The 52257-nt window shown below is 41.0% G+C and carries 64 protein-coding genes and 6 tRNA genes (1 of these 70 only partly in view); 28 read left to right on the top strand and 42 right to left on the bottom strand.

Translation table 11 applies throughout. The annotated features are described in order from the left end of the window. Positions 1–187 (bottom strand): hypothetical protein (locus tag FJ354_04770; GenBank protein ID MBM3905976.1); only part of this gene is annotated, 187 nt, incomplete at its 3' end. Between the two features lie 703 nt (positions 188–890). Here FJ354_04770 and FJ354_04765 point away from each other — a divergent pair. Beyond that, the gene (locus tag FJ354_04765; GenBank protein ID MBM3905975.1) at positions 891–1361 is read left to right on the top strand and encodes an Hsp20/alpha crystallin family protein; all 471 of its coding nucleotides are present in this window, start codon (positions 891–893) and stop codon (positions 1359–1361) included. Here FJ354_04765 and FJ354_04760 read toward each other — a convergent pair. The 7 genes from FJ354_04760 to FJ354_04730 form a co-directional block, all read right to left on the bottom strand. Beyond that, the gene (locus tag FJ354_04760; GenBank protein MBM3905974.1) at positions 1348–2451 is read right to left on the bottom strand and encodes a DNA topoisomerase IV subunit A; all 1104 of its coding nucleotides are present in this window, start codon (positions 2449–2451) and stop codon (positions 1348–1350) included. The genes FJ354_04765 and FJ354_04760 overlap by 14 nt on opposite strands. Then, positions 2432–4270, bottom strand: coding sequence for a DNA topoisomerase VI subunit B (locus tag FJ354_04755; GenBank protein MBM3905973.1), 1839 nt, complete (start codon positions 4268–4270; stop codon positions 2432–2434). The genes FJ354_04760 and FJ354_04755 overlap by 20 nt, the downstream gene beginning before the upstream one ends. Continuing rightward, on the bottom strand, positions 4263–4829 hold the full coding sequence (locus FJ354_04750) for an RNA-binding protein (GenBank protein ID MBM3905972.1): 567 nt from the start codon (positions 4827–4829) through the stop codon (positions 4263–4265). The genes FJ354_04755 and FJ354_04750 overlap by 8 nt, the downstream gene beginning before the upstream one ends. Further along, positions 4826–5473: a serine protein kinase RIO gene (locus tag FJ354_04745; GenBank protein MBM3905971.1), complete on the bottom strand. Its 648-nt coding sequence runs from the start codon at positions 5471–5473 to the stop codon at positions 4826–4828. Before FJ354_04745 ends, FJ354_04750 begins: the two co-directional genes overlap by 4 nt. A gap of 159 nt (positions 5474–5632) precedes the next feature. Then, positions 5633–5944, bottom strand: coding sequence for a translation initiation factor 1A (locus FJ354_04740; GenBank protein ID MBM3905970.1), 312 nt, complete (start codon positions 5942–5944; stop codon positions 5633–5635). Positions 5945–5982: 38 nt separating this feature from the next. Beyond that, positions 5983–6279: a DUF424 domain-containing protein gene (locus tag FJ354_04735; GenBank protein ID MBM3905969.1), complete on the bottom strand. Its 297-nt coding sequence runs from the start codon at positions 6277–6279 to the stop codon at positions 5983–5985. Then, positions 6279–6701, bottom strand: coding sequence for a translation initiation factor IF-2 subunit beta (locus FJ354_04730; protein ID MBM3905968.1), 423 nt, complete (start codon positions 6699–6701; stop codon positions 6279–6281). Before FJ354_04730 ends, FJ354_04735 begins: the two co-directional genes overlap by 1 nt. Positions 6702–7142: 441 nt before the next feature. On the opposite strand from FJ354_04730, the gene FJ354_04725 reads away from it, so the two are divergent. The 4 genes from FJ354_04725 to FJ354_04710 all read left to right on the top strand — a co-directional run bounded on the left by FJ354_04725 (position 7143) and on the right by FJ354_04710 (position 10070). Continuing rightward, positions 7143–7640 carry a hypothetical protein gene (locus tag FJ354_04725; GenBank protein MBM3905967.1) on the top strand — a complete coding sequence of 166 codons (498 nt, stop codon included), beginning with the start codon at positions 7143–7145 and terminating at the stop codon, positions 7638–7640. Between the two features lie 77 nt (positions 7641–7717). Next, on the top strand, positions 7718–8869 hold the full coding sequence (locus FJ354_04720) for a DUF373 family protein (protein MBM3905966.1): 1152 nt from the start codon (positions 7718–7720) through the stop codon (positions 8867–8869). Then, entirely contained in the window at positions 8866–9648 is a 783-nt protein-coding gene (gene uppS / locus FJ354_04715) for a di-trans,poly-cis-decaprenylcistransferase (GenBank protein ID MBM3905965.1), read from the top strand. The genes FJ354_04720 and uppS overlap by 4 nt, the downstream gene beginning before the upstream one ends. Continuing rightward, positions 9648–10070, top strand: a complete 423-nt coding sequence (locus tag FJ354_04710; protein ID MBM3905964.1) for an NUDIX domain-containing protein — start codon at positions 9648–9650, stop codon at positions 10068–10070. The genes uppS and FJ354_04710 overlap by 1 nt, the downstream gene beginning before the upstream one ends. On the opposite strand, the gene FJ354_04705 is transcribed toward FJ354_04710, so the two are convergent. From FJ354_04705 to FJ354_04695, 3 genes are read right to left on the bottom strand one after another with little or no spacing between them, the layout of a single operon-like run. Next, positions 10053–10793 (bottom strand): orotidine 5'-phosphate decarboxylase, encoded by a 741-nt coding sequence (locus tag FJ354_04705; GenBank protein MBM3905963.1) that lies wholly within the window; start codon positions 10791–10793, stop codon positions 10053–10055. The genes FJ354_04710 and FJ354_04705 overlap by 18 nt on opposite strands. Further along, the gene (locus FJ354_04700) at positions 10786–11445 is read right to left on the bottom strand and encodes a hypothetical protein (GenBank protein ID MBM3905962.1); all 660 of its coding nucleotides are present in this window, start codon (positions 11443–11445) and stop codon (positions 10786–10788) included. The genes FJ354_04705 and FJ354_04700 overlap by 8 nt, the downstream gene beginning before the upstream one ends. Positions 11446–11498: 53 nt before the next feature. Next, positions 11499–12500, bottom strand: coding sequence for an adenylosuccinate synthetase (locus tag FJ354_04695; GenBank protein MBM3905961.1), 1002 nt, complete (start codon positions 12498–12500; stop codon positions 11499–11501). A gap of 88 nt (positions 12501–12588) precedes the next feature. Here FJ354_04695 and FJ354_04690 point away from each other — a divergent pair, with 88 nt between their 5' ends. After that, positions 12589–13050 (top strand): hypothetical protein, encoded by a 462-nt coding sequence (locus tag FJ354_04690; protein MBM3905960.1) that lies wholly within the window; start codon positions 12589–12591, stop codon positions 13048–13050. On the opposite strand, the gene FJ354_04685 is transcribed toward FJ354_04690, so the two are convergent. Then, on the bottom strand, positions 13047–13325 hold the full coding sequence (locus FJ354_04685) for an iron transporter (protein ID MBM3905959.1): 279 nt from the start codon (positions 13323–13325) through the stop codon (positions 13047–13049). The genes FJ354_04690 and FJ354_04685 overlap by 4 nt on opposite strands. Before the next feature lie 74 nt (positions 13326–13399). On the opposite strand from FJ354_04685, the gene FJ354_04680 reads away from it, so the two are divergent. The 4 genes from FJ354_04680 (at position 13400) to FJ354_04665 (ending at position 15343) form a co-directional block, all read left to right on the top strand. Further along, positions 13400–13609 (top strand): hypothetical protein, encoded by a 210-nt coding sequence (locus tag FJ354_04680; protein ID MBM3905958.1) that lies wholly within the window; start codon positions 13400–13402, stop codon positions 13607–13609. Positions 13610–13640: 31 nt separating this feature from the next. Beyond that, positions 13641–14282 (top strand): hypothetical protein, encoded by a 642-nt coding sequence (locus FJ354_04675; protein ID MBM3905957.1) that lies wholly within the window; start codon positions 13641–13643, stop codon positions 14280–14282. Positions 14283–14375: 93 nt separating this feature from the next. Then, positions 14376–14663: a transcriptional regulator gene (locus tag FJ354_04670; protein ID MBM3905956.1), complete on the top strand. Its 288-nt coding sequence runs from the start codon at positions 14376–14378 to the stop codon at positions 14661–14663. A 158-nt stretch (positions 14664–14821) separates the two neighbouring features. After that, the gene (locus tag FJ354_04665; protein MBM3905955.1) at positions 14822–15343 is read left to right on the top strand and encodes an RNA methyltransferase; all 522 of its coding nucleotides are present in this window, start codon (positions 14822–14824) and stop codon (positions 15341–15343) included. Here FJ354_04665 and FJ354_04660 read toward each other — a convergent pair. From FJ354_04660 to FJ354_04650, 3 genes are read right to left on the bottom strand one after another with little or no spacing between them, the layout of a single operon-like run. Beyond that, positions 15332–16102, bottom strand: a complete 771-nt coding sequence (locus tag FJ354_04660; GenBank protein ID MBM3905954.1) for a thiamine biosynthesis protein ThiS — start codon at positions 16100–16102, stop codon at positions 15332–15334. The genes FJ354_04665 and FJ354_04660 overlap by 12 nt on opposite strands. A gap of 24 nt (positions 16103–16126) precedes the next feature. Then, positions 16127–16453, bottom strand: a complete 327-nt coding sequence (locus FJ354_04655; protein ID MBM3905953.1) for a hypothetical protein — start codon at positions 16451–16453, stop codon at positions 16127–16129. Positions 16454–16483: 30 nt separating this feature from the next. Beyond that, complete coding sequence (locus FJ354_04650; GenBank protein MBM3905952.1) at positions 16484–17233, bottom strand: TatD family deoxyribonuclease; 750 nt, start codon at positions 17231–17233, stop codon at positions 16484–16486. Positions 17234–17337: 104 nt separating this feature from the next. Here FJ354_04650 and FJ354_04645 point away from each other — a divergent pair, with 104 nt between their 5' ends. Continuing rightward, a complete protein-coding gene (locus FJ354_04645) occupies positions 17338–17556 on the top strand; it encodes a histone (GenBank protein MBM3905951.1) in 219 nt (72 codons plus the stop codon). A gap of 36 nt (positions 17557–17592) precedes the next feature. After that, positions 17593–17664: transfer RNA gene (locus FJ354_04640), tRNA-Cys, on the top strand. Between the two features lies 1 nt (position 17665). On the opposite strand, the gene FJ354_04635 is transcribed toward FJ354_04640, so the two are convergent. Then, entirely contained in the window at positions 17666–18082 is a 417-nt protein-coding gene (locus FJ354_04635; GenBank protein MBM3905950.1) for a hypothetical protein, read from the bottom strand. A gap of 132 nt (positions 18083–18214) precedes the next feature. Here FJ354_04635 and FJ354_04630 point away from each other — a divergent pair, with 132 nt between their 5' ends. Continuing rightward, on the top strand, positions 18215–19969 hold the full coding sequence (locus FJ354_04630) for an AIPR family protein (protein ID MBM3905949.1): 1755 nt from the start codon (positions 18215–18217) through the stop codon (positions 19967–19969). A gap of 325 nt (positions 19970–20294) precedes the next feature. Here FJ354_04630 and FJ354_04625 read toward each other — a convergent pair whose 3' ends face one another. After that, a complete protein-coding gene (locus FJ354_04625; protein ID MBM3905948.1) occupies positions 20295–20861 on the bottom strand; it encodes a hypothetical protein in 567 nt (188 codons plus the stop codon). Positions 20862–20966: 105 nt separating this feature from the next. On the opposite strand from FJ354_04625, the gene FJ354_04620 reads away from it, so the two are divergent. Further along, positions 20967–21227 (top strand): transcriptional regulator, encoded by a 261-nt coding sequence (locus tag FJ354_04620; protein MBM3905947.1) that lies wholly within the window; start codon positions 20967–20969, stop codon positions 21225–21227. A 569-nt stretch (positions 21228–21796) separates the two neighbouring features. On the opposite strand, the gene FJ354_04615 is transcribed toward FJ354_04620, so the two are convergent. Further along, positions 21797–21870, bottom strand: a tRNA-Thr gene (locus tag FJ354_04615). 52 nt (positions 21871–21922) lie between these two features. On the opposite strand from FJ354_04615, the gene FJ354_04610 reads away from it, so the two are divergent. Genes FJ354_04610 through FJ354_04600 form a run of 3 tightly spaced genes read left to right on the top strand, consistent with a single transcriptional unit; the run spans position 21923 to position 24598 of the window. After that, a complete protein-coding gene (locus FJ354_04610) occupies positions 21923–23215 on the top strand; it encodes a phosphomannomutase (protein MBM3905946.1) in 1293 nt (430 codons plus the stop codon). After that, a complete protein-coding gene (gene thiL / locus FJ354_04605; GenBank protein ID MBM3905945.1) occupies positions 23199–24143 on the top strand; it encodes a thiamine-phosphate kinase in 945 nt (314 codons plus the stop codon). Before FJ354_04610 ends, thiL begins: the two co-directional genes overlap by 17 nt. A gap of 56 nt (positions 24144–24199) precedes the next feature. Continuing rightward, the gene (locus FJ354_04600) at positions 24200–24598 is read left to right on the top strand and encodes a 30S ribosomal protein S11 (GenBank protein ID MBM3905944.1); all 399 of its coding nucleotides are present in this window, start codon (positions 24200–24202) and stop codon (positions 24596–24598) included. Here the strand turns inward: FJ354_04600 and FJ354_04595 are convergent. From FJ354_04595 to FJ354_04585, 3 genes are read right to left on the bottom strand one after another with little or no spacing between them, the layout of a single operon-like run. Then, positions 24595–24903: a hypothetical protein gene (locus FJ354_04595; protein MBM3905943.1), complete on the bottom strand. Its 309-nt coding sequence runs from the start codon at positions 24901–24903 to the stop codon at positions 24595–24597. The two genes, FJ354_04600 and FJ354_04595, sit on opposite strands and share 4 nt — an antisense overlap. Then, complete coding sequence (locus FJ354_04590; protein MBM3905942.1) at positions 24890–25291, bottom strand: double-stranded DNA-binding protein; 402 nt, start codon at positions 25289–25291, stop codon at positions 24890–24892. The genes FJ354_04595 and FJ354_04590 overlap by 14 nt, the downstream gene beginning before the upstream one ends. Beyond that, the gene (locus FJ354_04585; protein MBM3905941.1) at positions 25288–26736 is read right to left on the bottom strand and encodes an RtcB family protein; all 1449 of its coding nucleotides are present in this window, start codon (positions 26734–26736) and stop codon (positions 25288–25290) included. Before FJ354_04585 ends, FJ354_04590 begins: the two co-directional genes overlap by 4 nt. Before the next feature lie 71 nt (positions 26737–26807). On the opposite strand from FJ354_04585, the gene purB reads away from it, so the two are divergent. Then, positions 26808–28169, top strand: coding sequence for an adenylosuccinate lyase (gene purB, locus FJ354_04580; protein ID MBM3905940.1), 1362 nt, complete (start codon positions 26808–26810; stop codon positions 28167–28169). On the opposite strand, the gene FJ354_04575 is transcribed toward purB, so the two are convergent. Next, positions 28162–28911, bottom strand: coding sequence for an asparagine synthase (locus FJ354_04575; GenBank protein MBM3905939.1), 750 nt, complete (start codon positions 28909–28911; stop codon positions 28162–28164). The genes purB and FJ354_04575 overlap by 8 nt on opposite strands. Positions 28912–28997: 86 nt before the next feature. On the opposite strand from FJ354_04575, the gene FJ354_04570 reads away from it, so the two are divergent. From FJ354_04570 to FJ354_04560, 3 genes are read left to right on the top strand one after another with little or no spacing between them, the layout of a single operon-like run. Beyond that, positions 28998–29273, top strand: a complete 276-nt coding sequence (locus FJ354_04570) for a 4a-hydroxytetrahydrobiopterin dehydratase (GenBank protein MBM3905938.1) — start codon at positions 28998–29000, stop codon at positions 29271–29273. Between the two features lie 51 nt (positions 29274–29324). Then, positions 29325–30146 carry a 6-pyruvoyl tetrahydropterin synthase gene (locus FJ354_04565; protein MBM3905937.1) on the top strand — a complete coding sequence of 274 codons (822 nt, stop codon included), beginning with the start codon at positions 29325–29327 and terminating at the stop codon, positions 30144–30146. Positions 30147–30148: 2 nt separating this feature from the next. Then, entirely contained in the window at positions 30149–32464 is a 2316-nt protein-coding gene (locus FJ354_04560) for a valine--tRNA ligase (GenBank protein MBM3905936.1), read from the top strand. A 27-nt stretch (positions 32465–32491) separates the two neighbouring features. Here FJ354_04560 and FJ354_04555 read toward each other — a convergent pair whose 3' ends face one another. From FJ354_04555 to FJ354_04535, 5 genes are all read right to left on the bottom strand, one after another. After that, positions 32492–33058, bottom strand: coding sequence for a hypothetical protein (locus tag FJ354_04555; protein MBM3905935.1), 567 nt, complete (start codon positions 33056–33058; stop codon positions 32492–32494). Between the two features lie 39 nt (positions 33059–33097). Continuing rightward, complete coding sequence (gene pdxT / locus FJ354_04550; protein ID MBM3905934.1) at positions 33098–33808, bottom strand: pyridoxal 5'-phosphate synthase glutaminase subunit PdxT; 711 nt, start codon at positions 33806–33808, stop codon at positions 33098–33100. After that, a complete protein-coding gene (gene pdxS / locus FJ354_04545) occupies positions 33805–34773 on the bottom strand; it encodes a pyridoxal 5'-phosphate synthase lyase subunit PdxS (GenBank protein MBM3905933.1) in 969 nt (322 codons plus the stop codon). The genes pdxT and pdxS overlap by 4 nt, the downstream gene beginning before the upstream one ends. A gap of 309 nt (positions 34774–35082) precedes the next feature. After that, positions 35083–35619 (bottom strand): hypothetical protein, encoded by a 537-nt coding sequence (locus FJ354_04540; GenBank protein MBM3905932.1) that lies wholly within the window; start codon positions 35617–35619, stop codon positions 35083–35085. 243 nt (positions 35620–35862) lie between these two features. Further along, positions 35863–38133: an aconitate hydratase gene (locus FJ354_04535; GenBank protein MBM3905931.1), complete on the bottom strand. Its 2271-nt coding sequence runs from the start codon at positions 38131–38133 to the stop codon at positions 35863–35865. 151 nt (positions 38134–38284) lie between these two features. On the opposite strand from FJ354_04535, the gene FJ354_04530 reads away from it, so the two are divergent. Beyond that, positions 38285–38920 carry a hypothetical protein gene (locus FJ354_04530; protein ID MBM3905930.1) on the top strand — a complete coding sequence of 212 codons (636 nt, stop codon included), beginning with the start codon at positions 38285–38287 and terminating at the stop codon, positions 38918–38920. Here FJ354_04530 and FJ354_04525 read toward each other — a convergent pair. The 6 genes from FJ354_04525 to FJ354_04500 form a co-directional block, all read right to left on the bottom strand. Beyond that, the gene (locus FJ354_04525; GenBank protein ID MBM3905929.1) at positions 38917–39135 is read right to left on the bottom strand and encodes a hypothetical protein; all 219 of its coding nucleotides are present in this window, start codon (positions 39133–39135) and stop codon (positions 38917–38919) included. The two genes, FJ354_04530 and FJ354_04525, sit on opposite strands and share 4 nt — an antisense overlap. A 45-nt stretch (positions 39136–39180) precedes the next feature. Next, complete coding sequence (locus FJ354_04520; protein ID MBM3905928.1) at positions 39181–39744, bottom strand: hypothetical protein; 564 nt, start codon at positions 39742–39744, stop codon at positions 39181–39183. 24 nt (positions 39745–39768) lie between these two features. Then, positions 39769–40008, bottom strand: coding sequence for an Lrp/AsnC family transcriptional regulator (locus FJ354_04515; GenBank protein MBM3905927.1), 240 nt, complete (start codon positions 40006–40008; stop codon positions 39769–39771). Positions 40009–40056: 48 nt separating this feature from the next. Continuing rightward, positions 40057–40467 (bottom strand): EVE domain-containing protein, encoded by a 411-nt coding sequence (locus FJ354_04510; GenBank protein MBM3905926.1) that lies wholly within the window; start codon positions 40465–40467, stop codon positions 40057–40059. A gap of 601 nt (positions 40468–41068) precedes the next feature. Beyond that, positions 41069–42703: a phenylalanine--tRNA ligase subunit beta gene (locus tag FJ354_04505; protein ID MBM3905925.1), complete on the bottom strand. Its 1635-nt coding sequence runs from the start codon at positions 42701–42703 to the stop codon at positions 41069–41071. After that, positions 42694–44100: a phenylalanine--tRNA ligase subunit alpha gene (locus FJ354_04500; GenBank protein ID MBM3905924.1), complete on the bottom strand. Its 1407-nt coding sequence runs from the start codon at positions 44098–44100 to the stop codon at positions 42694–42696. The genes FJ354_04505 and FJ354_04500 overlap by 10 nt, the downstream gene beginning before the upstream one ends. A 52-nt stretch (positions 44101–44152) precedes the next feature. Between FJ354_04500 and FJ354_04495 the strand changes: the two genes are divergently transcribed. Then, positions 44153–45265, top strand: coding sequence for a tryptophan--tRNA ligase (locus FJ354_04495; protein MBM3905923.1), 1113 nt, complete (start codon positions 44153–44155; stop codon positions 45263–45265). After that, positions 45262–45543, top strand: a complete 282-nt coding sequence (locus FJ354_04490; protein MBM3905922.1) for a hypothetical protein — start codon at positions 45262–45264, stop codon at positions 45541–45543. The genes FJ354_04495 and FJ354_04490 overlap by 4 nt, the downstream gene beginning before the upstream one ends. Here FJ354_04490 and FJ354_04485 read toward each other — a convergent pair. The 4 genes from FJ354_04485 to FJ354_04470 form a co-directional block, all read right to left on the bottom strand. Further along, a complete protein-coding gene (locus FJ354_04485) occupies positions 45540–45869 on the bottom strand; it encodes a hypothetical protein (protein ID MBM3905921.1) in 330 nt (109 codons plus the stop codon). The two genes, FJ354_04490 and FJ354_04485, sit on opposite strands and share 4 nt — an antisense overlap. Positions 45870–45930: 61 nt before the next feature. Beyond that, positions 45931–46401, bottom strand: a complete 471-nt coding sequence (locus tag FJ354_04480; protein MBM3905920.1) for a pantetheine-phosphate adenylyltransferase — start codon at positions 46399–46401, stop codon at positions 45931–45933. 24 nt (positions 46402–46425) lie between these two features. Continuing rightward, entirely contained in the window at positions 46426–47499 is a 1074-nt protein-coding gene (locus FJ354_04475; protein MBM3905919.1) for a hypothetical protein, read from the bottom strand. 294 nt (positions 47500–47793) lie between these two features. After that, a tRNA-Ala gene (locus FJ354_04470) sits at positions 47794–47865 on the bottom strand. 86 nt (positions 47866–47951) lie between these two features. Here FJ354_04470 and FJ354_04465 point away from each other — a divergent pair. Beyond that, entirely contained in the window at positions 47952–48503 is a 552-nt protein-coding gene (locus FJ354_04465; GenBank protein MBM3905918.1) for a thioredoxin family protein, read from the top strand. 37 nt (positions 48504–48540) lie between these two features. Continuing rightward, a tRNA-Ile gene (locus FJ354_04460) sits at positions 48541–48634 on the top strand. Positions 48635–48636: 2 nt separating this feature from the next. Here the strand turns inward: FJ354_04460 and FJ354_04455 are convergent. Beyond that, the gene (locus FJ354_04455; GenBank protein ID MBM3905917.1) at positions 48637–49518 is read right to left on the bottom strand and encodes an ArsR family transcriptional regulator; all 882 of its coding nucleotides are present in this window, start codon (positions 49516–49518) and stop codon (positions 48637–48639) included. Between the two features lie 109 nt (positions 49519–49627). Between FJ354_04455 and FJ354_04450 the strand changes: the two genes are divergently transcribed. Then, entirely contained in the window at positions 49628–50014 is a 387-nt protein-coding gene (locus FJ354_04450; protein MBM3905916.1) for a hypothetical protein, read from the top strand. A 7-nt stretch (positions 50015–50021) separates the two neighbouring features. On the opposite strand, the gene FJ354_04445 is transcribed toward FJ354_04450, so the two are convergent. Further along, a tRNA-Leu gene (locus tag FJ354_04445) sits at positions 50022–50146 on the bottom strand. A gap of 94 nt (positions 50147–50240) precedes the next feature. Here FJ354_04445 and FJ354_04440 point away from each other — a divergent pair. Beyond that, positions 50241–50314 (top strand) — tRNA-Thr (locus FJ354_04440). 4 nt (positions 50315–50318) lie between these two features. On the opposite strand, the gene FJ354_04435 is transcribed toward FJ354_04440, so the two are convergent. The 3 genes from FJ354_04435 to FJ354_04425 form a co-directional block, all read right to left on the bottom strand. Then, the gene (locus tag FJ354_04435; GenBank protein ID MBM3905915.1) at positions 50319–51158 is read right to left on the bottom strand and encodes a DNA adenine methylase; all 840 of its coding nucleotides are present in this window, start codon (positions 51156–51158) and stop codon (positions 50319–50321) included. A 143-nt stretch (positions 51159–51301) separates the two neighbouring features. Next, positions 51302–51952 (bottom strand): ammonia monooxygenase, encoded by a 651-nt coding sequence (locus FJ354_04430; protein MBM3905914.1) that lies wholly within the window; start codon positions 51950–51952, stop codon positions 51302–51304. A gap of 123 nt (positions 51953–52075) precedes the next feature. Beyond that, positions 52076–52257 carry the 3' portion of a hypothetical protein gene (locus FJ354_04425; protein MBM3905913.1) on the bottom strand. 184 nt of this gene lie beyond the right edge of the window, so the window shows 182 of its 366 coding nt (coding positions 185–366); its start codon lies off the right edge, out of view — the gene reads right to left on this strand; the stop codon is at positions 52076–52078.

Raw genomic sequence — 52257 nt, 5'->3', positions numbered from 1 at the left:
GCTTTACTTTGAATAATTTTTTTGATAGTTTTAGAGTAAAGCCCATCCCAATAAAGTGGACGACTACGCCCACTATGAGCGAGACATATTTGTCTCCAGTGACAAACCAAGCAATAAAAAATGCAACGAGAGACGGAACCGTGATTATTGCACCAATAAAAGAGCCTTTAAGAAATATTCCCTTCATTGGACTTTTAGCCTTGTCCACAGTGATAGTCTTTTGAGCGATAATAAAAATCAAGATTCGCACGAGCGTGCAAAGATAATTCGTTGAGAACCTACAAAACCCAACTTGATTTCATTCCAGAGAAATTTCATCATTGAATCATAAATGCATCAACCGAGATGGAGATGACAAAAAACAGATATCCTTGACAGTATCACAATACAGATTGATGGAGTCCTAGACTATATCAAGGGAACACCAATTCTAAAAAGACAGCTAACCTCACCACATGAGACAATCATCTCTGCACCCAACATTGATGATTCTAACAAATGTTAGCAGTAATTTCCCAAAAGGTGACATTGTATTGTTGTGGGATTTGCATAAAATGCAAATTTCTTTTCCAAAATAATACTAGATGGATTCAAACAATAGATGAAAACAGTGGAACCATAAACATTCGCGCCAAGAAAAAGCAGACATTACAGAGATCAAAGTTGAAGATTTTAGCCCCAGAATACCGCCAATCTTCTGACTGAGATTTTTGATCCGCTATTCACAACAAAACAGGAAGCAATTGGTGGTGGTCTAGCTAGCTGCAAGAATATAATGTAGCAATGCAGGAGCACGATTTTGTGCTACGAACAACCCCACTACATTTACTATAAGTTTGAGCATATAGAACATAATTACTTTATATTTACCAAAACGCAATTCAATCAAGTTGTCAAGCTACAAAAAGACGTACTCTAATGAGCAATCAATTAATTTTATCATCCCGATCATGCTTATCCTATTTCTGGGCATAGTGTACATCATGTCACTTCGGAATGGTCATGGCGGGGTAAGTTTCATCCTAATCGGAATAGCAGCTGCCACCATGATTTATTGGGGATTTGTCATCAAAAAGATGACTAGAACTGAGAAGCCCAAGTATGCTGCACGTGAGACAGAAAGCAAGAACTGGGTTTATGATGTCATAAAGGGCGAAAATGAGATTGTCTTTGTAGCCGAGGTGCCAGGACCTGATGATAAAATCATGGTAAGACTAGTAGAAGGCATATTGTATATTCGCGCAACGGGTGGATTTTCAAAAGAGGTTCCTGTAGAAGGGGCTTCTGGAATGCAAATTTCTGATTTCAAATACAGAAACGGAGTTCTGACTTTGCGAATCGGAAAGACTACAGAGACTTAGCCAGTTCCAGTTTTTCTGGCAAGTACTTGTCCGTAATGTTTGTCAGACCATATTTTGAGAAGGCTTCTAGTTCAGCCTTTCTTTTTATTTTTAGGAATATTTCCAATTCCTTTTTCCAGACTCCTTCTTGATATCTTGGGTCTTTTTGTAAATCATAGATTCTCTTAATGTCTGATTCTGTCATAGGGATGGTTGGAAGTTTGTACTTTTCAATGTCGGATGCCCACACGCCAACCCACTTTGCGTCAGGAACAGTTAATTCTCTAAGGTGTGCGGCGTTTGCAGAGCCAGACTTGATTACCATTGCAATGTGCTCTCCATAGACATCCCCGTCTGTTAGAATTACGACTGGAAGTTTCATTTGCTCGTGTAATCTTTTTAGCAGGTATCTGGTGGAACGCGGAGCCTGTCCTGCAGTGTCTATAATGATTGCCTTGAATTTTTTGTCGACCTTTTCTTCCACAAATCTAGTAAACAGACCACCTTTTTCAATAGCAATGACTAGCTCTGCGCTGGTATCCACTAGTTCTGCGCTGGACAAGCTTGGGCCAATCAGATAGCCATCGGGATGGTCCGATAGATTTGTCCTTCTTCCCTCGTATCCAGGAACGGTATATTCAATTGTCAAATCACCAAAGACGCTGCTTCGCTCCTCTGGGAATATGTGTAGGTCCTCTCGTGGTCTTGCCAAGACTGCCTCCAAGTCCACAATAATGTTGTCAGATTCCGGCTGATCCTCAAAATCAATTTCAAATGCCTGCGATGAATAGTAAATGTCTCTCAAGGTTGAGGATTTTTTTTCTTGGACTAACCTGTTTGCAAAGAATGCAAGCCAGATTAGTTGCGTAAATGATCTTAGTTGTGACATGTTGCGTGAGCTACGAAGTCCCGCAGCCTTGCCAAGAACATATTGGCGCAGTTTTTTGTCATATACTATATTGCTAACGGATCTGCTTGGTACGTAGAATTGCGGGAATTGTCCCTTTTCCAAGTCATTGTAGATCTTTGTACCCTCTGACTTTAGTAACTCCCGTAGTGCCTCGTACTTTGCCGCTGCAATTTTTTCTGCTTTATTCTTCGGTTTTGACATTTGTATTCAGATCCTTGATTAGTTTTTTGTAGTCAGGCTCTTTATTTTTTCCTGCTAGCTCAGCTGCAAATTGCGCAATTAGTGGAAGATATTTTTGGTAAAGGTTGCTTCTCTTCTTTTCTGCCTCGGCTAAGCCTTTCTTTGACATGTATGCAGAGAGTTTTCTTAGCAAAAACTGTAAGGCAAGTCGCAGTTCTTTTTCAATTTCCGGCCTATCTGCTACGTTTTCCTTTCCTACTGTCTTGTATGGAATTCTAGTAGAGCAAATATGGCTTACTATGACTACTGAAGAGTCGTTTTTGAGTTTGTATCTACCCCAGTCTGTCTCGTTTACCACCTGTAGTACGACATCACTGCCTTCATCATATAATAACGGGATTCTGTTGGCAAATCGATATACACTGATTTTGCCTGATGGAATTTCACCCCCATAAGCAATTCCCATCTCTACCACAAATGGAAAACCGGAATATGCAGAGGCGCTTCTTTGGATTACATCAAAGAAATCAGGCTTGAAAAACTGGGCAATTCCCTTGCGCAGTGGTTCTTCTCCCAGAGGTGCAAGGCAACTAGGGTCTGGTGCCAGAAAGTCCTCGTATCTCTGCAGTGAATCGCTTAGCTGTACTAGTTCCTCATTGGTAAAAGAGCCAATTCTTTTCTCAGGCTTTAGGCTTGCAAATTCCGCAAACTTGTCTGCAGTGGACGGTCCGACTCTTTGGAATCTTTTTGTGAGAAACGTTCCAAGTGTTTCTCCGGCCACGGTGTTTGCAAGTTGTTTATAGTACTGACTGGATTTTGGCATGTCTATCATTACAGATTTTGATTCACCAAAGTCCCAATAAGTGAGGTGTTTGTTTGCCAAGTCCACATCATCAATTCTTATTTTCATTACTTTCTCAAAGTCCATCTGCAAAAACGACATTAGAGCAACTATTACTCGGACAGGTCTTGATAGCGATGCCCATTTTTTTTCTGCTCTCTGCATTATCCCTTCAAAGTTTAGATTCTTTTTTGCAAGCCCTAGTTCTTTGCGTACCTTTTCTATCATTGAATTATCTAGTGTCGGGATTTCATAATGAGTATCAACGATCATTCGGCGAATGGTTTCAACGTCGACTCCGTGCGGGTGCGGTTTGATTATTGTCGGAGGTGCTGGCATTGTATCCACAATTCTTTTGTATTGGAATTTCTCGCCCTTTGGATCATCAAACGATATTGACGCATATGGCGTAATCAGCGATGTCTGATACACATAGTCCCTGATTTTAGAGCCTGCCTTGGAATAGTCACCCTCTAGTGTTATTGAGACGTTTAGTCCTTTTTTGCCAGACTCTTTTGTTGTGTGTTTTAGAATGACTGGCTTGTTTTTCTGAATGTCAAGCATCATAGAATATTCATGAGAGGTCTGGCCATCAACCGAGCTTGACACCACAACTGGCTTGTTTGTAGTGATTTGCCCGTACAAAATTGCCATTGTAGCACCTAGGCCGAACATGCCTCGTGCCTGCTTAAGTCCGAATTTAGAGCCATACAGTACAGTTCCAAATGCAAGCGGGATTTGCTTTGAATCCATTCCTGGACCATTGTCCTTAACAGTTAGGATGTATGGTTTTGGATCTGGCTTTTCTGGGTCTACTGCTTGAATTATCAGTTTTACATCTGGTAGTATGCCCCTTTGGTCACATGCATCCAGTGCGTTTTCTACAAATTCCCTAACAGCAGTGTATAGCGAACGTGTGGGATTAGAAAATCCTGCAAGGTCCCTGTTTCTGTAAAAGAACTCGCTTGGCGAGATCTGGCTAAAGGTTTCCTTAGACATCTTTGTTTTCCCACAATTGCATTCGCTCTATTTTTTGCCTTCTCTTATTTGCTTCCAGCCTTCCATAGACAGAGCCGTGCTTGCTTCCAGAAGAAATCGATGATATTGCAGAAACTGCCAGCTTGATCTGAATTGGCTCTCCAATTATTGAAACTGTTTTTCCGTAAACGCAGATACTAGTATTAGTTAGATTTTCCATGTTTGCTCTTGCTCTACCTCCCTCTCCGATTATTCTTCCTTTTATCCTTTCAATTTGCTGTTGGGATTTGCCGGCAAAGTCTCTCAGATCCATCACATGTAAAACATAATCTTCCCTCATTAGCTTCATTGCATTTTCCGGCGAGAATCCGCGGCCTATCGCAGTGACTAGTTCTACCGCCTTGAACGGCTGAATTTGATCTATTTGGCCGTCAGTTGCTATTTCCACTTCGCCTGTCTCGCTGTCTATTTCCAGTTTGACAAAACACGTCTTTTCTATCTGTGCTTTGACCTTGCCAGATTTTCCAATTAGTGCTCCTACTCGGTCCACTGGAATTCTTACTAGTTTATCAAAGCTCATGATGTTATTGTGTGAAGGACATCAGCAGGATTTGTGACTGTTAGTCCTCTTTTTGCAAAAAAGTATGACATGTTTTTAACGTCTCTTTCAAGAAAATTTTGAGCATTTGGGTGTATTGTATCAACTGCTGATCCAAAGTCAAAAACAACTAGGCCACCTTCTGTCTTGAACACATTATATTCAGAGAGATCGCCATGGACTAGTTTTGCCTTTTTGTAGAGTTTTGTGATAAACTCAATGATTTGGGAGTAGTCGTTTTCATCAACCTCTGTTTCGTGGAGTGTAGGTGATGGGACTCCTGCTTTGCCGACAAACTCCATCGCAAGCACGTTTTTTGAAACATGAAGTGGTCTTGCCACAGGTAGCTCGTGGCGTATGCATTGCTTGAGGTTCTTGAACTCTTTTTGGGCCCAAAGGTACACCATGTTTCTCGTACCCTTTTTGAGGTGAGAAAATCTTGGATCACCCAAGATGTAAGGTGCGCGTTTTTTAAAACTCGAAGTCGATGTCAAATATACCTTGAGTGCCACATCTTTTCCTTCTGGGTCGACTGCCCAAAACAGGGCAGACTCTTTTCCTGCCTTCACTATGCCATTTACATACGAGATTATCTTGGCGTTAATCATCTCGTACATGGTAAACATTGTAGTCTTGTCAAGGACTTGGTTGACTACTTTATTGTTTTTGAATCCATCTTGGGGCTTGCGCCGCTTTTGCTTTGGGAAGATTTTTGCAAATTTAGAGTCATAGTCTTCTATTTCTTCTATTCCAGAAAAATCGTCTTCAGACAATTTTGTACATCATTAGAATTCTTTTGGCAAATGGCCGTTGTTTTTGAGCCAGTCCACCTGAGACAGCGTGAATCTCCAGGTAATGTCGCCGCGGTCGTCTTGTTTGAAATCCCATGGTGCAATGATCACAACATCATTGTCTCTAATCCAAATTCTTCGCTTGAGGGTTCCACGAATTCTTCCCCTTCGGATTTTCTCATCAGTGCATTTTACAAGCACCTGATCACTTCCCAAGAGTTTGATGACCCTACCCAACATCTCGCCTTGCTGTGGCAGTTGGATATCTTTTAGCTCACTTTCGTTTAGAACTTTGCGCTTTCCCAATAGTATCGGATTAAAATTTTTGTATATAATTGTGTGTATTACATTTTGAATACTATCAAAAATGGAACACCGTCTATCGTCTTGACTCCTTGTTGAGAGCCAATTTTGAGGTCAACTGACATTTGTATGGTGTTTGTGCCAACCAAATTCAAGATGGAACAGTTTTGTAGTAGTGTTTCTGCTTCTTCTTTTTCAACGAGTCTTTGGCCATAGTAGCTTTTGCTGATATTGATTTGCAGTTTTCCGTTTTTGATTACTTTGCCTAGAAGGGCTTCGTCGCACATGTTTAACATGTTGCTGTTTTGATAGTTGGATGTCTTGACGAAGAATCGCATTATGCGTATTTACCTTTGAGTGATGATTTTGCGCCGCATGCCTCACATATCAAAAAGGTGATTCTGTTTTCTCGCTCTATTTTGGTATCTGGACTCTTGCAGGTCGGGCATTCAAGATAATCCTTGACGTAAATGTTAAGCAGATTTACAAAGTCGTGCGGCTCGCGCCTTCCGACAAAGATTGCCTTGTCTGCACTTCGCTCAGCAGGGGTTGCAAATTCTTTTGCCAAGTATTGCAGGACCTTGTCTGGGTCGCGTCTCAGTTTTTTTACAAAGTCCATGAAATTGTGCAATATGGTGCGCTGGCCTTCCCACATCACATTGGGTGATGGAAGCTCAAATCTCTCCACAACATCAGTCTTTTTTTCGGAGATTTTGTCCTGGATTTGCTTTAGGAGTTTCTCATAGTCTGCCTTGGTCAATACGAAATAAAGACAACTCTACCTATATGAGCTTAATTCAAAAAGAAAGAGTGGTTTAGCTTAAGCAGCGCCGATTCTAAAGACGTTGGTACCACATTTTGGACAAACGCCCTTGATAGCTGGACGACCATTCTTTAGCGTTGTTGCTTTAGGATCTTTAATTTCCCTTTTTGCTCTGCATTTTACACAGTAAGCTTGAGCCATTGTAATTGGTCTACAGTATGCGTGTATTTATCAAGAAACGGTAAAAAATATTTTACTATACGATGGACTAGTCTACATTTGTAGGATGTAGTTAGTTGCGAATTTCGATCCATTTTGGATTAGGTTGTTTTTTGCTAATTATGACATCAATCCAGACAAAATGCAAAATTTTGGCAAAAATCATACCGATTTTTTGTGTATTTCAATTATATTATAGGGTGTAATTTTTGGTTTGAGTTGAAATCAAAAAAAGGATTCATCATTACTGCCGTAGTGCTATCTGCTATCACTTTGGCAAGTTTTACAGTTTGGTTCATTCCACAAAACAACCAATTCAGCACTGTGATTTCAAATCCCAGTGACGAGATTGATGCGCTAATTGATCAGCAAAAGGCAATCTCAGAATCCGACAAGATTGAATTTAACAAGATGTTATCAGGTCAAATCACACCAGAAAACTATATCACGATTGCAGAGATATCTTCAGGTCAGATTCGCTCCATGATAATCAGTATAACACAGCCTGATGTGCCAGAACAATGGGTCCAAAGCTATTCTGCACTTGCAGACTCGCTTCGAGCATACAACACCTATCTTAGAGAGACGGCAGTCGTTGCAGAGAAGCTAAAGTCGGACCCGGCATCAGACATAGCAGAGGATAAGGCAAAACTGGAGCAATACCTAACCCAGGCACAAGACGCACTTGCCGCATCAAATGACTCACGTCCAGCCTAGATGAGCCTAGATTCCTATTTGTAATATTTTGAATAGTTGGAAATCATTAATAGCCAATTTTGCAATGTATACTCGTATTGTCTTTAGAATCTAAAATAGAAAAGAAATTGGATACACCACTTACAAGCAGGCTGCTAGTGATTTGTGTTGATAGGGATAATGATGTTGGCGATAAAGCTGGAGTTCTAACACCAGTAGTTGGCAGAAACGCATGCATCGAATCTGCACAAAAGCTTGCACTGCATGACCCGGAGGACGCAGATGCAAACTCTATTTTCTATGCAATAAAGACATACGAAGACCTGATCAGTAAAGGCTACCAAACAGAGGTAGTCGTAGTTGCAGGAGTAAGTAATAGGGGAGTTCAGGCAGACGAAAAAATAATTCGCGAGGTTAAGTCGGTTCTGTCCAGCTTTTCGGCAAACGGCGCAGTCATTGTGTCAGATGGTGAAGATGATGAAAGTGTCATACCCATAATACAAAATGTTGTGCCAATTGTTTCTGTCCAAAGATGTGTGATGAGAGTAAGTAGAAGTGTCGAGTATTCCTATGCCGTCTTTGGAAAATATCTAAAGATGATCGTTTATGATTCAAAATATTCTAAGTTCTTTTTGGGATTGCCTGGAATTTTGCTGTTAATCGGCGGAATCGGCACCATATCTGGATACACACAGGAAATCTTTGCAGTACTAATCAGCATAGTGGGTAGTGCATTTTTGATCCGCGCATTTGATTTGGATAGGGCCTGGGCCAACTGGGCAAAGCCCACTCCCGCAGGCCTGGTTCGAATGTTCACAGTGATAACCGGCATTACAATTGCACTAGCATCGATATTGTCTGGATTTTCTGCAATACACACAAATATTTTGGACCCACAAGTTTTGGATTCAGGTTTTCCAGACATATTTGCAGACAAGGTGACACTGGGTCAATTCATTGCAGGCGCATTACCATTTTTGTGGATGGGAATAGGCTCAATATTTGGCGGAATTCTGATTAGCAACTGGTTAAAGGGAAGCCTTAGGCATATTACCGACATTTTACGCATGATTGTGCTAGTTTCAGTATATCCAACGGTTTACCAGTTTACAAATCTGCTAGTCAATGATGAGAGCTCCTTTACCCTGATTCCGCCATTTTTGGCAGGGCTAGCAATAACACTGATATCTGCTACCTTCTTATTCCGAAAATACAGGAAAAAGAAGGGAGGAGAAGTCTTATCGGAATAGAAAAAGCAAAACCGTTTCTCTCCTATTTTTATAAATTATACTCACAAAGACTCGAAAATGAAATCAGACGCGGCACAATTCCAAACCACATTGCAGTAATACTGGATGGTAATAGAAGGTGGGCAAAAAAAGCATTAACAATGTCCAACGAAGGTCACTTCAAGGGAGCCGATGCAGTAGAGAACTTTTTGGATTGGTGCGAAGAACTAGACATCAAAATCATCACTCTGTATGTTTTGTCTACTGAAAATCTGGATCGCAAGGATAATGAGCTGGAATATTTGTATGAACTGATCCGACAAAGGCTGGAAAAACTGTACGTAGACCCGCGAATTCACAAAAACAAGATGCGCGTCAAGGCTATGGGAAGAACCGAACTGTTGTCAGATCCCATAAATGATGTTCTCAAAAGATTAGACGACGCCACACGGGAATACGACAATCATTATCTGAATATTGCAATTGCGTACGGAGGACAAAACGAGCTGGTAGATGCCATCAAAAAGATTGCCGCACAGATTAAGAACGGAAGTATAAGTGTCAACGACATCAACAAAGACGTGATAGAGGCAAACCTGTATACTGCGCACTTGCCACAGCAGTCACCGGATTTGATATTGCGCACATCAGGAGAACAGCGAATGAGTGGGTTTTTGCTTTGGCAGGGGGCATACAGTGAGCTGATTTTTATGGATATTTTGTGGCCAGAATTCAGAAAGATTGATCTGCTTCGGGCAATTAGGACGTTTCAGAAAAGAAATAGGAGGATTGGAAAATAATGCAAGAGAAATCTGAGAGATCAGCAGGAATTGTTTTGTTTAGAAAAGACGGAGAACAAAAACTATTTTTGCTTTTACACTATCCTTCTGGCCATTGGGACTTTGTCAAGGGTAGAATAGAAAAAGGAGAGGATGAAAGGCATGCAGCAATTAGAGAAGCCAGGGAGGAAACTGGAATTACCGACATTGAATTTATCGATGGGTTTGAGGAAAAAATCCACTACACCTACCAGTATGATAATAAGCTAGTCAAAAAAGAAGTGGTGTTTTTCTTGGGTACAACAAAGACAAGCGATGTTACAATATCGCACGAGCACTTGGATCATGTTTGGCTCGAATACGACTTGGCGCACTCTAAGACAACATACCAGAATGCAAAGAATTTACTGCAAAAATCGAAATCCCTAGGTTTTGTAAGCTAAGTCTGCCATTTCTTTGGCAGTTTGTACCGGATTATCTGAGCCAAGAATTGTTCTGCCGACAATTAGGTAATCAGAGCCGGCAGATATTGTACTGGAAATGTCTCCACCTTGTGTGCCGATCCCCGGTGAGAAGACATTTAGCTTCCCACGGCTTTGCTTTTTACAGTATTGTATGATATCTGGAAAAGTTGCGCCCACGATTATTCCGTCTACGGGCATTTTTGTTGCCCACTCTAGGAACAGCTTGTAGAGTTGCGTACTTTTTGAGCCTAGTTTTACGCCTAGCTCGTACGTTATCTTGGCTTCAGGGGAGCTCATATGACACAATGAAATGATGCCTTTTTTGTTCTTGTGGGATAATTCAGTTAGTTTTTGGAGATTTCCTGGGCCCATCATGGGGTTTACTATAATACAATCAAAGCCCAAACTCCATAATGTTTGGGCGGCAACCATGTTTGTATTTCCAATATCATTTAGTTTGATGTCTGCAATTACCTGTAGTCCGTTTTGGTGCGCCGCTTTTGTGATTTTGGTTATTTGTTTTTCTCCTAATGGTAATAAAACATGAAAGTTGAACTTGATTGCACAAAGATAATCAGACAATGTTTTGATGTTTTTTAGGGTTCGAGATTCTAGATTTTTTTGATCGTCATAGTCATTTGCCAAAATAAGCGGGCTTTTTTGTCGAGCTAGCTTTTTGATTTGCTCTGAAAAATTATTCATGATGGATTAGTGGGTGTGTTTCAACTAGCTTTATTATTTTGATGTACGAATAGCCGTGCTCATTTAGGTTGTCGGTAAAGACAGGCGCATTGCCATTGAACATTGAATATTTCAAAAACGGCTGAGTAGGCTCTGAGTCAAGTGTGACATGACAGAAATACGATGGGCCGTCTTCGTTAAAATTCATGAATACACCAATTAACCACTTGTCTGAACGAGGAAATGAAAACAGTGGAAATGGCGCCTCTTCGTATCCATGGCTTATTTTTGCAAGGCTTGCTAGGTCTTCAAGCTCTATTAGCTCGTATTTTTCCAGCTGCTCATCAGAGTGCTGTCGTAGTGATGGTGGTAGTTCCTTGATTTTGACTATTGGAGAGTACAGTTTTGTCGGCTCCGATACTGCATCAACTATGGATGTTTCCTCTTTACCGTTTTTGAAGCCATATGCCAAATAGTGACCGTTTTTGTCTAGCGGTACATAGTATATGATTGGGCGCTCTTTGAGCAGGTCCATCTGAATTGCAAGAATTTTTTTGCCGTCGTGTTCGTGCATAAACGACACGCGTGGAACTCTCTCTAATGCTGAAACTAGGCGTGAGAATTCTAATTGTGAGGCTAGTTGAATGTATTTAGGAGATTTTGGTTTTTCCACGAATCCAGTAAAACAATTGGCAAAATAAAGTTTAGCAAAAATTATTCAAACAGTTATTCTCTCAAATCAATAATATCAGTAACGCCTGGGCCTGTACCTATCAGCTTAACTGCTACATCTGTTTTATCTTCTACATCGGTGATGAATTTTTTTGCCGCTACGCTCAAATCTTTAAATGAATTTTTGTGCGCACACTCTGGGAACAATACGTCTAGTTTTGTGAGCGCAATTTGTGATGCGGAGTTGAGCATCACTGCACGCTTGGCAAGCGCAAAGTCAAATTCTGCTGCACGCCTCTGCCTGCCTGTTACTGTGCCTACTTCCGACCAGCCACGCTTTGCCACCTCGTCCATAGGTAGCTCTCCTTGGAGATTGCCTGTGCCCACGCGAGTAACATAAGACTTGAAGACTACCATTACGTCGTCGACGTTTTTCGGGCCAAGCCCAATGTCCGCGCATATTCCCGAGGCTGTAACGTCCTTTGATGTGACAAATGGGTATGTTCCATGCCACAGCGAGAGAAATGTTCCCTGTGTGCCTTCGACTAGGACGTTTTCCTCTGCATCTAGTGCCCTGTGAAGCTCCTGTGCCACATCAATTAGATACGGCTTGAGTGAGGGAATCTCTTTTGCCATCTTTAGCGTGCGCATGGCTCTGTCGGCATTTGCAGGACCAGTGCCAGAGCCAGTGCTTCCGATTTTTTCCTTTAGCCTACCTCCGCCGTCTGCATCAGTGTGGGTTTTTTCTATTATGCCGCAGTTATTATCAACGAATGATCTCCGAGCAGTGCCAAACTCTTCAATTTCCTTGTGCAATACATCCGGATTCACCACGACGCCCGGGCCAATCATCAGTCTTGCCTTTTTGTTCAAAAATCCGCTAGGCAGCATTCGGACCTTGTATTTTTTGTTGCCATCCTCTATCGTGTGGCCTGCGTTTGGTCCTGCCCCTCCCCTGACTACAATGCTTGGATTGTCGTTTTGCGCCAGATATGAGATGATTTTGCCTTTTCCTTCATCTCCAAAAAATCCACCAACCACAACAGTCGAGGGCATCAATGGATGAGATTTTGAGCTTTAATTTAAGCCAAGTTATGGAATGGCGATCTAAATTTTTAACGCCCCAACGCAAAGCGACTTTTGATTGTCGCACCCAAACTTTGCAGGAAACATCATAGTAAATTTGGCAAACCTGCCGGACTTTTTGCGAAAGCCAATCCTCAAAAAAAGAATGGAGGAATTTTTCACATTGTCTGCGCCCGATCAGCTAGAGATAATCAACAATGCGCTAGAGGCAGGCCCCACAATTCCGTTTCCAAACTTTGCCAAGCTTTTTGCTACGTGGCTTGAGATCCTATCTGTAATGCCTGAGGAGAAACGAATTGGTCTTACATCGGCATATATGTTCGAAGTCCTCAGAAATCCACAAAAACTGATCCTCTTTAATCTCGATGGGATTCTCGAAGTATTCTTGTCTCTGGATAAGTCCAGTCAGGATTCTATAGCGAAATCTGTCCAAAAGATATTTTCTGGATTATCAGAACAGCAAAAAAGGCAGTTATTATTAATCATACCAATTAGCGCAAAGGAACGACTCGGTCTTTAGACCTGAGGCTTGTCTGGCTTGCGGTTGCCCTCATTAGAAAAGTCGATTACATCTCCCTGAGGAGTCAATACCCCAACAAAGATCTTTTCGTTCTTTTTGAGCAGTTTTCTGTGGTCTGACAGCGACATGTCCAGCCTTAGCTCGTTCATGACCATTATTCTGTAGGTCTTCCATTCCTCCCAACACTTGGTACAACACGGATATGTTCCACCCACTGCATCAAGCTGCTCAGAGTCTGGTATCTCATTTTTGCATTTTGTGCAAACTCGCGCCATCAAATTTGATCCATGTGTAGTCAATTTATTCTTTTTTTGGCAATGAATAATAATAGAATTAGAGTATTTTCTTTGTGAAGATCAAGTGCCCAAAATGCAAAGGCAATGCAGATCTGGCACAAGACTTTAGTTTGGTGACATGTCAAGACTGCAAATTGGAAATGTCGTATGGTGAATATGTAAAGTATGTTGCGCATAATGACGTGACATATTCAGACATTTTGGGCGACTATGCGGGCTCTACTGAGGGGCAGACTGCTGGATCGCTTGATGAATGGGACTAACTTTTAAAATCAAATATCCAATACAAAACACATGGAAGTATTTTTTTTAGAAAGCATTTTGAATTTGGTAGGATTTATCGTGGGGATCATAATTGGAACACTCTCATTCATTGGGTTTAGGAACACTGGCAGTCCAACTTTATTTCGCCTGACACTTGCGTTTTTCTCAATTGGTGTAGGATTTATGATAATGTGGCTTGGCATAACACTTGATGAGTATGTCTTTGATCCAAAAGAGCCGCAGAGATGGATTCAGACAATCGGGATTGCGGTGCAGACATTAGGATACTTTTTCATTGCGTTTTCTCATACAATCAAGTCGTTTTTCCCAAGATCAAATTATCTAAGATCAGTTGTGATACTGCCACTGTTTTTGATTTCATTTACATCAATAGAAAATGTAATTCGCTCAATTTCTTTTATCCTGCTAGCATACGGTGCAATTGAAACAATGATGTCATATTTTGAGAGCAGACGAAAGACCGCAATCTTTGTTGCTGCCGGGCTTGCGCTGTTGGGATTTGGGGAGTTTTTGGGTTGGTATTATTTTGTATTTCCACAATCCATACTGAACATAGTGTCAATTTCCATCAAAATCACGGGACTAGGCCTGCTCTTTATTCCGGTTACCAAGGTTCCCCTGACAAAGATAAAGTTTGATGAAAATCTCTAGCTCAGGCTCAAATTTAGCTCAATGACGTTATTTTGTCAAAAAATCTTATCCTCTCAATATATTCAACAATAATTTTACAAAAAATTTGTCAAAATGCAAGTATACAGAACCCATATGAAAATAATTGGAGATATACTAACTACAACCCGCGATGACTTGCCAGACGAAGAGGGTGCAAGCATCACGTATTTGATACGAAAAGCAAACATCTCCCATGGAAGAATATCAAAGATGTTGGGCACTTTGGTGTCTCAGGGATTACTAGAGCAGACCAATTCCGATGGAGCATGCAAATACAAAATAAGCAATACCGGGAGAGATTTCCTCCAAGCATACAGCACGTTTAACAAATTCGCAGATAGTTTCGGTCTGACTATCTAATCAAAATCCTCATCTTCAATTTCTTCGTCTTCAGCATCTTCAAAGTCGTCCTCAAAGTCATTTTCAATATCGGGTTCTGTGCTCATGATGCTAGTATGGGATTTCTTTATTTAATTTTTAATCAAACTAAATATTTACTGGGTATTAGCTTGTACTCATTGAATGTCATAATTACATGTGCAAGACACTTTGAAGGCGAAACTACTGATGAGATCAAGGAATTGTTGTCCGAGCTTGGAGATGAAAATCCCCAAATTTCCATGACGGAATTTTCCGGCATATTGTATGTGGATACCAGTGCAAACCCTCTAGATCTTATAAAAAAAATTCGAGAAAAGCTAGAAGACGAGCCATGGTCAATTAGATACACAATGCGGGCAATTCCAATATTCTCAGTGACAAAGACGAATGTTATAGAAATTGTAGATGCTGTAATAAAACAATCAGAGAAAATTGAACAAAATCAAACATATCGCATAACAATAGAGAAAAGAAATTCCGGGATTTCATCAGGTGAGATAATCAATCAGATTGCTAGTAAGATCCTAAACAAAGTATCACTGGAAAAATACGACTGGATTATCCTAGTGGAGGTTTTGGGTGCAATTACCGGCGTTTCCGTAATAAAAGAAGAAGACATTTTGAGCATACAAAGAGAAAAACGCGGCTCACTGGAATAGTACTGCGGCCCTTTCAGCAAGCAGGTCTTCAAGCGGGTTCTTGGAATCTATTATTTCCAGATGCTTTTTTGATATGTGAAAATGTTTTTTGATGTGTGCCATGTTCTTGGAATAATCCACAGAGATCAGATGCTCCTCTAAGTGTGAGTGCATTCTGTCAAGTTGGAATTTTGAACCAATCGCAATTATGGTAAATGCGTCTGTTTTTTCAATGCCCACTAGATTTATTGCGGTTGAGATTTGCGTGGTTGCCGCAAACCTAAGCAAAATATCAGTCTCCAATTTTTTTGATAATAGTAAATTATTCTTTTTTGCATACATGGATATGCCTAGTATTTTTTTGACGTGCAATATGCTTGCTATTTGTCTCGATGATATACCCTCTATTGTTATGCTCGGAAACTTTTTTCGCTGTTCACTTAGATAGTCATAGTTTTTGCCTTTTTTGTTTCTGACATGGAACAGCTCGATATTCTTTGATTGTATGACAAACTGGATTCTAGCACCACCGTGTATTACTGGTATGATACTTACCACATCTCCCGAGTGCAGTATGGTGTTGTAACCCTGAAGTGCGGACGAGTCCGCTCCATTTACCGCAATTAGGATGTTTTTGGTGTCTATCTCCAGTGTGTTTGTTGGTTTTATTGATAATAGATATCCTAATAATTTTGAAATGGATACATTGTCAAGATCTACCTGCATGAGGTCTTTGCCAAATGACTTTTTTGCACCACCTAAGAACTTGATTACAATCATTGTATAATGATAGAAGGGTATTGTTTAAGATTCTTCGCCGGACTCTATTGTGATTTCTTGAGGAATCTCGGATTCTTGTGTTTCTGATTCTTGTACAATTTCCTCTTCTGCTGCCTCTATTTGGCTTTCTTCAACTTCTTCTTCCTCTCCAACCGCTGCTTCCTTTGATGAAAGATAGTCTTTTTCACGCTTGAGGAGCTTTGTGATGTAGCCTGCCATCTCGTTTTTGAGTCCTTTAGAGCGTACAACTGCTAATTGGTCTAGAATTTTTTTATTGTCTGCAAAGTCTACTGTGAACTTGTCTTTGTGTTGATCAAGGACTTGCATTGAGAGTCTCTTTATTCTATCCACGATGGGAATTCCTTTGGGGGTATATTATACCTATATTCCCAAATATTGTTTTGAATTTGCTTCAAGCATTTCTTCAGCCTCACCGTAAGACACTCCAAGTATTTTTGATATACAAAATACAACACTTGGAATAAAGCTTGGATGTGCGGACTTCATATCAAAGCAGCGTGAAAATCTTACTGGACCGTCCGTTTCCACCAAGATTTTGTCTTTGTTTGTAAGAGAGATTAGAACTTGCTTGTCCTGCGAATACACAGATACTGGGCCATAGGAAACATAGCATCCAAGATCCATTGCTTTACTTAGCTGTTTTTTGCTTCCCGCAAACCAGTGTAGCAAGAATCCGGAAATTTTGTAAGATGGAATAATTTGAAGTATTTCTTCCAGCGTTGTGCGAGAGTGTACTGATACTGGCTTGTAGTGTTTTTCCGCCAAGTCTAGTAATTTGGTGAAGACCTGCTTTTGCCTTGTAAACTCGTCATCGTTTTTTGTGTAGGTCTTATCAAGACCTATTTCTCCTATTCCAGAAATGATTTTGGCATTTTGCTCAATTAGAGATACCATTGAATCTAGATCATCTGATGCCTTTTCTGGGTGAATCCCAATGAATGGCAAGATATGGTTGCTTTTTTTGGCAAGATCAAGTGTCACATTAGACGACCGGACATCCATTGATACTGTGCATGCCCGGATGCCGATTCGGTGCATTGAATTGATTACTAGGCCTATTTCGCTTTCGTATTCTGGATCCGATAAGTGGATGTGTGCATCATAAAGCATGGTTTTTTGGAAATTTTCTGTATACTTAAGTGTGCAGAAATCCATTAGTGTGTGGAATTTTTTAGCTCATAATCCTTTATCATGTAATTTAGTCAGAATTTGACATGAAGTCGTCCGAATTGGGTCTCTCTGCCATGTATAGGATACTCAAAAAGGCAGGCGCCGATCGCGTAAGTGACGAGTCTGCAGATGAACTAAGGCGCGTCCTAGAAGAGATTGCAACCACAATAGCAAAGAGCGCAGTAGATATGTCAAACCATGCCGGGCGCAAAACAATTCGCGGCGAAGACGTCAAGCTTGCTTCAAAGACGTTTATCAAGTAAAGAGTTTAATTCTGTTGAATTTTGTTTTTTTATGTTGGTGAGGTGGCAGAGCGGCTATGCGTTCGCCTGCAAAGCGAATCTATAGGGGTTCAAATCCCTTCCTCACCTCTTAATTTACAATTATAGTTCCTTCCATCCACGGATGCAGTCTACAATAATAATGGAATTCTCCTGGCGTGTCAAAGGTAAATGAAAATTTGCCCTCTGATGCTATGTGTCCGCTTTCCACGATTCCATCTGGCGTATCATAGTATCCCGTCGTAACAGTGTGCAGTCCCCTGTCTTGATTTATCCAGGTTATCGTCTTGCCGGAATCAACTGTAATAGTTGTTGGAAGATAGCATCCGGTTGTTTCGCAGCCTGGCCTCGAAGACAACATTACAATTGATATGGTGTTTTCTGGCGTGATTTCTTCAATTATAGGCTCTTGAGACATCTGCTCAAAGCTGGGCTGACTGTACGTTAGCACCATGCTCGCAATTATGGCAGCAATTACTGCTCCGATCAGGACGAGGTATTTTTTCACAACTTAATTTGACATGATGATTATTTCTGCCTAGCGGAGATTTCCAGTTTGCAAGCGGAGATTGAGCTGTGATTACATTAGGTCATTATACAATAACCTGCCATTCTAAAGCTAGCACTTCTACACCATACCGTGGCAGAAAGAAGTAATGGTTTGCTAGAATACATTCCAGGCTCGCAGTCGTTATTGATTCAAAAAAAGGCAGAGCAGCCACTGGGTGGATTTTCCGAGAACATTAAGGACAGCATAACAGAATATGTTGAGAGTGGAAAAAGCGATGTAGAAAAAGGCTACAATTTCCTGCACTGGGTCTTGACTAGAGTATACGAGGCAACAGAAGACGACGCTTCAGACTCTATAATCGATGGTGCAAACGATCTTGGAATTGACGCTTATCTGCCGGTTGATTTCTCAGACAATAAAATAAGATTATTCCAATCAAAATACGGCACTGCCCACTCTGAAGAAGCAATTGCCAAATTCAAAGAAGACGTCAGAAGACTGTTAAACAAAGACATTACCAAGATGAGACCAGAGCTGGCAAACCTAGTAACAAAGATCCAAGAAAAAAACCTCAAAGTCGAATGCTGCTATGTTACAAACCAGCCGGTAAACTATGACGGTGACGATACACTGGAGATAATTGATTTAGATAAAATTGTCAAGTCTCTCTGGGATCGAATAAAAAAGCCAGCGGCAGGAAAAAGATCCAAGATACGACTGGAAGAGAGGATTCGCTACAAAAATACCGTAGTCGGCATACTAAAGCTTCGAGAGTTGACAGACTTTGTTATCAAAAACAGGGACTATGTCTTTGAGTCAAACATCAGACAGTGGATGCAGTTCAAGACAAATGTAAATAAGGGAATTCGAGACACGCTACAAAATTCTCCTGACAAGTTCTTTTACTATAACAACGGGATCACAATTGTAGTTAGTAATTTTGAGGAGTTAGAGGATAATACTCTGATGTTGCATGCACCTCAAATAGTAAACGGTGCACAGACATCAAACTCTATCTTAGATCATGCCAAGAGAACCAACAACTTGGACGGTAGCATCACAGTCACCATAATAAGAGCAGATGATGAGCTGGATCAAAACAATATAACAAAATATAGAAACTCGCAAAACTCTGTCCGAGGAAAGGATCTAGTATCGCTGATGGACTTTCACAAGTCTGTCAAGTCCCAGCTTGAAAACCACGGATACTTTTACGAAATACAGGCAGGCTCGTTTGACTCCAAGACAAAGTCGCAACAGGGCGAGTTCAAGGGAGACACAACATACAACAAATACCTTCCTGACAATCACAAAAAGGTAATTGTTGCCAAAGACGCAATACAGGCTTTGGTTGCAGGAATTGAGCAAAGACCAACTGAATCATACAGCTCACCTGCGCAGTTTTTGCCTCGCGGAAGCAAATACGACGATGTATTCAATGAAAACCTAAAGGACGACTATAGATTGCTGCTCTATCCATATTTGGTAAAAGAATACGCCAAAAAATCACTAGGCTATGGAAAACGTGGAGGGCACAAGACAAAAAGATACGCCACATTATTTTTTGTCGCAGTATATTTTAGAATAATACACAAAGGCATCCTGAACACAAAGGGTGATTTCAAAGAAGACATTACCAAAGTGGAGCCAATCTTTAAGAGTTCCAAGCTCAACGAACGTATTCTAAAGCTAACAGACGGTGTAGTGACAAGATTTCTTGAAGATACTGTTGTCGAAGATGAAATCGAACTGGCAAACACTAAGCACAACTTCTTCTCCCATCATGTATGGAATGAGGCAATGTTACGCGTAATTGACAAGAAAATACGTCAGGAAGAAGAGGAAATCGAGAGCATTAGAAAACTAGTCAATAGTTTATTGTAAAGCGATAGTTGCCAGCCATGGTAAAAATTGCAGGAGATTTACAATGGCCAGACAATCTACCGCAGCTTTTTCTGAGATACACCATTATTTAACAAATTTTTTGGTCACCCAAAAAATGGTCATGATTTTTATATAGACATACAAAAGTCCACATTGCTTGGCTGACGCAGACAAATGTGCATTATGCAAAGGACCAGTCCCACACAAATACGTGGGAATACCGGATTGGAACATCAAAGGGGTTTTGTGCGGCAAGTGTTATTCGCAAAAGATCTATGAACATTATCCTGGCGAACATGTCCGAGTCAGCATGGACAAGAAATAGCTAGGCAGAATTTTTGTACTTGTTCACATAAAGGCAGTTCCATGCAACAGAGTCGTCCTTGACGTCTTGCTCTTCTAAGAATTTGATGTCGGTTACCGTTTTCTTTTTCTTGAGTAGTCGGAGCTCAAATGTTTGGAACTGCTCACAACCACATCCTTCGGCCTGACACTTACCGTCATGTTCTTCTTTGGTATGGGTGCAGTTGCATACAGCATCGTCTTTGACGTCTTTTTCTTCTTTTTGTGAATATGTTGCAAACCTAAAGTATGCCTCACCTAGATGGCCCTTTTTGAATCTGGCATAGTGAGCTGACTTGGGCAATAGTTTGAAAAATGACATATTATGACTGGGTCGTCTAGTCTCAGATGCGACAATAAACCAGTAATGATCGCCAGTCTCTACGAATCTCAGCTTGATGTCGTGGTCGCCCCACCAATGGACGTATTCGTTCCAGATATCGGTTGCCTTTTTCCGATCAGAGAAGAGCGGAACCACATTCATTCGCAGATCAAAATACCTATAGGCCACGCCAAGAAAATCATCATACCAAGCAATCGTACCGGACACTTAGTTCGAGGGGTTGTATTTGGTTATTAAACAATCGTGAGAAAGGTTAATACCCTTATATCTTAGAATTACACTCGAAGTACAATGGCCACATATCGTACCAGTATGCAAATAGTAGCTGATCTACTAACAGCTACTGAACAGTGTGGACAAGAAGGAATCAAGGTAACATCACTTCTAACACAGGCAAATCTGTCACACTCTAGACTAGCCAAGTTCATTGAAAACTTGACCGGAGCAGGATTGATAAACAAAATCGAGTTTGATGGAAAGAACACATATGTCATCACACCAAAAGGAAAACAATACCTAGAATCTTACAAGCGATTCCATGACTTGGCACAGGGCTTCGGTCTAGATCTTTAGTACTACTTTTTAGAGCTTTTTCGAGTTTTTCGTTCCTTATATGTTGAATAACCAACGATAATAAACGCCCCTGCCAGCTGCGCATAAAACAATTCCAGGCTCGGGGGCTCCTTGAAAATGGCAAATCCCATTCCCATCGTCAGAACAATTAGCATGATTAGTAGATACTTGTCCACAATATCAGACAGCAAACAAACAATATATCTTTTCGATTATTCCGCCTCATATGAGCAAGATTCTTGAGCTAATCGGATTTGCATTAATTGGGGGAACGATCTATTCTTTTGTAGGGATGACAAATGATCCGCTTCGATGGCCAGTATTTTGGGGATGTGCAGGCGGTGCACTTGCAATCATAATGTACAACCGCGCAAAAAGAAAACGAAAACAAGCTTAGCTGATCAGTGGATCATGCTGTACTGATCACAAACCGACAGATCTATAAGGAAGCATTTTATGATATTTTTCGGGGAGTATGACAGAGCAGACTAACAAATGGTGGGAAGGTCTCGCCAAAGAACTTCAAGTCGACATCGAAACCCTTGATTAATAATTTTTGATCGTGAAAAAGCCCCGAGTGGGATTTGGACCCACGACCTAAAGTTTACGAAACTTTCGCTCTACCAGGCTGAGCTATCGAGGCATGGAGGGCAGTGTTATCAGAGTTTATAAAAAGCATTTCAGGTTTCTGACCATTGAAAAAATCCATTTCTGGGATTCGTGGAATTTTCGGAGACGATCTGACGCTCCCAGATGTTTTGGAGTTTTGTAGAAACTTTGCTCATACAATACCATCAAAAAAGTGCGTAGTAGGACATGACACTAGGCCGTCAAGAGAGATGGTAAGTAGTGTTGCAATATCTGCACTGCTAGAATGCGGAATCGACGTGTACAACTTGGGAATGGTGCCAACCCCGGCGGTATTCCTTGAGGCAAGAAAATATGGTGCAGGATTAATCATCACATCGTCACACAATCCAATGCAATGGAATGGTCTGAAATTCATCATAAACGGTCGCGGGCCAAATGAGCACGAATTTGCCAAAATCATCAAGAAAAAGCAACACAGAATCGCAAAATTTGGTACTGAATACAGAATCACATCAAGTTATGTGGATGATGCGGTAAAAATTATCGGCAAAATAAGGCACTCACCTAAGATAGTAATCGACATCGGAGGAGGAGCTGCGGTAAATGTTGCCCCTCTGCTTTTAAAAAAGATTGGATGTCAGGTACACATCATTAATGAAAAATCCACCAGTCGTGGCCCGGACCCGACATCAGACAAGCTTACGCAGTTGGTTTATGCAAGTAAAAAAGGCGACATTGGGTTTGCCTTTGATCTTGACGGCGACAGACTAGTTGTAGTAAAAGACGGCATAAAGCAATCACCTGACACCACACTTGCATTAGGAGTCATCAAGGCACTTGAACTAGGTTACAAGAAATTTTGCCTTAGTATAGATACCAGCATTGCCGTTGAAAAATACATCAAAGATCATGGAGGATCAGTAATTCGCTCAAAGGTCGGCGAGGCAAATGTTATTGATACAATGTTAAAGCATAGGTGCCAAGCAGGTGGTGAGGGAAGCAGTGGTGGATTTATTTTGCCAGAATTCAACATGTGCCGGGATGGAATTTTGACATCGGGTTTGATTGCAGCAATGACTGGCAAAAAAAAAGTCGATGATGTAATAGATTTTGTTTCTAGTTATCACCAGCTTCGAACCAAGATTGATGTTGAGTCACACCTGCACGACAAAACACTTGTCATACTAGAAAAGAAGATTAGACAAAGATTTGGAAGAACAATAACTATAGATGGAATTAAAGTCATAATAGACGAAGACACTTGGGTATTGGTTAGAAAGTCAAACACAGAAGACATAATCAGAATATCGGTAGAGTCAAATGACTTGGGTGAGGCGCAACAGATTCAAAAGGAGATCAGCATTCTAACAAGACAAAGCCATGATCAAGCTAGATGAAAAAAAGATAATTTCCATTTTGCAGAAAAATCTAGTCTCAACTACTCATGAAGACGTGGAAATATTTCGCCTGGGAAAAAATTTTGGCGTAATCAAAACCGACACGCTGGTGCAAAGCACGGATGTTCCTCCACAGATGAGTCCAGAGCAGATTGCCAAAAAAAGCATGGTCGCGCCGCTAAGCGATTTTGCATCAAAGGGAGTAAAGCCTAAGCACGGGATCATTTCTGTATCATTACCACGTAATTATTCAAGAACAAAGCTCGTAAGACTGGCATCTGGATTCAGAGAGGCATCAAGGCAATTTGGAGTAAAAATTCTTGGTGGGGACACAAACGAGGCAAAAGAGATAGTCATTTCAGTCATGTTGTTTGGTGTTGCCAAGAAAATAACTCCACGAAGCGGCGCCAAAGTTGGCAACATCATTATCACCACTGGGACATTTGGTAAGACAGGGGCAGGCCTAGGTATTTTGCTAAAGAAGAACAAAGCTAGCGGCAAATTCAGAAATGATGCAGTTGATTCCGTCTTAGAGCCAAGACCACAGCTCGAATTTGGGGTTTTGGCCTCAAGATATTTTGATTCCTCAATGGATTCTAGTGACGGGCTATCAACTACTCTAATAGAGCTTGCAAGTGCAAGCAAGAAAAAATTCATTATCGAATCCATACCAAAAGAAAATGGATTGGATGAATTTGCAAAGACAAACAGAAAAAACCCACTAGATCTTGTGTTTAACTCCGGTGAAGAATATGAGATAGTCGCAACCGTTTCCCAAAAAAACCTGCCAAGGCTGGAAAAGATTGCCAAAAAGTGCAAGATAAATCTAATTCAGATTGGTCATGTGCAAAGCGGTAAAGGCGTCTTTTTGCAGTCTGGAAAAAAGCAAATCTCAATCACAGATAGTGGATGGCGGCATTTTGCGTAATTTGTCGCTTGGCGAGCCGACATAGCTTTTTAAAACCACCAAACTTTGGGTAACCAATGTCAGAAGTACAAGTCGACAAGTGGGGTATTGCTCACATCTATAGTAGCTATAACAACACCATAGTGCACATGACAGATCTTACAGGGGCAGAAACCGTGGCAATTAGCTCCGGCGGTGTTCATGTAACAGCTGACAGATATGAATCATCTCCATTTGCTGCAATGAAGTCATCAAACGCAGTAGTCGAGGCAGCAAGAGCAAAAGGCTTTACTGGCTTTCACATACGAGTGCGAGCAGTAGGCGGCGTAGGCTCTAGAGTCCCAGGACCTGGTGCACAAGCAGCCATTAGAGCACTAGCAAGAGGCGGATTCAAAATCGGTCGAATCGACGACGTTACACCAATTCCTCATGACACCACACGAAAGAAGGGTGGAAAGAGAGGAAGAAGAGTTTAGTCATCAATCATCTTTACTTTAGTTTTACAGCCTTTGGCTACAAAATAATCCGCAATAAAAAAAGTAAATTTTTCATCAGGCCTGCCCTTGTATTTTCTGATCATATCATCGAATTTTTGGTTTATTGCCTCTTGCAAGCTTGGCTTTATCCAGAGTCGAAAAAATGTCCAGCCAAATCTCGATGTTGGCTCGCCAAACACAAAGTCATTTGGTAGACCAAACTTTGAGGCCATGTCTGCTAACGCGTTGTTAATCAGGCGCTTGTCTTCTAAAAAATCAGTCGAGCTTACTTCAAATATTTTCATTTTCAACTGTTTTGCTTAGCTTATCTGATAGCGAGACAAATTTTCCATCTTGCTCAATGTTGATCTTGGTTTGCATTCGCACGTGGATTCCAACTGATCTGAATAATGCCAATAGTTGTCCGCCGTCGATTTCTTCGTTAATTTCTCCAGTCTGGAACAATTGTCCTATCCTGTTAATTACCATTTTTGCCTCGTTTGGAAATTGGGATTCAGCATTTTGCAATACCTCCATTCCCCTATATCCAAGATGAGAAATCACAATTTCTCTAAATGATGGAGGGGCTGCATCCTGTGTCTTTTCTTGTTTTTGAGACTGAGAAACAATGTTTTTTTTCATCTCTGCTAAGCGCCTTGCCTTGAGTGCTTCTAGTTCTCTGTCTTCGCTCAACCCTTTATCACGCCAATTGGGACTAGCTTTGCCACCTTGGTTGCGATTCCTAACTCATGTGATACGTTTACTACTGCATCCACGTCTTTGTATGCCTCCGGTGTCTCTTCTACTACTCCATCCCTAGTCAACGATTTTATGAAAATTCCTTTATCACTTAGTGATTTTTTTACCTGTTCCTCTGTAAAGTCACGCCTTGCCTTTGAGCGTGACATCATTCGTCCTGCACCGTGTGCAGTTGAGCCAAAGCTTAGGTTCATTGAATTTGGCTTGCCAAGCAAAATCCAGCTTCCAGTACCCATGGAACCTGGAATCAAAACAGGTTGGCCCAAGTTTCTGTACTTTGATGGGATTTCGTCCCTGTTTGCTGGAAATGCTCGCGTTGCACCTTTGCGGTGAACAACTACTGATTTTTCTTTGCCGTCGATTTTGTGTTTTTCAACCTTAGCAATATTGTGTGCGACATCATATACTAGTTTCATGTCTAAGTCTGCCTCTGTACTCTTGAAGACTCGCTCAAATGATTTTCTAGTCCAGTGACTCAGCACCTGCCTGTTGCTCCAAGCAAAATTTATTGCGGCAAACATTGCTTTTCGATATGATTCTCCTTCCTCTGATGTGTTTGGTACGCATGCGAGCTCTCTGTCTGGCAGTTCGATGTTGTATTTTCGCAGAGCTTGCTCTGATACCCGTAGGTAGTCAGAGCAAATCTGGTGTCCAAATCCCCTAGAACCACAATGAATCAAAACTGTAACGTTTCCTTCTTGGATCCCCATTCTTTTTGCTGCCTCTTCGTCATAGACTTTTTCTATTTTTTGGACTTCGAGGAAATGGTTACCAGAGCCAAGACTTCCTAGCTGCGGCGCACCTCGCTTTCTTGCAGTGTTTGATACTTTGTTTGGATCTGCATTTTTAATTTGGCCATTTTCTTCGCAGACATCTGCATCGTCTTTGGTTCCGTAGCCGTTATCAATTGCCCAGTTCACGCCGCGAACCAGAACCTCGTCCAATTGAGAATAGTTTAGTTTTATTGCACCTTCGGTTCCAACACCAGAAGGAATTGAATTGAAAAGGTCTGTCACCAGCTCTTTCAGTTTTGGTCTAACCTCTTTTTCTGATAAATTCGTTCTTAGTAATCTGACACCACAGTTGATATCATAGCCTACACCACCAGGACTGATCATTCCCTCTTCTGCATCCATTGCTGCAACACCACCTACCGGAAATCCATATCCCTCGTGTCCATCTGGCAGAACTACTGCACTGCCTAGGATTCCAGGCAGAGTTGCCACATTAATTGCCTGAGATAGAGTCCTATCAGCCATCATTTTTGCAATCAGTCCTTCGTCTGCGTAAATTGTGACTGGAACCTTCATGCCCTTACTGGAATCTGCATCTATTTGGTATACGTTATCTCGAATTTTTTTTGGCGTAATACCGGACATATCGATCAAGATATTTAATTGCAATTTAAATCATAAGTAGATTTATTTTAATACGATTCCAAAATGGATTATTGCCTATTTTACCAATTGACGGCGGCCGATATGGCACAAAAGAGATGCTTGCTGTCTTTGATGATCAAAAAAAAATAGACTATCAGTTGCAAATCGAGGGAGCAGCTGCAATTTCACAGGGAGAAATTGGTATCATTCCAAAAAAATCTGCCCAAAATATTTTTGCTGCATCAAAATCCGGCAAAATTCATGCCAAGCGGGTAAAACAACTGGAAGCAAAATCAGATCACGATACTGCCGCTCTGGTAGAGGCACTAAGTGAGAAATGTCAAAATGGCGCAAGACCATGGGTTCACTATGGCCTAACAAGCAATGACTTGGTAGATACCAGCACATCAATGCAGATGAGAGATGCACTAGCAATCATAGAGCCCAAAGTGGCAAGACTTGGTTTACTTTTGGCAAAAAGAGCAACAGACTACAGAGAGGTTCCAGCCGTTGGACGAACACATGGCCAACACGCAAGCATCATTTCATTTGGATTAAAATTTGCAAACTGGGCATCCGAAATGGCAAAACATGTTGAGCGAATTGAAGAGATTAAAAAGCGAGTCCTGTTGTGCAAGACACTTGGCGTAGTAGGCACAGGCTCACTAATGGGTGCAAAGGCAATAGAGGTTCAAAGTCGAGTCTCAAAAAGACTAGGACTGTTCCCAGCAGAAGTCACAACACAGATCATACCGCGCGAGAGATACGCAGAATATGTTTTTCAGCTTGCTCTAATTGGAAGCACACTAGAAAAAATCTCAATAGAGATTAGGAATCTACAAAGAACTGAAATCGCCGAAGTCTCAGAGCATTTCAAGGAGGGTCAGATGGGAAGTAGTGCAGTACCAGTCAAGAGAAACCCAATCAAAAGTGAGCGAATTTCATCACTATCAAAGTTATTGCGCAGCCAGATGAGCGCATCATTTGAAAATATACCCCTATGGCATGAGCGAGACCTCTCAAACTCGGCAAACGAGAGATTCACAATTCCAATGTGTTCGATTTTGCTTGATGAAATGTTAGAAACGATGCTCAGAATCATTGAAAAGTTACGAGTAAACACGGAAAGAATTGAGCAAAACCTGTATGTCACCAAAGGGCAAATCTTTGCAGAATTTGTCTTGGAGGCGTTGATCAAAAAGGGGATTCCGAGATTTGTTGCATACCGAGATGTCCAGCGAGTCGCATTTGAAGCCCACGACAAGGGAATCGATTACTCCGATGCTATCAAAAACGATAAAGCCATTTCATCGAAACTATCTGAAAGCGAAATAGATCAAATATTTACACCACAAAGTCACTTGGGTGCAGCACCTGAAATAATCACAAACGTAAACAACACAGTAAATAAAATCTGCAAAAAATTCATCTAGACTTTAACAGTGTCTTGTGAATCAAAGAGCCATATTGTAATGCCTTTTTTCTTGCATTTGCAGATAACTCTGGAACGCCTACATGAATTGCCAATTTTCGTATAATATGTTTTCTTTGCAAATCATTTTCGTCTGTAATTTTCTGATCAACTGGAATATTCTTTGCAAATTTGATAAAATCCTCAGATAGTAGTGGTTGGACTATTTTGACACCAAACTCGGAGCAGACCTGGTTTATTGCCATCATCATCTTGATTTCATTAACTAGTTTGGCATCCATTAGAGCACTTACTGCTTCATTTCCTTGTTTTATTGCATCTCTGTACCCACTATAACCACAAAACAGCTCATCAATTCCATTTGCAGTTACCACCTCATCTAACCCAAGACTTTGTGCAAGCTTGGACACATGATAAAACGCGATGCTGTTTTCATTCCAAGAAAGATTGTCAGTGTTTATTGCGGTGTTAATTTTTTTAGAAATGAACTCAAACTCGTCGGGATTTATCTCCAAGACATGATGTGGTAATTTGAGAAATTCGTTTACCTTTTTTGCAAATTTAATGTCATGTGAATCAGCAAATCCTATTGTCAATAGTGTGACATCGTAATTCATTGTGTCGCACAGTTTGGCGATCAAGGTGCTATCAACTCCACCAGAAAAAGCAACCCCAATTTTTTTAGATGATATTGTTTGCGTTATTGCGGATTTGATTTTTTTTAATAACTCATCAAGTTTCATGTTTTTGCGATCATAGCCCCATACAAAGAAGTTACTATTTGGTAAAGACTATTATTCAATCATAGAACAATATCATAATGAGGCCAATGTCACTATCTGATGAACAAATCAAAATCGAACTTGAATCATTGAATGGTTGGACAATTAAAAACGGCAAACTGCACAAAGACTTTGTATTTTCTGATTTTGTCGAAGCATTTTCGTTTATGACCAAGGTTGCCTTGCACGCAGAAAAGATGAATCACCATCCAGAATGGTTCAATGTGTATAACAGAATCACAATAGACCTAATGACTCATGACGCTGGGGGCATTACACAAAATGATGTAGAGCTTGCCAAGTTCATCGAGTCTGCGATGTAGGCTCAGCTAGCTCTATTGAATATATAGGCATAAAACCGAGGAAATTTACGAATGACACTTGACAACTCTACAATATTGGATGCAGATTTTAGATACATTGACAAAAACGGCACACTGCTAAAATCAAGAACAGAGCTGTCCATTGCACAGATGCTCTCCTTTTTGGGAACATCATACGAGTACCAGCACAAGATGAGATTGTCAAGCGGAAAAACAGTTCAGGTTAATTTCAAAACAAGTGACGATAAATTAATCGTGGTAATTGATTCAGAATCCGACATTGCAAAATACAAGGAGATAAAATCTGAAAACCACACTATCATGGCAATTGGTCATCCCCAGCTTGCTGCAAAGCTCAAAGAGCTAGAAGAAATTGTATTCTATGACACCAAGGATGCCCAGTCAGGATCTATCTTCATTGATGATCCATCGTTTGCGTTTGACTATGCGCATATTTTGCCATTAGTGGAAAAATGTTCCCTTTTGCACGGACATACCTCAAATGTACTGGTGGAATTAGTAGGAGATATGAAAAATAATTTGCTAATAGATTTTGGTGAGGCGAAGAGAATCATCAAGCAAGTAATTGGAATTTTGGATCACAAGTTCTTTATCCACAGAAAATATGTCAAATCAGAAGACCAATCACATTATAGAATATCATTTGAGGGACCAAAGGGAATGTTTGACATGCAAGTACCAAAAAATACCACCTTTCTCTTGGAAGGCGAAGCTACAGTTGAAACTCTCTCTACTGAGATAATCAAGCTTCTAGTGCCCAAGCTACCAAAGAACATTGAAGCGGTGGGCGTATACATTTACGAAGGATACAACAAGGGCGCACATCTGATTTCCAAGATTTCCAAGTACTAGTCATGGAACCAAAAATCAAAGAAACTGCATGGAATCCAGAGCTTGAAGCAAAGATCCTAAAACAGTGGGTAGACTCTGGCCTGTACGATTTTGTGCCTGAAAACAAGAACTTTGTCATAGACACACCTCCTCCATATCCGTCAGGCAGGCCTTGGCACATTGGGGCTGCAGCTCACTATTCCCAGATAGACATGGTAGCTAGAACTGCGCGAATGAACGGCAATCATGTGTATTTTCCAATAGGCATAGACAGAAATGGACTGCCAGTGGAACTGTACACAGAAAAAAAGCACAACATTCGAATGCAGGAAACAGAGCGAAGCAAATTCCTAGAATTATGCAAAAGTTCTCTAGACGACTTAGAAGCCGAAATGCTACAGATTATGAAGAGCCTAGGACTCTCTGGAAATTTTGCAAACTATTACAGAACCGATTCTGAAGAATATAGAATCTTAACACAATCAACGTTTATTGAATTATGGAATCGTGGAACAGTCTACAAGGCAACTCGCCCAAACAACTACGACTGGGTTTCTGGCACCACGATTGCAGATGCAGAAATCCAATATCAAGACATTCCAACCAAGCTAGTATATATGAAATTCAAAATCAAAGATTCAGATAGAGAAATCATCATAGCTAGTACCAGACCGGAACTGCTATGTGCATGTCAGACAGTAATAGTAAATCCAGATGACTCAAGATACCAAGATGTTGTTGACAAAAAAATCATCGTTCCAGTAATAAACAGAGAAGTCACAATTAGGACGCATCACTCTGCACAGAAGGAATTTGGTTCCGGCGCTGTCATGGTCTGTTCATATGGTGACCAAAACGACGTTGCTCTATTTCGAGAAATGAAACTAGAAGAAATTGTTGCAATTGGTATGAACGGCTTGATGACAGAATCTGCAGGGAAATATGCAGGCCTCAAAGTCAAGCAGGCAAGAAACCAGATAATCGAAGACTTGCAAAATGCCAGCCTAGTTGAGAAAATCGAGGAAATTACTCACAGAACGCCGGTTTCTGAGCGCAGTAAAATTCCAATTGAAATCATACCCATGGAGGAATATTACGTAAAACAGATTGACGTTATAGAAAAAATTCGCGAAATTGGACAGAAAATCAAATTTTATCCAGACATGCACAAACAAATCCTGATGAACTGGCTAGACTCCATATCAATTGACTGGCCTATATCCAGAAGACGATATTATGGAACAGAAATCCCAATCTGGTACTGCAAGGCCTGCTCGGATCCACATGTACCAACTCCCGGAAAATACTACAAACCATGGTTAGATCCTGCACCATTTGAGCAGTGCAAAAAATGTGGAGCTAAAGAATTTGTTGGCGAAACTAGAACATTTGATACTTGGATGGACTCATCAGTCTCACCATTATTCATCTCAAAGTACAACAAGGATTCAGAATTTTTTAAAAAGACCTATCCAGCAACTCTACGACCGCAGGCTAAAGATATTGTTCGAACCTGGTTGTACTATACAATATTGCGATGCGATCAGCTCACAGGTTCCAGTCCATGGTCTGAGGCCTGGATAATGGGATATGGTCTGGATGAGAAAGGAATGAAAATGTCAAAGAGTAAAGGCAATGCAGTAGACCCACTACCAATAATTGAAAAATTTGGCGCAGATACTTTTCGATTTTGGAGTGCATCAGAGATCAATCACGGTTATGACTTTAGGTGCTCTGAGCAGAAAATAGAGGCAACAAAAAAATTCCTATCCAAGCTTTGGAATGTATCTCGGTTCATTTCTAGCTATGATATAATAGAAAAGGCAGAACCAACTGCTACAGATAAGTGGATCCTATCAGAATTGGACCGAGTCATTGTAGAATGCCAAAAAGGCTACTCTGAATACAACTTTTTTGTGCCTGCAATAGCAATTCGTGAATTCACCTGGAATCTGTTTGCAGCTCACTATATCGAGATGGTAAAGGCGCGTGCATACGGTGAAGGTTTTACAGAGGCAGAAAAAAATGCGGCAATTTACACATTACACAGGGTTTTATCCACAATACTGCTCTTGCTTGCACCAATTTCTCCATTTATCACGGATCATCTCTGGCAGGAACTATACTCTAATGAAACAATTCACAGACAAAAGCGTCCAAAGCCAGAAGGCTTTCTAGACATGAGTCAGTACACAAAAGAAATTGAGGAATTCAATTCCAAGGTCTGGAATGAAAAGAAATCAAAAGGGTTATCACTAAAAGATTCCATATCAAAAGAGATTCAAGAGTCGCTTAAAATATTTGCAAAGGATTTAATTCCAATGCATAGAATTCAGTAAAGATTACAGACATTATTTGTTTTACAATTATTTCCTAGACAACAGTGCAAAAATTCCACCCAGTGCATACGATATCGCAATCAGTATTCTAGATAAAAATACTGCAAACGGTTGATTATGCAAAAATATTGTTTGATCAATTTGTACTGCAGCTGGAATAAAAGCCAACGATACAGCACCTACCATCAATTGCTCGTTATTTGTCACTCCACTGAATTTTCGCATAAGGATGTATGTGGAAAGATTTCCAAGTCCTATCCCAAACAATATCAGGTACTGAATTAATGATGGAAAAATACCAATTAGTGCAAAAGGCAAAGCCCAGCATAATCCATTTACTGCTTTGACTGGTGTGGACCAGCTAACGCTGTTTTTCATTCGCTGTCTAATCATCATCAGTTTTGCTCTAGATTTTGCAAAATACGCACCAAATGGAATACCAAATGAGGTAGTCCATACAATGGCATACCAAAACACAGGATAGTTCTCCAGTGAAATTATCAAGCTAAGTGTGGATGCGACAGATACTGCCGCGGACACCAAAACAAATAGAATTCCAAATGCTCTTCTTATGTGTAACAGCTGATCATCCAATGATGCACTACAAAATCCAGAATAATATTATCGATGAGGTTATTTTTTGTTGTTTTGCGGTTTAGGTTTTGGAATATTTTGCTGCTTTGGTTTTTGGTTGTTTTGTTTGGGTTTTTGGTTTTGTGGTTTATGGTTGTTATTTTGTGGCTTTATCATTGATACAAAGTATCGGTGCCATGAAACGTCACCGGTCAGCTCCGGATGAAATGCAACACCCAAAATATTTCCTTGTTTTACCGCAACCACTTTTTCATTATACTTTGAGATTGTCTGAACGTCCTTGCCAATTCCTTCAATTGATGGTGCCCGAATAAACACGCCGTGGGATTTTGGTATTCCTATTGGCTGTGCAGAGATTTCTGTCTCAAATGAGTCGCGTTGTCGTCCAAACGAGTTTCTCTCCACTCGCACATCCAGTAATTCCAATAGCGGTTGATCCATTTTTCCAACAATTCTATCTTCGGCATGTTTGGATAACAAAATCAGGCCTGCGCATATTCCAAATACAGGCATTCCTTTTTGGATTTTGTCCTTGATTGTCTTTATTGCCCCGTTGACTAGTGTCATTTGTCCCATCATGGTGCTCTCGCCCCCTGGCAATATCAACGCGTCCAGCTTTGAAATCTCTAATGATGTCTTTACCTGTCGCACGATACCTTTGATTCCTGCTCGTCCTAGAGCTGCTCGAGTTGCCGCAATATTTTCTGCAACATCTCCTTGAATTCCCAAAACGCCAACATTTACGCTCATGCCGTACTACCACGCTCTTGCATTCGCATTTCGAGATTTTTGACATCAAGTCCCAGGATTGATTGTCGCTCATCTATCATTCTCTGGGCCTCTTTGACCTTGTCTGCATCTTCCCAAAATGTAGTTGCAAGTACAATTGCTAACGCTCGCTCTTTGGCATCTTCCGCTTTAAATATACCAGAGCCAACAAAGATTCCGTCACATCCCAGTGACATAAGATAGGCAGCATCTGCTGGTGTTGCAATTCCGCCTGCTGCAAAATTCACAACTGGTAATCTGCCAACACGTGCAGTTTGTTCCACCAGATCATATGATACTTTGAATTCTCTTGCAATTCTGACCAGATCCTGGTGATCCCCAGAGTCATAAACTGATTTGATTAATCGTAATTCGTCATTTACTTTTTTGATATGTGTTACTGCTTCTGCAACATTTCCAGTTCCAGGCTCTCCCTTGGTCCTAATCATTGCGGCACCTTCCTCTATTCTCCGCAATGCCTCTGCCAAGGATCTTGCACCATTGACAAACGGAGTTGTAAAGTCCCATTTCCAGATGTGATGAGTTTCGTCAGCTGGTGTTAGCACTTCGGATTCATCAATCATGTCCACGTTTGTCTCTTCTAGTACACGAGCTTCATACACATGACCTATTCTGCACTTTGCCATGACGGGTATTGTCACTGCGTCCATTATTTCCTCTATTACTCGTATGCTTGCAGTTCTTGCAACTCCTCCTGCCTTTCGCACATCGGACGGAAGTTTGTCTAAAACCATTACAGAGACGGCTCCAGCTTCTTCTGCTATTTGGGCCTGCTCTACTGTTGTGACATCCATGACTACACCATTTTTGAGCATGTGTGCAAATCCGCGTTTGAGTGTGGATGTTCCACGTACTCTGGAAGATGCACCTACTCGCTCACTCACTTTACCCTTTGCGCTTGGTAGGTCACCGGATAGTGGAATCATAAAGACATTAGCTAATTTTGCTTATTTATAGGAATAGGGAAATGTGCAATATAATTACCACTAAAGTTTTGCGTGCGCAGATCACTAGCAATTGTCTACGATTCACGCAGAGGTTCCGTTTTACTTGTGGGCTTTTAACACATGTTTGTGACATGTAATTCGCGACATAATATTTTAGGCAAAATGTCCGTAAAGAAAATAATGGCAAAACAAAAGCCTATTGAATATGACAGGGATGATTTTAGAAGATGAAATCAGAGTGTTAGAAATACGCATGTTGGAAAGATGATAGGGTGTAGTTGATTGTGGTCAGTTCTTTTCTACATAATCAATGAGCTGTTCAAGTTCTAGCTCCAACCTTGATATCAGTGGTGGAACAAATGTTGATGTGGTATTTTGTTCTGCCCACTGGATATGTTTTGTTTTGCCGTTTAGCGTTACTTTGAGTGAGAATTTTGTAAATTCGGTTTGAGATTCATCTGCAGAAATGTTGTCAATCGGTAATTGCATAAAGCCAGTCTCTTTTATCAGCGCAGTGATTTTGGTCACATTTCCCTTTGGTAAGATCATGGTCTTCTCCACTGGCGCAACATCTGGTACATTCAGAGTATACTTTAATGCGCCATCATCAGATATGGTCAGGATTTCGGATTTTTGTGGCGCAAGCCTGTCAGTTACCCCAAGTGAGATTTTTTTGAGATCATACTTTATCAGCTCTATGTTGATTTTATCGTCAGCGTTTGCAGCAGTAAACGGAATTTGTGGGTTCATAATCATTGGGATTGCGATCAAAATGGCAAAGATCACTGGAATCAACGCACCTATTATGAGAATGGGTTTTGCCATTACACATTGAATCTTTGATTTTATAATAAATCTAATTTTTTGACGGCACCAGATAGAATAAATCCAAGTCTGGATTTGTTTAATTCGTGGGGTCGTAGCCCAGCCTGGTAAGGCGACTATGATTGACAAAGTCATCGCTAGAGGCTCCAGAAGTAATACAATCCAAACTGATTTCACAAGATGATGTGAGTTTGGAGCTGCAGTGACCTGTAGATCGCCGGTTCAACTCCGGTCGGCCCCACGTTATCTTGATTTATTTCGTAAAACGTTTAGCGCAGAGCCTTGTCTGAACCATTCAATCTGCGAAGAGTTGAATGTGTGGGATAGGTAAATCTCTTCTTTCTTTCCATCTACGTGTGTTATTATACATCGTACTGGTTTTTCCTGCTCTATCTTGCCCAAGTCGACAAGACTAAGTCGGTCTGTTTCCTGGATTTTGTCATAATCGGTAGGATTTGAAAATGTCAATGCGAGTAGTCCTTGTTTTTTGAGATTTGTCTCGTGGATTCTTGCAAATGATTTTGCTATTACTGCTCCACATCCCAAAAACCTTGGAGTCAGTGCCGCATGTTCTCTACTACTTCCTTCCCCATAGTTGGTATCTCCAATTATTACCCACTTCAGGCCCTTTGACTTGTATTTTCTTGCAATGCTTGGAAAAGACTCTACGATATTATCCAGTGTGTTTTTGCCCTTGCCTACATCACCAGAAAAAGCATTTACCGCCCCCAAAAGGAGGTTGTCACTCAGCTTGTCCAGGTGTCCCCGATATGATAGCCAGGCGCCAGCAGGTGAAATGTGATCAGTGGTACACTTCCCCTTTGCCTTGACCATTATTGGTAAGTCGATATAGTCATTACCGTCCCATGGAGTAAACGGCTCTAGTTTCTGCAGTCTTGAGCTGCTTGGATCAATTATCACACTAACGGAATCTGGGTTTTGCGATGGCGAAACATAGACGTCCACTCCAGTCTTGAATCCATCCTTAGGAACATCGGGTGCGATCTCTGGTGGCGCCAGCTTGAATTTTGTTCCGTCTTGTGCCGTTAACTCGTCATTAATTGGGTTAAACGACAGTCTCCCGCCAAGTGATAGTGCAATTATCAGCTCAGGACTTCCAATGAAATTCATAGTGTTTCGTTTTCCGTCATTTCGTCCAGGGAAATTTCGGTTAAACGAAGTGATTATAGTATTTGGGTTATCGTTTTTGAGCTCAGGTCTACTCCACTGACCGATGCATGGACCACATGCGTTTGCCAACACAGTTGCACCGATGTCATCTAGCATTTGCATTTGCCCGTCTCGCTCTATTGTTGCTCTGACTTGCTCAGAGCCAGGTGTCACTAATAATGGAATCTTTGACTTAACCCCTTTTTGTTTTGCCTGCTTTGCAACGGATGCTGCACGTGACATGTCTTCATATGATGAATTTGTACAGCTACCAATTAGCGCAACGGAAATGTCATCGACATAATTGTTCTTTTTTACATCCTCTGCCAGTTTTGAGATAGGCCTTGCCAAGTCAGGCGTGTGTGGACCAACAATGTGCGGCTCTAGTTTTGAGAGATCAATCATTATCACCTTGTCAAAATATTTCGTAGGATTTTTCACCACGTCTTCATCCTCCGTCAGAATATCCTTGTGCTGATTTGCAATATCTGCAAGCTGTCCTCGGCCGGTGGCTCTTAGATAGTTTGCCATCTTTTCATCATATTCAAAGATAGAACAGGTAGCGCCAATTTCTGCACCCATGTTTGTTATGGTTGCTTTTCCTGTGCAGCTGATTGTCTTGGCTCCTGGGCCGAAATATTCGATAATTGCATTAGTTCCGCCAGATACCGTTAGCTGGCCTGCAACATAGAGTATGATGTCTTTTGGTGCAGTCCATCCACTCATCTGTCCCGTAAGGTATACCCCTATTCTTTTTGGGTATAGCAACTCCCATGGCATTCCCGCCATCACTTCTGCTGCATCCATTCCGCCAACTCCAACTGCCACCATTCCAAGGCCTCCAGCGTTTGGTGTGTGTGAGTCGGTCCCAATCATCATTCCTCCCGGAAACGCATAGTTTTCCAGCACCACTTGGTGTATGATACCGGCACCCGGCTTCCAGAATCCCGCACCATATTTTTTGGAAGCAGATTCCAAAAACGTGTAAACCTCATTATTTTCATAAATCGCAAGCTTGGTGTCTTCCTTTGCACCCACCCTTGCCTGGATCAGGTGATCACAGTGGACTGTGGTTGGCAGGGCGACTTGCTTTAGTCCTGCCTGCATGAATTCTAGCATCACGGTTTGCCCCGTAACGTCTTGCAGTGCTACTCTGTCAGGTCTCAAAAAGACGTAGCTCTTTCCTCGCTCCGGCTCTTTTCCGCCAAATTCCGCCAAGTGTCCTACAAGGATTTTTTCAGAGAGTGTAAGTGGGCGATTGACAACATTTCTAAATTTGGAAATGTTTTGTTCTAGTTTTTCATAGACATCAGTTACGAGTTTTTGTGTCGTCTCTATTTCCACGAATTAATAATTCCCTACCAATTAGTTATAAATCGTATCAGGCTTTTTTGTTTGAAAATTTAGTTATTCCCAACAGTTATAAGCAAAAAGCAGCTTTACCATAAGGTACGGGGTATGATTCATTGTATTATTTCTAAGGGAGGTCATATGCATGGTCAATAAAGGATTCCCAAGCTTCGGCATGTCACAAGCAGGCTCGTACATTGCCGCACTGAAAAACTACAATCTGCCTGATTTTATATTGAAAAAAATTGCCAAAGAATGCGGTTCAAATCTTTTAGAGCGAGGTCGTCTTGATGACAGACTTCAAAGCATGAACGACACTGCCCTTGTCATGTTGCATAGAATTTTTATCGACTGTGAAAGTGATGATGCCGGTAAGTTTGCCGACTTTAGATTTTACGCATATGTAGCAAGCATGTACCATAAATGCGATATTTTGATCAACGAAACAATTCCTGGCACCTCTGGCAAAAATCACAAGGTTCCAGTCGCAGTCAAAAATAACGGCATGTACATTGCAGTCGCATTCAACAAGTCAACCGGAACCCCGGTCCAAAAAAGAGAGGCAATCAAGTTTTACGGCATAGTAGATGATGTCAAAAAGGGCGATCATGGAACAATGCTGACCGATGCAATCTTTGGCACTTCAGTCGGCTTCAAGGGCGATTCCCTAGTCGAGTTAGAAAGGCTCAGCAAGTCAAGAAAGTCAGACGCTGAAAACAGGCTAGAAATCAAGACTGCAAACTTTGAGAACAGAATCTATTCTGTGACCAAGTGCAGCTAGATCCACTGTACGTTTTTACTCTCATAGTATTTTGTCTTGGCACGTGAGTGTCTTGGCCTTACATGCAAGACGGATTTGCAGCACGGGCATTTTATCTCCTGGATTTTCATGTAAACGTCGCATATTCCGCATCTTTTCTGCCCGTTGTATTTTAGCGAGAACTCACCCAGGTATTCCTTGTATTTTGTCTTGCAATATCCCCTGCAAACCAGCATAATATTATTTCAAATCTGGACGGATTAAAACAGCGGGTGATTATATTATGACCGAAGCTCGGATGCATCAAGTGTCATAAAATATGGCTGCGATGTGTTGCGCTCAAAGTTTTTTCCGTATTGCTCAAATGCGAGATCCTTGAAGAGATGCTTTGACCAGACATCATGGACCATTTCGTATTGATTTTTAAATTTTTTTTGGCGCAACAATTCGTGTGCTAATTCATGCGACACTACCGTGCAGTTTTTCTGACACGTCAGCAAAAGCTCGTCTTCTTTAGGCTTGACCCACAATACCATTGCAAAGTTTTCTGCATAGTACCCTTCGCACGTGCAGTCAGTCCACATCGGCCTAAAGTTTGCCAAGTAGAAATGAAATGTGTCGTGGTCGCGAGACTTGTGGTCTTCTACTAATACTGCAGTGTCCAGTCTTCGAATCAGGCTCTGTTTTGGAACTATCATCTGGTCGCATTTTACATCATAATCCAAAGAAAATGTGTCTTTGATCCATTTTTTGTAAAATTGAGCCATCTGCTGAATGTACTCAAATTCCTTGGTCCGTGACTCTAAGTCTTCCTTGGTAACCATGAATATGAAATGTAAAAGCATGACACAAGAAAAAGAGGTAAGTGTTTAAGACTGACCCTCAATACCCATTAGGGTTAATGTAGATCGGATTTTCTCTATTTTTCGAATCTTCCAAGTAATGGTCTCACGTAACGCCTCTACTGTTGGGGATTCGATTTTGGCTAAGATGTCATATGCGCCAAAAGTGCCGTGAACCTCTTTTACACCATCAAGTGACTTTAATTGCTTGATAATGGCTTCTTCTGAACCTAGTTCACAGTTTATCAAAACGTATGCTGTTGCCATAACTAAAGTATACACCGCGGCATATATCAATAAACCTATTGCCAGTTTCTATTTTTGTGAAATTTTCAGTATTTCACTCCAGATCTGAGTAGGGACTGGCATTGTAGAGAGCCTTGATATTCGCAACAGCTCCCAATCTTTGAATTTCGGATTTGTCTTGATCTGTGCAAGCGTTACTGGGTTTTCCAGTCGCTTTTTGAATTTTACATCAACTACAACAAATCTCGGATTTTTTTCTTTCGGGTTTGGATATGGATTGGATATTATTTCCATGATGCCAACAATTTGTTTTTCGTCTCCACTGTGATAGAAAAACGCTTGATCACCTTTTTTCATCGAATTGATGTGCTTTATTGCTAGGTTGTTGTGGACACCGTCCCAGGTTGTGGTCTTTTCCTTTTGGAGCAAGTCCATGTTGTATGTGGACGGTTCTTGCTTGCACAGCCAGTAATTCATAATATGAGTAGATTTGCAAATCTAATATTTTTTGCTAGGATAATGTACCCCGGCACTGACTCACACGTTCTCACAGGTCTTTAGCCTATTTCCTCAAACATGCTCTGTGACCGGGGTAGCCCCATGTCGCATACCTGGGTGGACCCAGAAATCATGTTTAAGCATCATATCATTCTAGTCCGTCTGTATGCCTTTGTTAGGGCAAAATCCGTAGCAATTCTCTCAAATATTAAGTCAGGTATAGAAAAAAGGAAAGACTAGATGCATAAAAAATAGAGTAAGAAGTAGGAATGCTTGGAAAAAACTGTGCGAGATCTTAAATTCCCTCGAGTATTTTTTGGTAATTATAAGACTTTGTTGTTCACCAGACAGTCAGGCAAGGATGGGCTAACAATATACTTGCAGAATCTCAAAGACTATTGTGGTAAACGTAATCGATGCCGAAATAATCGCAATTACCAGTAATAGTAGCAATACTTCTGAAAATTTGGTACTTATTTTTGTCATTGGCAAAAAAACTATTTTTAATAAAATCACTTGCGCAGTTTTTTTACTGGTAAATCATTAGTGAAATTTATCTAGTAAAATCTCGTCTTTGTATATCTTAGATGAGAAAGTCACTAAGTATTATTTCAAATCCACTTACTGGTACGCGTATTTTGAAGTTCTCCATAACTTGAGAATCTATCTCACCCACCAAACCAATTTTTTTGCCGTTTACCAAAATCTCGGCAGTTTTGCCTTTTTCAAACATTGGATCTTGTGCAGTTTTAGTTTTGCATTCAATGTTGGAATCGGTCTTTAGTAGAGATTGCAACACGGACTTGATTTCAGTATAGCCAGAGTCCTTGTGTGCAGTAACACATGCAAATGAAATAGATTCTGTGATTGAGGAGTTTCCGGAAAAAACAATTCCCGTTTCAAATAGTTTTTGTGGATATTGCTCGTGAATGTTTTTTGAAAGGTTTTCCAATAGTCCCGGTAGGATAGAGTCACGCAATACGGTGTGCTCTTGGCTTTTTGATTCTGCAACCTCGATTAGCTTTGCAGAGTCACGCTTGGTGTTATTGTATAGTATTTGCTTGCTTGTAAGAGACGAGTTTAATGCCTCAGCAAAGCCTAGGCCTATCATAATCTGTCCAAGCTGGTCAAGCTTGAGCGTTGTCTCACTTTTTTGTCCAACTGAAACAGATGACGGAAGTGTTGGGGAAAGATTTTGAATTCCATATCCAAGTCCCACTTCTTCTACCAGATCCATTGGGCCAAAAATATCAAAGCGATATCTTGGAATTGTGCAAGAGATTTTTTTGTTCCTAACTACTGCATCTAATCTGCATTTTCGCAACATATTACAGATTTGAGCCGAAGACAGATTCAATCCAAGGATTTGATTGACCAGAGTAGATTCAAGTGAGATGATTCTTGTTTTTAGCGACTCGGCAGAGCTTTTCTTGTCGGTTTTCACATCGTACAAAGTAAAGCCCAGTCCCTGCAATGCAGATGCGATCACAGACAGTGTGTCAGATACTGCACTGGGATCATTTCCGGTTACTTCCACAAGTATGTTCGTAGTAGATGTAGTTACTGTGGTCAATGCAGAGTTGATTATTGGTGGAAAGGAGATGGTGTTTTGCTGTGCATCTAGAATCATCGGAACACCAGAAGCACTCCCAAGTATTGCGGAGTATTCCTTGCCAGCATCCATGGTATCGAGGATCTGCGATACAGAAACTTCCTTGTCTGCAGCAAGCGGCACAAACTTGTGAACTCTGGATTTGACTGTGTACAATAAAGGAAGTTTTACGGCGTCAAGGTTGTGTATCCCAATTGATGCCTTTTTGCGCCTTCTTCCAATGCCAAAGTGAAGGTCTTCTTGTAGCGCAATTAGCTGTCGAATGATTTCATCGTCTAGCTTTCCCCCCTTTGCAATCAATCCTAAAACATATGGTCGGATCTTTTTTACTGCAGGATCTGTCCTGATGGAATAGTTTCTGTCAGCTTTTTTGACTACTAGCTTGGCAATTCCTTTTTTGATTCCAAGTAGTCCCTGAAGTCCGGTCGCAATTCCAACATCTGTTGCATAATCCGGCCTGTTTGGGCTGTATTCTACGCGAATGTATTTGTCAGTTTGCTCTTCTATGTCTAGGCCCAAAAACGGCAGCGAATCAATTATCCTGTTTTTGCTTGTCTTGCCTACGAGTTTTTGCAGCCTTGATAGATATAGTGTGACTACTGGCATTTTGGAGTGCTCCTCAGCCAGTTTAGGTTGTTGTTGTAAAATTCTCGAACATCATCCAGTCCATACTTTAGCATTGCAATTCTCTCAATTCCTCCACCCCACGCCAAAACCGGGCGAGTAATTCCAAATGGTCTAGTCACCTCAGGTCGGAATATTCCCATGCCAAACAGCTCAATCCACTTGTCTAGCTTTTCATTGTATACCATTGTCTGCAATGACGGTTCGGTGTACGGGAAAAATGTGGGCCAAAACTTTATTTTGTTGAGGCCTAGCTTTTTGTAAAATTGTGTTTGGATTCCCATCAGGTCTCGTAGCGAGACATTTTTTCCAACCACGATTCCTTCTACTTGATTAAATTCCACCAGATGCTTGTAGCTGACCTTTTCGTTTCTGAATACACGACCCAATGAAAACACTCGGGCTTCGGTAGGCTTGTTCTCTGCAAGATATTTTATGGTGACGCATGTGGTATGGGTTCGCAAAACCATTTTTCGTGCAGCATCCAGATTCCATGGATATTTCCATCCCTTTTTGTGGTAGGTAGAGACCGAGTTTATCTGGGCTTGGGTTGCAAAGTTTTGTGCACGCTTGTCTTTGATGTAAAATGTATCTTGCATTTCCCTAGCAGGATGGTCCTGCGGTGTGAATAATGCATCAAAGTTCCAAAATCCAGGCTGTGCCAGATTGCCTGCAATTTCTGTAAAGCCAAGACTGACAAAGATTTCGCGAATTTCACCAATTGTATCTTTGAGTGGGTGAGTTTTTGCTGCATGAATCATAGGAACGTCCGCTTCAACGTCGATTGCGCCAGAGTCAGCTGCATCAACGTCAATTGACTTTGCCTCCTCCGATAACGAAATTGTCTTGGTTTTGACAGACTCTATTACTATATAGTCAGGTCTTTTTTTGAGTGATTCCAGCGCGGCTGAATCTTTGATCTGGTCTTGTGTGATTTTGCCTTCACCTATTACCGAAAGGATTTTCTCTTCGCTTGTCTGGTTCGGATTTGTCTTTAGCGAAACAATACTTCCAGAATCGTTTTTAGTTATTGTGATCCAGTCGTTTTTTTTGGCATTTGCAATTGCCACATTCATCTCATCTAGCAATTTTTTTCGCAGATCATCAAACGGTACAGGTGCACCAGAAATGAGATTTACCAGTTTTCTTTCTGGCAAACCTTCCTTGTTTGCCCCAAGTCCATTTTTGCCCAAAGCAAAAAACAATTGTTCTGATTCTTGCACCACTGCCAAATTCTTGAGCCGAAGCCATTCTATTCCGCGCCTTGTCTGGTCTGCAGAAAGTTTGGTTTTTTCCATGATTTGCGATTCTGTGAGATTTTTTTCAGCTTGTAATAATTTGATTATTGTTTTCTCAATGGGATGGAGAACTTGAGACAACAGCAAAACGACCCGAAAAGACTTTTTAAACCTTAACCTAACTTGACCATGGATGCCTTCTGATGATTTCATTGTTACTCCCTGGCACGTAGAAGGAGAAATCGACTATGATAAGCTCATCAAACAGTTTGGTACAGAAAAGATCACGCAGGAAATTCTAAAAAAAATCGAATCCGTGACCGGCGAGCTTCACTTTATGCTCAGACGGGGCGTTTTCTTCTCGCACCGAGACCTATCACGAATTCTCTCAGATTATCAAAAGGGAGAAAAGTTCTTTTTGTATACGGGACGAGGTCCTTCCGGCCACACCCATATCGGGCATCTCGTCCCATGGGTTTTCACAAAGTGGTTGCAGGAAAAATTTGACACGAACCTATACTTTCAGCTAACAGATGATGAAAAATTCTTTGCAAAGCAAGACCTAACACTTGAGCAGACAAGCAAGTTTGCCTATGAAAACGCGTTGGATTTTATCGCACTTGGATTCAAGCCAGAAAAAACAAAGATAATCATCAACACAAGAAACATCAAAACTCTATATCCGATTGCATCTCAAGTTGCAAAAAAGATCAACTTTTCCAACACCAAGGCAGTCTTTGGCTTTACAAACGAGACAAATGTGGGCATGATATTTTACACATCACTACAGTCAGCCCCGTGCTTTATTGAGGACAGGCCTGTTTTGATTCCACTTGGAGTGGACCAAGACCCGCACTTTAGAATTACACGCGATGTTGCACCACGAATAGGCAAAGAAAAACCTGCACTAATCCACAATATTATGATCCCAGCCCTCTCGGGGCCTGGCGGAAAAATGTCCGCATCCGAAGAATCCGGCACAATATACACGACTGATACCCCAGAGCAAATCAAGAAAAAGATAAACAAGTATGCATTTTCCGGTGGCCAGTCAACAGTAGAAGAGCACCGCAAAATTGGTGGAAATCCAGATATTGATGTATCATATCAATATCTGAGAATCTTTTTTGAGCCAGACGATAAAAAACTAAAGACAATCTATGATGACTACAAGTCAGGCAAAATGCTCACAGGTGAGCTAAAAGCAATCCTAATTGAAAAAGTGACCGACTTTCTAGTTTCACATCAACAAAGAAGAGAAAAAGCCAAAGAGCAGATCGACAAATTCCTTCTAGAAGACAAATGAAGACTTGGATAATCTGTCAGGACAAACACGAAGCAGCAAAGCTTGCTAGTCTTATTTTCATCAAGGATGGGAAAGAGACATTCATCTCATCAATTCTAAATGTTTACGACAATGAAGTGATAATTGCACTAAAGGACAAGTCCGCACATTCGATTGTCCTAAAGGACACAGTCCAGGTAGACATTTTTGTGGATTTTATCCAGTCTGTTTTGGATAACGTAAATCAGATAACAGACACCAAGACCACCACAGAAACAGTAGAGATCACAAAGGGCTAGACTAGTGACTTGTCCATTTCATTGGATAGTGTCTCTTCTACTTTGAGAAAGTAAAATTTTGTGGATGTAGGCATTTTGTGCAGGTTGTTGTCCACTGCCATCATAAAATATCGAACAGCTCTTTTTGATATATCTAAGTTAAACTTCATTGGTAAGATAGGATCCTGCTTTACGTTGATTTTATCCACGAGCCAGGACGGCGCCATTTCCTTTGCTTCTTTGATTACCACGCCATACCAAAACGTCAGGCTTTCTGGATGAAGTCCTTCCTGCAGTCCCGTAACATCGTTTTTGAGCTTTTTTGACATGTGGTTAATCAGAGTCAAGCATGGAATTCTTGAAAATTTCCGTTTTATCCAGATGACTCAAAAAGTAAACAACACTTGGTCAACTTTGAATTAGGTTTCCCTGAGCGTCAATCTCGGAGTTGCGAATCCTAGTGGTGGAAATTCGCTTGCCATCTTGGGCCAATACCATTGGCACCATTATGATTCGGACGGGTGGGAGTTCTCTTTGCGCTCGAAGCCTGTTTAGTACATCCCCCTGGTGTGCTGTTTCTTCGCTTACTACCAGTGCCTGGATGTTTCCCTCAATTACTGCAGGGCCAAAATCGTTGTCAAGCTTACTAATGGTGTATGATTTACCTAAGAATTTTCTTTCTATTGTCTGCTTTAGTGTTTCCAGCCTTTGCAAATATTCATGATTTAGCTTTTTGCCTTTTTTTTTGGCAAGCTCGTCACTTGTCAGGCCAATTATGACATTGTCTGAAACGGAGAACGCCCCCTGCAACAACGCAAGATGACCCTTATGTATGACATCAAAAGTGCCACCCATTGCAACTAGGGAAAACTTTGCCATACTACCAAATATACAAAGATGAATTTATGGTGTTACCAGTATTACTGATATTGTCTTGCTTGGGGCTGCTAGTGCCACTGCATCAAGATCCCAGACATATGTCTCTATGAAAAACCCTCCCTCACCTTGTGGAGTCCAGCTGACTGTAGATATTTGCAGATCTGTTGAGTCAAACTTGCCTTCGGTAAATCCCAAGAATTCTACCTGTGACTTTTCTCCAAACTGTCTCACTTGGACATAATACACATAGTCTTGCTCTGGATTCTCAGATGCCGTAAATATTGAGAGATTGCTTGAGACATCTACGGTTTGGCCAATCTTGATTTTGGAGATTCGCTCTCCATCAGAATCCAACACATTAACATCATTTATTGTAATTAGTCTAGTTGGCGACTCTAGTGATATTTCTTCCACGTTTGTCATTTTTGATTGTGAGTCATCAGATTCTGCAATAATCTTAAATGATGATGCTCTGTTGTCCATTACAGTATCAAACGATACTTCTTCTGTTTTCTTTGATGTAATATCATCCAATAGTATGGTTTGGATTCCAACAATTCTTGGCGGACTGAACGCATCAAATCCGATCAGGTGTACCCTGATGTTTTCTGCAGTATATGCGCCGGTGTTTGTAATTTGCGCATCAAATGTAATTGTCTCACCAATGATTAATGCGCCTGGCTCTACTTCTAGTAGTCGCTCCTTTTGGGTAGCAGAGTTGAATCCTAGAATATTTATTGTTACTTTGGTAATTTCTGGATCTGGCGTTTCAGATTTAATGATAAATGGAGATTTACCCTTTGCTGGGATCACCTCTAAAAGAGAAGTTCCAGTTACTGTCTCTAGCGGGGTTTCTCCAGCAGGGCCTGCTGCCTCACCAGAGAAAAAGCCAACCCAGACCTTGACATTATTCACTGGAAAGCCCTTTGTATTTTCCACTTCGCCTATTACAACTGTGTATCCTTCATCGTCTTTGTAGATGAAGGGGTCTGAGTTTGTAAGCTTGACCCCAAGTGCGGATTGTGTGTCAGTAACTTGGGCAAATGCGGTTGTTACTGGCAAGAGTAGGAACAATAGCGCGAATATGAATATTTTCACTTCATTTTTCCTACACAAGCGCCATTAATCACATGAGGAATTACACATTGTAAACAATGTGGACTAGAAGGTTTTACAAAAATTAAGAATAAAAGATAAGAAATGAGATTATTTTTTATTTCTCATGCCGGTGATAACGAACCAGTAAACTAAGCCTGGAGCTAAACCGACTATCAGTGGTATCCATACAGCGATTGCTTCGGATGAATATGCTGCTGCCATTTCAATATTCCACCCTAAATATCATATTTAAATCCATCTCTCAAGCCCAGATTTGCAAAAAAGATCGATGTATGGACTGAAGGGGATTTGAACCCCTGACCTCTCGCGTGCAAGGCGAGCATTCTACCCCTGAACTATCAGCCCTTAGAGAGTTGCTTTGTCGTGCAGATTTTAATTGTTGTCCTTGATATAGGCAAGAATTTTTATTTGCAAAACAAATTGCGCACAACATGGTCTTAATGGAATCCCAAGTAGTACTCAGAAAGGACGATTCTGCTCCAGACTTTGATCTTTTGGGAGTAGACGACAAAAATCACTCACTTGCTAGCTTCAAAGACTATGATGCACTTCTTGTAATTTTCATGTGTAACCATTGTCCATATGTCAAGGCAAAGGTTGATGCAATAAACGAAGTCCAAAACAAGTTCAAAGGAAAGCTGGCAGTAGTTGGAATCAACAGTAATGACGCAGTTGCATATCCAGACGACAGTTTTGATAGCATGAAGGAATTTGCAAAGCAGAAAGGAATTTCATTTTGGTATTTGGTAGATGAAACACAGCAGATAGCAAAAAAATACGGGGCAGTTTGCACACCAGATCCGTTTTTGTTCAACAAGGAACGTAAGCTAGTGTTTCATGGAAAAATAGACAACGCGATGAAGCCTGAGGATAAGGCTACTGAAAAAACAATGGTTACAACCGTAGAGAAATTACTTGCAGGTCAACCAATTCCAAAAGATTTTGATCCATCGATTGGTTGCTCCATAAAATGGAAGAACTGACCACACACTTTTAAGTCCGTTTTATTTGATTTTTTTAGGGCCGGTAGCTCAGCTTGGCTGGAGCGTTCGACTGATAAAATAATCTTTCAGACATCGAAAGGTCGAGAGTTCGAATCTCTCTCGGCCCACCATTTTACAAACCAGAAATGGAATCTATCCATTGTATGACTGCATCTAGTTTTTCGCTTGCAAATTCAGCCTTTGTGCTTTGTTTTTGTGTTCTGGAATGAACCACGATGTGAAGATTTTTGCCAAATTTTGACTTGATAGAACTTGCAGATTCTGAGAAAAATTTGGCTCCTTCTTCAGTTGCGGAAAATATTGTGATTACCATTTCTCCTTGTTTTTGCTTCCAGATTTTTGTGATGAATTTCTGCAAGTCAAGATCAAATAGGACCCCAATAGAGTCAGACACATCACCAACTTGCCAGATTTGCCATCCCTTTGATGCAAGTGCAGCAGATGCTGCCTGTGAGTAAAGAACGCTGGATGAGTCTGCTGAGAGCAAGACTATGTTTCTTTTTGTATCTGGCTCATCATGTGAATTTAGAATTTGTATGGAACTTGTAATTATTCCGCGAAGCATTTTTGCCTCGGATGTGCCAATTTTTGCTTTCAAATACAAGTCGTCTATTGATACAATTGCAGGTAAGATCACTTCGTTTATCAGAGTTGTAGTATCTGCTCCGGAATGAAATGAATTTCGAATTAATTGATATGTCTGGTGTTGGTCATTTACAATCAGATATTCTAGGAATTTTTCTTTGACCCTATAGTAGTCTGCCGGAAACTGGAGCGTTTCGGTTCCAAAGTCCACAAACCACAGATTTGCGTTGCCAATGTTTTTTTGGCGAATTAATCCTTCTGCTGCAAAAACATTGAGATATTTTGCCATTGTGGCCCTATTGACATTGAGTTTTTCTGCAATCTCTACTCCAGACAAGCCAGTCTTGGAATCGGATAAAACCTCAATTACCTTTTCTTGTATTTTTTGTAGTGAATACCCTTTTGCCAAAGTCGCTTTTATTATCAAGCCTAATTATTTATGCTATCAATGTGAGTTTCACGCTTACAAAAAACGTTAAATAATAGAGTACCTTAAAGTACGGTAATAGGTAAGTAAAATGCCAAAAGCAGGTTTCAAATCCATTACTGTCTCCGAAGAAGTATACGATAAGTTCTTTGACGTATTTGAAAAGAACAAGTCCGAACTAGTAATGAAGGGCATTAACAGCTTTTCAGGTTATGTAACTTACATGCTAGAGGAGACAATGCAAAAGGACAAGACCTTTGCAAGATATGCTCCAAAGATTGAAAAAGTTGCAGTGGACGACGACCGGGTTGTGCTAAAAGACAATATCAAGAACAGAATTGCCGAAGTCGCAATCCAAAAGGGCGAGCTGTTCTGTCAGCTTTGCGAGCAAAAAGACTGTGTCCATGTTGGCTATGTGTTTTCACTACCAGATATCTACGAAGTTTTGAATTCTCGTGGAATCAAACACCCTAAATAAAAAAAGGTGCAGGAGGTGGGATTTGAACCCACGAACCCCTAAGAGACGGGATCACCCATTATTAGATCTTAAGTCCCGCGCATCCAAAAGCAATTTTTGTTGCTTACTTTGGCCAGGCTCGGCTACTCCTGCAAAATAGCTAAATCTGGCTGAAATTTAACAGTTGGTGTTTTTGCAGATTATCTCAAGTAAGTATAATTAGGATTTGATTGAGCAAAAAATTATCGCTTCGATAGCTCAGCCTGGTAGAGCGTTACCTTGGTAAGGTAAAGGTCGCGGGTTCGGATCCCGTTCGAAGCTCATTCTAATAATTTTTGATGAGTAGTTCCTTTTGGCCTGTCCTTTTTGCAGAATCCGAGTTTATGGCTCTATTGGCAGCAACCTCGATTACCTTCCAGTTCTTTGAGAATAGGTCTTTTACTTCCTTAGAATTAGAATTGGAGTGCAAAACCTTGCAGCCCCTATCTATGAGCTTTTCAGACACTTCAACTAGATTTTCCAAGTCAGAATAGGTAAAATCCTTATTCGTATAGCTGGTAAAGTTTGCAGTATTGCTTACTGGTTGGTATGGTGGATCAAAGTACACAAAATCGCCTTTCTTGGCATCCGATAGGATTGCGGTAAAGTCGCGACAGTTGATTTGAATTTTTTTTGATTGTAAAATATGGCTTACAGTAACTAGGTTTTCCTCATTTACAATGTTTGGATTGGAATATCTGCCAAGCGGTACATTGAACTTTCCCTTGCTGTTTACTCGATACAGTCCATTAAAGCAGGTCCTATTGAGGAATAGTAATCGCGAGACCTTGTCAATCTGGCCTGTCGGCTCGCTCTCCCTTATGCAATAATAATAAGAGTCTGGATTTTTGTGATAGTTTTTTGCATGGTTTTCCAGTGATGAAATCAGCTCGTTCACTTTGTCTCGAATTGTAACATAAGCCAAGACCAAGTCAGAATTCAAATCAGAGACTTTGCATTTCATGGTAGGATTTTTGCTCAATAAATGGAATAGTACAGCCCCACCTCCCAAAAACGGCTCAAAATATGTGCAAAATTCAGACGGGATATGCCTGTCAATTGCAGAGATTAGTTGCCTTTTTCCTCCCGCCCACTTGACAAATGGCTTGGGTTCTGCTGAGAGTATCTGGTGCTGGCTCAATAATACAAGATTCTACCAAATCATATCCCGATACAAGACAACAAAAGATCACAAGATGTACAATATTTGTTAATCAAGCCTCTTGGCAAGACAAAATAAAAAACAAGAGAAAAGAGAGTTGTAGGATTTTAGTCCCACTTGGACCAAGCTGCCATCCATCTATACGTCCACGTGTTCAGTTTACATCCTAGAGCGGCAAAAGTTACTGATAATACAGCACCTGCGCCTGCACCGAGTGCAACTGGACTGTTATAGAACTTGCCCACTTGGGGTTCTATTGGAGTCATGTATGGAGGCAATGTTGGTCTTGGGTATTTGAAAGCAGTCTCCAATGGATCAGCCACGGTAATGAGATTTACCATGTTGAACAATGGAAGTGACATTCCACACATCACACCACCGAATAGTATCAGTGAGTGCTTGTTCTTCTTTGTAGCCCAGTATGCTAGGTCAATCAGCATTGCTGATGGTAACCAAACTGGTGTAACAATGAAGTCATATGGGTAACCGAGTGCAAACCATGCGCCTTTTGCGATCCATGTATAGACGGTCATAATCAGCGCGTAGTATGTTGCGGTTCCTGGAACTCCGGTAAATGTCAGATAGTAAGTTGCACCTACCACCAACATCAATGTCTGTGATATTGAGAACACGACAAACGAAGTCCATGCCCAGTCAGTGTAGAAGATGTAGTCTCCTGCGTTAATTGTAAGCAGGGTTGAGTTGACTGCTACGACTACTATGAATAAGTAGTGCGTACATCGTCTAAGCCAGACCATTAACCGGTTAGGGCAGTGGTGAGTATATAAAATTTTAGACAATTATCGGCATAGTAAACGGCGCGATCAGGAATGCCTAGAGAGAATTTAAAAATGAAAATAGGAAAAAGTTGAGGAACTTGTCTATGTTCCGATGAACATGGCGATGAAAACTGTTCCAACAGCGGTTGCGCCTAATGTTGCACCTACAATTGCATTGCTCTTCTTCTTGGTACCTTCTTCCATTACTTTAACACAGAAGAGATAGCCAATTGCTTCGATGATTGTCAGGACTATGAATGCATAGTGACCGCTTGGTGTTGGAT

The sequence above is a fragment of the Nitrososphaerota archaeon genome, from assembly GCA_016872055.1.
In the GTDB taxonomy this organism is placed as follows: domain Archaea; phylum Thermoproteota; class Nitrososphaeria; order Nitrososphaerales; family Nitrosopumilaceae; genus Nitrosotenuis.
The sequence above is the reverse complement of the archived record's forward strand: the minus strand, read 5'-3'. Positions and strand labels throughout refer to the sequence as shown.

Coding starts and splice junctions, on each gene's coding strand:
- FJ354_04560 (MBM3905936.1), top strand. CDS start 30,149: ATGGAACCAAAAATCAAAGAAACTGCATGGAATCCAGAGCTTGAAGCA.
- FJ354_04645 (MBM3905951.1), top strand. CDS start 17,338: ATGAAGTCGTCCGAATTGGGTCTCTCTGCCATGTATAGGATACTCAAA.
- FJ354_04450 (MBM3905916.1), top strand. CDS start 49,628: ATGCCAAAAGCAGGTTTCAAATCCATTACTGTCTCCGAAGAAGTATAC.
- FJ354_04495 (MBM3905923.1), top strand. CDS start 44,153: ATGCCTTCTGATGATTTCATTGTTACTCCCTGGCACGTAGAAGGAGAA.
- FJ354_04660 (MBM3905954.1), bottom strand. CDS start 16,102: ATGATTGTAATCAAGTTCTTAGGTGGTGCAAAAAAGTCATTTGGCAAA.
- FJ354_04695 (MBM3905961.1), bottom strand. CDS start 12,500: ATGCCCTCGACTGTTGTGGTTGGTGGATTTTTTGGAGATGAAGGAAAA.
- FJ354_04760 (MBM3905974.1), bottom strand. CDS start 2,451: ATGTCAAAACCGAAGAATAAAGCAGAAAAAATTGCAGCGGCAAAGTAC.
- FJ354_04585 (MBM3905941.1), bottom strand. CDS start 26,736: ATGTCCGGTATTACGCCAAAAAAAATTCGAGATAACGTATACCAAATA.
- FJ354_04755 (MBM3905973.1), bottom strand. CDS start 4,270: ATGTCTAAGGAAACCTTTAGCCAGATCTCGCCAAGCGAGTTCTTTTAC.
- FJ354_04750 (MBM3905972.1), bottom strand. CDS start 4,829: ATGAGCTTTGATAAACTAGTAAGAATTCCAGTGGACCGAGTAGGAGCA.
- pdxS (MBM3905933.1), bottom strand. CDS start 34,773: ATGATTCCACTATCCGGTGACCTACCAAGCGCAAAGGGTAAAGTGAGT.
- FJ354_04650 (MBM3905952.1), bottom strand. CDS start 17,233: ATGCTTTATGATGCACACATCCACTTATCGGATCCAGAATACGAAAGC.
- FJ354_04540 (MBM3905932.1), bottom strand. CDS start 35,619: ATGGCAAAACCCATTCTCATAATAGGTGCGTTGATTCCAGTGATCTTT.
- FJ354_04480 (MBM3905920.1), bottom strand. CDS start 46,401: ATGGCAAAGTTTTCCCTAGTTGCAATGGGTGGCACTTTTGATGTCATA.
- FJ354_04530 (MBM3905930.1), top strand. CDS start 38,285: ATGGTCAATAAAGGATTCCCAAGCTTCGGCATGTCACAAGCAGGCTCG.
- FJ354_04670 (MBM3905956.1), top strand. CDS start 14,376: ATGCAAGTATACAGAACCCATATGAAAATAATTGGAGATATACTAACT.
- FJ354_04515 (MBM3905927.1), bottom strand. CDS start 40,008: ATGGCAACAGCATACGTTTTGATAAACTGTGAACTAGGTTCAGAAGAA.
- FJ354_04525 (MBM3905929.1), bottom strand. CDS start 39,135: ATGCTGGTTTGCAGGGGATATTGCAAGACAAAATACAAGGAATACCTG.
- FJ354_04600 (MBM3905944.1), top strand. CDS start 24,200: ATGTCAGAAGTACAAGTCGACAAGTGGGGTATTGCTCACATCTATAGT.
- FJ354_04490 (MBM3905922.1), top strand. CDS start 45,262: ATGAAGACTTGGATAATCTGTCAGGACAAACACGAAGCAGCAAAGCTT.
- FJ354_04685 (MBM3905959.1), bottom strand. CDS start 13,325: ATGGCGCGAGTTTGCACAAAATGCAAAAATGAGATACCAGACTCTGAG.
- FJ354_04745 (MBM3905971.1), bottom strand. CDS start 5,473: ATGTTTACCATGTACGAGATGATTAACGCCAAGATAATCTCGTATGTA.
- FJ354_04710 (MBM3905964.1), top strand. CDS start 9,648: ATGCAAGAGAAATCTGAGAGATCAGCAGGAATTGTTTTGTTTAGAAAA.
- FJ354_04595 (MBM3905943.1), bottom strand. CDS start 24,903: ATGAAAATATTTGAAGTAAGCTCGACTGATTTTTTAGAAGACAAGCGC.
- FJ354_04575 (MBM3905939.1), bottom strand. CDS start 28,911: ATGAAACTTGATGAGTTATTAAAAAAAATCAAATCCGCAATAACGCAA.
- FJ354_04565 (MBM3905937.1), top strand. CDS start 29,325: ATGACACTTGACAACTCTACAATATTGGATGCAGATTTTAGATACATT.
- FJ354_04505 (MBM3905925.1), bottom strand. CDS start 42,703: ATGCCAGTAGTCACACTATATCTATCAAGGCTGCAAAAACTCGTAGGC.
- FJ354_04735 (MBM3905969.1), bottom strand. CDS start 6,279: ATGCGATTCTTCGTCAAGACATCCAACTATCAAAACAGCAACATGTTA.
- FJ354_04675 (MBM3905957.1), top strand. CDS start 13,641: ATGGAAGTATTTTTTTTAGAAAGCATTTTGAATTTGGTAGGATTTATC.
- thiL (MBM3905945.1), top strand. CDS start 23,199: ATGATCAAGCTAGATGAAAAAAAGATAATTTCCATTTTGCAGAAAAAT.
- pdxT (MBM3905934.1), bottom strand. CDS start 33,808: ATGAGCGTAAATGTTGGCGTTTTGGGAATTCAAGGAGATGTTGCAGAA.
- FJ354_04620 (MBM3905947.1), top strand. CDS start 20,967: ATGCAAATAGTAGCTGATCTACTAACAGCTACTGAACAGTGTGGACAA.
- FJ354_04570 (MBM3905938.1), top strand. CDS start 28,998: ATGTCACTATCTGATGAACAAATCAAAATCGAACTTGAATCATTGAAT.
- FJ354_04520 (MBM3905928.1), bottom strand. CDS start 39,744: ATGCTTTTACATTTCATATTCATGGTTACCAAGGAAGACTTAGAGTCA.
- FJ354_04465 (MBM3905918.1), top strand. CDS start 47,952: ATGGTCTTAATGGAATCCCAAGTAGTACTCAGAAAGGACGATTCTGCT.
- FJ354_04705 (MBM3905963.1), bottom strand. CDS start 10,793: ATGAATAATTTTTCAGAGCAAATCAAAAAGCTAGCTCGACAAAAAAGC.
- FJ354_04430 (MBM3905914.1), bottom strand. CDS start 51,952: ATGGTCTGGCTTAGACGATGTACGCACTACTTATTCATAGTAGTCGTA.